This window comes from Sulfurovum sp. UBA12169 (genome assembly GCA_002742845.1).
In the GTDB taxonomy this organism is placed as follows: Bacteria; Campylobacterota; Campylobacteria; order Campylobacterales; family Sulfurovaceae; genus Sulfurovum.
Genome location: DLUH01000001.1, coordinates 1 through 57,288, shown reverse-complemented (window position 1 = coordinate 57,288; position 57,288 = coordinate 1). Strand labels below are relative to the sequence as shown.

Genomic DNA, 57,288 nt, shown 5'->3' with positions numbered 1-57,288 from the left:
ATTCTAAATATTTCTATAATCGATCTCCTACCTGTAACGCATAAAGAAAAAAAAAGGCTTGTAAAAAAAGAGCTTGAAGAAAACCTGTATGAGTATGAAGACTATCTCAGCGGCGCATTGCCATCTTCTCTGATATCCGTACCGCTCATAGACGGGTATGTAGGCGCAGGGTCGGCTGGGCTTGTCGGCACGGCCCATTTGGAACATATCTACGTCGACATCCACACCCTTGACACGCGCTACCCCGCGAAAGACATCAAAGCCATACAGGTAGTTGGCGACAGTATGAAACCCTATGTGGATGACTCCGATATTGTACTGTTCATACCGCTAAAAGACGGTGAGAGAGCCGCAGCAGACGGCAAGTACATCATAGCCACAGCAGTAGGCGAGCAGGTAAAAAATCTCAAATTCATGCTAAATGGCAACATCCGCATCATCTCAGAAAACCCAAGCTACCACGGTGCAAACGGATACGATGAAGAGCTTGACAAAGACAGCCAAGAGTACCTGCATATCGTAGGCAGGGTTGTAGGCAGGATACTAAAAGGTTAATTACATCAAAACAAAGGGGATAGTGCTAAATGAGGACTATAGATATCTCATCAAGTAAAGACTTAAGTGATTTATTTGATGCTATAATAAGCGGTGAAAAAGTGCAGGTAGGTGATGTTAAACCGATACCTTTTGTACTTCATTTCAAGGGCGAAAAGTTTAAAGTAAAAGATGGTTATATATCGGCTGAATTTGCAGATTTTTTGTCTACATTCAGAAAAGACTATAAGTTATTTCTTGAAAATACATTCGGCAAATCAAAAGTAGAAGATGTAGAAGTACTTTTCAAAGTAGAAGACGGCAGTATAGAACTTGATATGTTAAATGACTTGCCGGCAGAAGTATGGGGAGTTATAGGAAAGATGGACGGATTACAGGTAACGACACTTGGTATTATAGCGCTTCTTGGTTTTTTTGGTACAAAAGCATGGAAAGATTATCTTGATACACAGAAACACAAGATAGAGACCACAGAAGCCAACGAAACAAACAAAAAAGCACTTGAAGTTGCCACAAAAGCCATAGAAGAGCTTGGAAGAAAGCCTGTTCTAGAAAAAGCGAAAAACAGAGCAATGAAAGAGGCTATAGGACTTCTTGGTGTAGGTGATACACTGGAACTATCAGACGGTACACTGTCAACATACGACATGAACGATGTAGAAACATTTAACTATGTAGAAGTATATGAGCCAAAAGAAACCATCATAGAAGATACCTACACCATAAAAGGTTTTGACAAGATAAATGACGGCTGGAGAGTGAAGCTCAGAAGCCAACTTCTAAATACTTTCGTGGCGGTATCCTTGCTAGATCAAAGAGATAATGCAAAGCTGTACCAGGCAGCAGATGACGGCGAAGATATAGCGTTGAAAGTAAGGGTAGTTAGAGAGGGTAAGACTATAAAAGAGGCTTACATACTGCCAAATTAACAATAAAAAGGTTTAATGATGACAGATAAAAAAATGACAGTAAAAGATATAATAACAGGCATACTTGTTTGGTGTGTAATAGGTTTTTTTGCTTATGGATATTTTTCAGACGATACGGATAATACAAAAAATAAACCTGTAGACACGTCCATATTTAAAAACTTTGATGAATATATCGTTAACGTAAATTATTCTTTAAAAACTCTTGATAAAGATATGAAATTTAAAACTATATCGTTTGATCCTCCCAACATCACATCCTCTGCAAACGACAAAATAGGCTTGGTAATGAAAATTGATAACAATACACAAAGCCTTATAAGCGCAACACTTATAGCACATACTGATACAAAAAAAGCAATCAATGATTCTGTATATGCCGCGACTGCATTCGTCATGGCTTTTTTTGATTCAAACATGGGGTTGAAACAAAGAGGCGATATTACACACTATTTAGGTCTTGATGATGGTAGTGTATTGAAAGAAGATAAAAGATTTCAGTTAAACGATATAGAGTTTTCATCTATATACTCAGATCATACAGGATTAATGATAACAGCAGACAAAGCGGAAACAAATAGCTCTATTTAGTACCGTTCATATCCTCCAGTATGCTCTGCTCTGCTTGCTGGAGTGCCTTAGCCTCCATTTCTTCATCACTCACGCCAAACCATAAGCCAAAGATCACAAACACCAGCACCAAAGCCCCTGCCAAAATCTCTATCATGTCTCTCCCTTTGTTTCTATTCGATCTATCCACGCTGTAGCCTTTTATTTTTATAGCTGTTAGTATACCAGACTTCTAAACTGCATAACTTTTTTATAAAAAATACATTTCGTATTATTTTTAATTTTTATTTAAGAGTACAAAATGTATTATTTGATTGTAACTACTTCTATATCGCTCTACATAAGAGCATCCGGAAGCAAAAAAGGAGCTAAAATGAAAAATACTACACTAATCTACAGGGCTATGGCGAACGGATGCAAGACAGCCGGAGATCTTGCAAGATACTTGAAAGGGGGGGAAAGATGAAAAAGTTTTTCCGAGCTATGGAGTGGGAAAAAAGATGCGGGGGCATAGACTGGCCTGAAGTGGCAGCAGATACAGCAGTTATAGGATGTGTTGCTGCATTGATATATGCAATATGTTTGGCGGTAGCGTTATGATCGCGGTCATAGGCAGCGGCAAGATCGTCATCACCGTGCCGGTGCTTGGAGTGGATTTTAACAAAAAAAGCGGCCATGTATGCTTGCTGCATACAGACAGCAGCAAAACATACATCGACACTAACAAAGACAAAGTGATTATCAAAAAAGATAAAAAAATCATTGAAGTGTTTCAAGGAAGAAGAAGTGAAAACTAAGAAAAAACACATACTAATGGGCGAGTATCTAGATACAGTGGGGCTGGAGATAGAGTTCGGTATGGCAAAAAGCACACAGGCAAAATACAGAAAACAGCTGGATATGCCATATAAAAAAATAGGCGGTGCGATTTATTATAAGATCTCAGAGATCAAAGCATGGATCGATAAACATTCATGCGGGATGGCGGTATGATATGGTCCATGCTGACATCAACGACGTTCCGAAACGGACAAAAGATGCTCGTTTTGCAGAGACAAGAAAAAAGGCAAAAAAACACAGATAGACCAAAAATGGTTAGTGAGAGGCAATATCTCGACTGGAAAAATCGGCTGCGCTATGTCGATGGAAGGATAGTATGTTTATTTTTTTTGATGCAATATTATGGTTACTGAACTATAAATTTTTAGATATTTTTTGGCTTACTGGGTGGATGTTTCTACTAGGAGATGGTTTAATATACGGAATAGAAGAACTTGTCGGGCTTAAGCACATAGTGATGTGGTACGACTTGCTGTGGCTTTCAATTGTTTACATGTTTTCATTTCTGTGTCCTTGGGTATTTATTATTTTACCCGATTGACACAGAATTTTGAACAGTCCCCTAATCTGCCTTTTTCTTCTTGGTCACCTCACCTATAACATTGCTTGCCAGCTGGCTACCTCTTAGGTAGTTAAGTGTTAGGTATCTGTCTATAGTGGTCGCGCTTTTGTGCCCCAGTGCACCGCTCATGTGTGTCGCTGCTACACCATGGTCTGCCATAGCGCTTACGATCACGTTACGCAGGTAGTGCAGCGTGAAGTTACGACCAAGCCTCTTTGATATCCGAGACGTTGTTTTTCGTATGTCGATAAGTCTCGTACCTGTAGCGCGTGAGGTGTAGACGTATTCGGTATCCATCTTGAACTGTAGCAGCAGCTCTTTTATGTCGCATGGCAAATACAGTTTTTGGGTCTCACTGTTCTTGGTATCTTCTATGATATAGTAGCTGTGTTCAAAGTCTATATTTTTCCATTTAAGTTTCAGTATCTCTCCCTTACGCCTACCATGCACGGCAAAAAGATATAGCGATCTATAAAAAGGCTCATCCTCAAACTCTTTACTTATCGCCTCATATATCTCTACCAGCTCTTCAGTAGCGTTTGTGACTATCTTTTTTGTCTTTGGCAGCTTTACTTTAACTCCGTCCATAGGGCTGGTTAGTATCATCCTGTTTGCTATGGCTTCTGCAAACACTGGCCTAAGCACCTCTATGGTCTGCTTGATCGTCCGTGGAGATATGCCAGCATCCCTTTGGTTTTTGATCGTTTCTTTGATATCGTTTTGCAGCAGCTCTTGTACGGTCTTTTTACCTATATCCTGACTTACATACCTCTTGTAGTGGCTTTTGAGTGTTTTGGCCCACTTTGTATCTTCCATGCGGTCATAGACCTTTTCTACCCAGTCATCTAATCGTATATCTTGCAGCACTCCGGCTTTTCTGTCTATCTTTATCTTGCTGAGTTCCGCTTCTGCATACGCCACCCGGTCACGCTTACCCCACGCTGATCTGTCAGATAGGTCTATAAGCCCACGGTAACGCTTTGAGTCTTGCATAAAGTTGTAAAAAAATGTAGTATATGTTTTATTCGCCCACAGGTTAGCCTTAACCTTATTTGGGTATTCACTTGTATCAATGGCCATTAGAGTTTTTCCAGTTCTGCTTAATGGGTGTTCACTTGGGTGTTCACTTATGAGATAAAAGTATAGTTAAATGTATATTTATATGAGTTTAGAAGTGCGTAAAATAGTGCGTTCTAGCGTTATGTATCGCTATGTAAAACTAATGTCGTTTGGCTCATAACCGAGTGGTCCAGGGTTCAAGTCCCTGAGGACCCACCACTTATCAAACATTGACTACATCGCAAATAAACAATCAAAAGCTAAAAAACAAACACTACATTTCTACTTTTATCCGAATATCGGCATTTTCCGCTTAATTTTCTACAGCTCTTGTTGCAGCCTTAGCGTATCTTGCCCGCTATTTTATCTCCAACTTTTAATGAAGAAAAATTTATCAATCTTATTGCCCTGCAAGCTTCCCTATTTTATAGACAGCCTCCAGGTTCACTTTTTCTTTTTTTTACTTAATCATGGCAATATCAATAGGAACACAGTTAGCCGGTTATTCTGCCTAAATGGACAATGACTAAAATCGCTTACTTCCAAAAAGCAAGAGTATACCGCCTAATGCTATCGCCCCCACACCAGCCCAAACCGGAACATTAAAGGTCTGCTTCTCTTTTACTGACATCTCGATTGGTCCCAACTTGACTTGCTCTGTATTCTTAGTGTAGCTGAAACCGCCATACGTTAAACCCAATACGCCGCCTACGATCAATACAACAGCTACAATTTTAATTGCGTTCATTTTATTTCCTTTTTATTTGAATACCCTCAAGCTGAAATCTGTCAGAAGAGGGAAAGTAACTGGCCAAAAAACACAAACTGTACTTTATATGGAACCGCTTTTGACTCTTTATAAGATACGCCGACGTTGAATGACACGAATTAAAATCACCACGATTGCGATGATTAGAAGAACATGAATGAAACCGCCCATAGTATATGAACTGACGAGCCCTAGAAGCCAGAGGACAATTAAGATAATTGCAATAGTTTCAAGCATTTTATTTTCCTTTTTTGCTATTTGACGAATCGTAAATCCGAAGATTAACTTTCGCCCAATGTAAAGCACACCGTTGTCACTTTATAAACAACAAATGTAGCACCTAATTGTGATTATTCTTAAATCAGTTCCTTTTTAAAAGTAAACTGAATATTTTATTATAACACAAATAAAGATTTTAAAACCTAAGTATTATTATAAGCTTTTCCGAAACCGACATACTCCAAAAGGTGACTTTTCCTGCAGAATAACTACAGGATATAAACTCCTCCAATTTCCAGACTTTTCTATGCTGACTTTTTCTGTTCTTTATTGTAGCGCTCCAGCTATGCCCTCAAGGATCTGTATATTTTAACGGGTTTGTTTCCTTACGTAGGAGTAGCGGCTGCAGCTTTGGGTATTGTAAGGATCTTGGATCACGGGGTCTGCGCTGACGAACCGTCCGATAGTCGGGCCATAAAGTCTTGTGTTCATGTTATTATTTTATTTTCACGCATATGCATCCCGCAGGCTGGAGCTTGGGGGCGAGGAAAAAACAATTAATCCACAAAGATATTGAAAATCAAAATATCTTCCTGAATGAGTAGTTTATTGTCCTATTATGATTATCACTAATATATTTTGCGCAATATACTTTATCTTGATTAATATATTTTCCTTCAAATGGTCTTCACTCAATCTTAGATAAAACCAATGCACATTCAAACATTCATCCCCAAAAGAGCGATTGAAAGATTTTATTATAGCATTATGCGTTGGTTTTCCAGGCCTTGAAAAATCAAGCTCGACACCATTTTCATATGCCCACCTGTCAAGATCCGCGAAAAAACCCAGGATCATTACCCTGGGACACATTTTCTTCTTCTTTAAAAAGTGAAGTATATATTATTTTCCTATTGCATATTCTAAATTTTTCATGATCTTTATTTTAATAAATGCAATTTTAAGCAATAAATAATATATAGTGCGAAAATCGAGAAACACAACCCAAAAAATGCCTATTTTATCTATTTAAATCCAAAAAATAGTGCTATACTAAAAAATAGTATCGGAGAAGGAACAGCAATGAAACGTATCATCAATATCTACACCGAGAACAAAAACAGTGTACAGTTTTATCTGCGTAGCACCATGGCAGCTTTTCGTCCCTCACACACTGATCAAAAAAGTTTGGTTCAGTTTTTAGAGGTCGACAAGGCAGCGGAAATTATTTATGCGGTAAGCGAGGATTTTAAACAGATCACACCAAACTACGGCCGCAAAGAACAAGATCCCTCAAGGGTCGGCTATGATAAATCTTTTTATTTTAAGGGGATACAGTTTGCCGCCGATGACATCTACATAACCAACCCTTACCTGCATCACATTACCGGTTCTCCGACGGTAACGGTTGTCAAAAAGCAGATCAATGCTTTTGTCGTTGTCGATTTTGATCTCCTGAGGCTTCTTGAGCAACTTAAATTGATTGAGCATAACTCATTGTTTCATAAGATCAACAAGCTCGTTATCGGCACAGGCGCTGTTTTGCTTGGTGCGGTTTCACTTTTTTTGATTCTCTACGGAGGATTTGTTTTTATGAATCTTTTTGTTGGTTCGCTTGCTCATGATTTTCTGCATAACGTTTTTCAATCTATTATCTCCATAACGATAGGTCTTGCCATCTACGATCTGGCAAAACATATTATTGAACACGAGATACTTTTTAAGGGAAGTATGCATGAGGAAGCTTCAGGAAGCACGCTTTTGGCAAAATTTCTCAACTCCATCATCATTGCGGCTTCCATAGAATCCCTCATGGTTATTTTTAAAATCGTTCTGGATGATTACAGTAAAATGATCAATGCGCTTTATTTGATTATCGGTGTTACACTTCTCATACTTGGAAGAGTTGCGCTGGTAAAATATGAAAAATGTGAGCGATAGAAATTAAATTTCTTACGATAAACAAACATATGCTATAATACCGCTATTATTTAAACAAAAGGATACCTTGGAATGAATCCAACCGATCTGGGCGACAGGTGTTTCGCCTTTAAAACCTACTGTGGAAGTGCCATATGACGCTTTTACTTACCTATCTTTTTTTTGCTCTTGCAATCTCTTTTGTCTGTTCAGTTCTTGAGGCTGTTTTACTATCAAGCACCAATTCTTATATAGAAACGCTTCCGAGAACGAATGAAAAGGCAATTACTAAACTCAAAAGTTTAAAATCAAATATTGATAGACCGATTGCATCTATTTTAATCCTAAACACATTTGCCCACACGATGGGTGCTGCCGGGGTTGGCGCACAGGCACAGGTGCTTTTTGGTGCAGAATGGCAAGCGGCGATAGCCTTTATTCTGACATTGCTGATTTTGTATGCTTCTGAGATTATCCCCAAAACTATCGGGGCAATCTACTGGAAATCATTGCTTATCCCTTCAGCGTATGTCATCTCATTCTTGATCAAACTGACCTATCCATTGGTGTGGTTCTCTTCGATTATTACCACCTTTATCTCAAGAGGCAAAAACAAAAATACCAATTTTTCACGCGATGAGATTATGGCGGTTGTAGCTATGGGAGAAAGAGAAGGCTCACTTATGAGTAAGGAGAGCTACCTGATTGAAAACCTTTTAAAACTAAAACATGTCAAAGCCAAAGACATCATGACCCCCAGAAGCGTTGTTTTTGCACTTCCTTCTACCATGTCAGTGGGTGAAGCGCTCAATGAGGATCGACTGTATATCCACTCTCGTATTCCTATTTTCGATGAGTCTATCGATCATGTGATCGGAGTGGTATTTAACCAAACCATTCTAGAAGAGAGTATTGAAGATCATGATGATAAATTGCTTGATTCTATTGCATTCCCTGTTCATAAAGTCTCTGAAAATGTTCCTGTATTCGCACTGATTGATGTGTTTATTAAGAAGAAGACCCACCTGTTTGTCGTGCATGACAACTATGGACAAACTTCCGGTGTGGTTACGCTGGAAGATGCGATCGAGGCACTTTTGGGAGTTGAAATTGTTGACGAAATGGACGAAGTGGAAGATATGCAAGCTTTCGCCAAGGACAAAAACAAACTTTTTCAAGACCGTATGCTGCTGCAAAAGAAGAGACTTCAAACTATCAAATCCGCCTAATGCTTTTTCTTGGGCGGATTTTAAAAAGCCGCCTTAACACTTACGCTTTGCAACTTCTGTCTTTTTTTCATAACAAAAATTAATGGGTTGGCATAGTGCCAAACTGTTTCATCATCTCTTGCATCTGTTCCAGCTCTTTTTGCGTAGGCATATGATCAGATACCATTTCTTTAAAATCCTTGCCATATATTTCTTCAAAAGTTTTGACCGGTAAATCGGGTATATCAAATTCATTTTGATCGATTGCAACATCAAATTTAACATCTACGGCCTCTTCGATATGCTTGATACCCATCATTTCCGCTTCTACTTTAAGCGCAACTCCTTTATGAATCCATATTTTTGTTCCCATCAGCTCCCAGATTTCACACGCGTACCCAAGCATACTGCCTGTACCTGTTTGCTTTCCCCCCAGCTTCTTAAACATTTCTTTGCCCATTTTAAGCATATCCTGATTGTCTGATTGTCCAAACATTTCAAAGGGCTGCTTGATGATCACTTTCTTGTCGACATCAACCGCATACACAATGCCGTTGTCAATTTTGGTGATAGAATCCGTTTTTGTTGTTTGCCCCATTACAGTAGAGGTTCTTTGTTCTTTTTGAATCTGAAGCAAACCCCATTGGTCAAAAACAAGTCTTCGTTTTCCGCGTGTGTCACTCTGCACACCCATGATATTTCCGCCTCCGCTTATGGCATACTCGATAATGCCGGACTTCAAATCATAGAGTTTGGTTTCTGCATACATTTGAGTAATAAAGATGCCCAACAACAAAAATAACGCCGCTATTTTTTTGCAACCCATAAGATTCTCCCTTGTATGGCTGAATGTTTTATTTGCCATAATATTATTGTATCTTTTTTTCCCATTTTTGATAAGGATTGCCGATAAGATTCGCATTATAGTACCTTGTGTCGTCCGTTACTTCTTGACCTATCCACGGCGGTAAATCAATCATTTGATCTTCGCTTTCCAGCTCCACTTCAGCCACAATCAATCCTTCATTTTCCCCCAAAAACTGATCTATTTCCCACACTGTATTTTCATATAAAACCTTATAGCGGTATTTGCAAATGATTGGCTTTTCACATAATTGCTCCAGCATCTCCTTCGCCTCTTCTGCAGGGATGGCATATTCGTATTCGGGCCTGGATGCTTTTTGATTCTTTCCTTTGATCGTCAGATATCCCTTATCGCCCACCACTCTTACTCTTACCGTTCGCTCTTTTTGACGGCTCAAATACCCTTGTATATATAAAGTACCATTCTCTCTTGGCCATGTATTTTTCACTAAAAACTTACGTTCTATTTCTACACCCATCTTTTCTCCAGGCAATCTGTGCACTTATCGCTATAGGTTTATACTATCTTTTTTACTCTTTAAGTTTCTTTTTTCTGCAATAGGCAAAAACATAATCAATAAAGTGTTTATAAAGATAAGCTGAAGCATATTTATCGGCACACAAAAATTAAAATACAAGAGCAATGGGCCATTTTCATGCATCATTCATACAAATAGATTATAATATAATAAATAATTTTTCAAAGGAGTCAAAATGAAAAAGATACCGGTACAGTGGAACCTTCAAGCATTCCTGAAGCTAGGTGTTTTGATCGGAATAATGGCCATGATGCAAGGGTGTGCTACGCATGAAAATTTTGTTAAAAAACATGACCGCTGGGTAGGTCAAAATATTTCGCACTTCATAGAGAAAGCAGGCTATCCTGACCATACGTTTATATTGCCTAACAAAAATAAAGTTTATGTCTACGAGCATTCCAGAATTCGCAGTGTACCATCAATGCCTGTTATGGGATATGGGTACTATGGATATCGTTACTATGGGATGTTTGGATACAATCAAGATATTGTAACAGATAGCTGTAAGCTCTTTTTAGAGACTGATGCAAAAGGCACCATTGTAAAATGGGGTTCACGCGGCAACCGCTGTGTTTCAGAATAATCCAATTTGCCCGAGCCGGGCAAATTGGATTTAAAAAAGAATATTTTTAGTCTTCAAAGATAATAATATCATAACTGCTTTTAGTCACCAAAGCTTTGCTTGAGTGAACCGAACCATTACGGTTGATACGGTTAAGTTCCTTGCGGAGCTGATCTATCTCTTTTTGCATCTGATCGATCTGTTCTTTTAGCTGCAACACAATATCCACTCCCGCCAAGTTTACACCCATTTGACGTGTCAATCGTAAAATAAGTTTCATGCGATCGATATCTCTTTGGGAGTATAAACGCATCCGTCCTCCTGTACGCGAAGGTTCTACAAGCCCCTCTCTCTCATACTGCCTAAGCGTTTGAGGGTGAATTTCCAGCATATTGGCAACCACTGAGATAAGATAAACAGGTTCATCGTAACTGTGCATCCGCTCCTCCTTTATAGTTTGGATTCTAGCATTGTTTTTAGTTCTTTATCAAGCGTATCAACATCAGGCAAAACAACATGGGCTACCAGATACAAATCGCCCACCATCGCTGTTTTTCTATCAGGCACACCTTGACCTTTAAGTCTAAATTTTTGGCCGTTTTTAGTATTTTGGGGAACTTTTAGCGAAACTTCTTTTTGAGGTGTTTCAATTTGTATTTTTCCTCCAAAAAGCGCTTCTTTGAGCGGCACATCAAATGTTTTATAAAGATCATTCTCTTTTCTTTCATATTCTTTGGATGGAGCTACCTCAACACTCAATAAAAGATCTCCGGCCTGGCCTTGGTACTGTTTTCCTTTGCCGCGCACACGCATGGTTTCACCGCTTTTGATACCTGCAGGAATCTTGATATCAAAACTTTGACCGCCCACTGAAACACTATGTTTGCCGCCCGTAATGGACACCATGAATGGCACAGTAATACGCGCTTGCACGTCCAGATCCGGCATTCCGCCAAATCCTCCAAAACCGCCAAATCCTCCCTGTGCGCCTCCAAAACCGCTTCTTGCACCGCCAAACATACTTCTTAATATTTCATCTAAATCTATATCTGCACTCTGTCCGCGTGCAAAATCATGAAAATTTTGCCCGCCAAACATTTGATCGCCATATTGATCATACTGCTGTTTCTTTTGGGGATCGCTAAGTACTTCATAGGCTGCATTAATTTCTTTAAACTTCTCTTGAGCACTCTCTTCTTTGTTGATATCAGGATGATACTTTCTTGCTAATTTTCTATATGCTTTTTTAATTTCATCAGCATTCGCATCTTCGCTTACACCAAGCGTTTCATATAAACTTTTTGCCATCTTTTTTCCTGCAGCATTCCAGCTTCATTTTTATATAATTATATCAAATTAGTTTAGTCAATGTCAATCAAGTTCATAAAAAAATTATTGTGTATAGGGTACAAATTTGTACCCCTCATATCTCAATTTCATTACACCCCCCCTCAGGTTAATCACGTTGTAGCCCATTTCGTTGGCTAGAAATTTTGAAACCTCGGCAGTACGGCTTCCTGTTCGACATATGAGTGCAAACTGCTCATCTTTCTTGACAATTTTATTCAATTGATTTAAAAAACCCTGAATATCAAATCGTCCCTGCTCATCAAAAAACATAAGAGTATATGCACCCTTGACTATGCCTGTCTCTCTCCATTCTGAAGGTGTTCTTATATCAATAATCTTGATATCTTTTTCTATAAAATCCGGAGTAACCCAAACTTCCTGCAAATCTGCCAATAAGGCAGTCCATATCATCAATATCCCAAAAAGTATTTTTCGCATGTGTTCACCTCTATTTTATTGGCATTGTAGCACAAGAAGATAAATCAAATAAACAGTATCAATTGAGTAAAAACAAATGGGATATGAGTCAGAAATTAAAAGAAAATCGGAAGACAGCAAAGGTAAAGCCGTGAAGGTTCTACCTTATTGATTTTTAATGCAAAAAGTGTCTTACGCCCGTAAAATAAAGTGCGATACCGTGCTCGTTTGCTGCCTGGATCACTTCATCATCACGAATGCTTCCCCCCGGCTCAATGATCGCTTTCACGCCTGCGGCAGCGGCGGCGTCTATGCTGTCGCGGAACGGAAAGAAAGCCTCCGAGGCCATCGCTGCCCCGCTGACGTCAAGATTCATCTCTTTGGCTTTTTTGAGTGCACATTGTGCTGCATCCACACGGCTAGTCATACCCATACCCACTGCAACCATCGCCGAGTTTTTAACATAAACTACGCAGTTTGACTTCGTTAGTCCTGCAACTTTCCATGCTATCTCTAAATCTTTCATCTCTTGCATACTTGCTGTAAGCTCACTTTTTTGTTCTGCCTTGTGTACTTCATTGTTACAGATGCAATCACTGTTTTGAAAAACAAAACCGCCGTCAATATGTTTAAAATCTGCAGGATCATTGGCAAGCACGAGCTTTTTGCCCCCTTGTGCAAAAAGCTTAATACGTTTCTTGTTTTCAAAAACCGCTATAGCTTCTTGATCAAAATCTGCTGCGATAATCACTTCAAGAAAAATTTCATTCATTTTTTCCGCCAAAGCCTTTGTTACAACCCCATTCACTGCAACCACACCGCCAAATGCAGAAACAGGATCACATTTAAGCGCCTCAGCGTAAGCATCTACTAAATTTTCTTTTATGGCAAATCCGCAAGGATTTCCATGCTTGACAATGCAAACGGCGTTTTCGTCTCCAAAGCTGGCGGCTATTTTAAGGGCACCGTTCACATCGGTAAGGTTGTTAAAACTCGCCTCTCCTTTAAGCTGTTTGAAATGATTACTGAAAAATCCTCCAAATTCATACAGTGCACCTTTTTGATGAGGATTTTCGCCATAACGCGTATCAAATACTTTTTTGCCCGCAATGAACTGATAGTCTCCAAAACCTTCATTGAAACGGCCATTCATATAATTGGCAATCATCGCATCATACGCAGCAGTATGCTCAAAAGCTTTTATCATCAGATTTCTTCTGAATTCCAATGTGTCTTCTTTTTTTTCTATAGCTTCAAGCACCAAATTGTAGTCATTTGCGTCCGTTACGATAAGTACGTCATTAAAATTTTTTGCCGCAGAACGCACCATGGTGGGACCGCCGATATCAATATTTTCAATAATCTCTTCAAATTCGTCCGTTCTGGCGATGGTTGCGGCAAACGGATAAAGATTGACACAGACAAGGTCTATCCCTTCTACGCCGAGCTCTTTGGCCTGTGCGGCATGCGCCTGATCTTCTCTTTTATATAGGATACCGCCATGCACATAAGGGTTAAGTGTTTTTACGCGCCCCTCAAAACATTCAGGAAATTTAGTTACTTCGTCTATCTCTGTAACTTTGATGCCTTCATTGCTTAATGTTTTGTAGGTTCCTCCGGTTGAAATAATTTCCCACCCCAATCGTTCCAATTCTTTTGCAAAAGCAACAATACCGTTTTTATCGCTTACGCTTAACAATGCTCTCATAAAGTTCTTTCCTTCCTTCTTTTGTTTATCGTGTGTTTTAGATTAGTGAAATACTCAAACTACAAATCTTGCTCGATCGTCTTAGCAAATGTCGTAAAATATACCTCTTTGACTTTTTCCAAAGGAAGCTCAACATCATTGACCCTGACCGTGCTGCCGCCGATTGTTCCGATGACTTCAAATTTGATTCCCAGGCCTGCTGCCATTGTTGTGAATGCCTCAATATGCTTATTTTCAACCTCCACAAGTGCCCTGCTTTGCGTTTCGTCAAAAATATCTCTGCTTTGCAAAACATCAACATTTGCTACAATGCCCCTATCTGAGACCGCTGCCATTTTAGAAAGTGCGATGGCAATACCGCCAAGATTGACATCTTTTGCAGCTTTGAGCAAACCTTTTTTATTGGCTTCGATCACAAGATCCCAAAGCTTAAGTTCGGCGCTATAATCAAATGCCGGCAAAGATCCTACCGTTTCGCCAAAAAGTTCTTTAATATAAAGCGAGCCTCCAAACTCTCCTCTGCTGTCTCCCAAAAGTATCACACTATTGCCTTCTTCCTGAAAAACACTTGGAAGCACTTTGTTCTGATTGTCATTCAGGCCCACCATAGCAATTGCAGGGGTAGGAAATACGCTTACCCCGTTAGTTTCGTTATAAAGAGACACATTGCCGCTTACTACAGGGGTATTGAGTTCAAGACAAGCCTCTTTTATTCCTTCGCACGCTTGGGCAAACTGCCACATCACTTCAGGATTTTCCGGATTTCCAAAATTCAAACAATCCGTAATAGACAAAGGTCTAGCGCCGCTCATTGCAACATTGCGTCCGCTTTCCGCCACTGCCAGCGCGGCACCTTTTTTTGGATCTATATAACAGTAGCGAGGATTACAATCAGAACTCATCGCCAATGCTTTGCCGTTTTCTTTAATGCGGATGCAGCTTGCATCAAGACTTCCAGGTCCTTTTGCAGTATTGGTTTGCACCATTGAGTCATACTGTTGATACACCCATGATTTGTCAACCACTTCCAGGGATGCCAATAGTTTTTCAAACGCCTCCTGATCTGTTACCGCAGCATAGTCATTCACCGTTTTCGCATTCACCCCATCAAGGTATTTTGGTCTTGATGTCGGTCTGTCAAGCATAGGCGCTTCTTCACTTACCGGGGCAATAGGCATATCTGCACATTTTTCGCCATGCCAGTAAAGCTCCATACGTCCCGTATCTGTTACTTCACCGATTATTGCTGCATCGAGTCCCCATTTTTCAAAGATATCAATGATAGCCTGTTCACTCCCTTGTTTGGCGCAGATTAGCATACGCTCTTGGGATTCTGAAAGCATAAAGTCATAGGGTGTCATTCCCTCTTCTCTTGCCGGCACCTTATCTAGATGCATAATAAGCCCGGCACCTGTTTTGCCTGCCATTTCAAAAGAAGAAGAGGTGAGCCCTGCGGCCCCCATATCTTGAATACCCACAACATGATCGGTTTTAAAGAGCTCCAAGCAGGCCTCCAACAAAAGCTTCTCAGTAAAAGGATCGCCCACTTGCACGGTAGGACGAAGCGATTTTGACTCCTCCGTAAAACTGTCCGAACTCATCACGGCACCTCCAAGCCCGTCCCGTCCCGTTTTAGAACCTACATAAATCACAGGATTGCCAACACCCGAAGCCACACCAAGAAAAATCTCATCCGCTTTTACAAGCCCCAAAGAAAAAGCATTAACAAGAATATTTCCATTGTAACTCTCATCAAAACTTACTTCTCCGCCGATAGTGGGTACGCCCATACAGTTTCCATAGCTTCCAATGCCTTCCACTACACCGCGCACGAGATGTCTTTGATATTTGCTTATTTCGCTATTTCCGTTGACTTGCCCAAAACGAAGCGCATTGAGATTGGCAACAGGTCTTGCTCCCATCGTAAAAATATCCCTGAGGATACCTCCCACTCCTGTCGCAGCGCCCTGAAAAGGTTCAATGAACGAAGGATGGTTATGGCTTTCCATTTTAAATACAGCCGCCATTCCTTCGCCGATGTCAATAACTCCTGCATTTTCACCGGGCCCTTGAATAACCCATGGCGCTTTTGTGGGAAAACCATTGAGGTATTTTTTGCTTGATTTGTAAGAACAATGCTCTGACCACATGGCTGAGAAAATACCTATCTCTACAACATTGGGATGACGGCCGTCAAGGATACGAACAATCTCTTGATACTCTTCTTTGCTTAATTTGTGATTTTTTAAAACTTCATCTAGATTTTCAATCTGTGACATAATATGGTGTCCTTTGAGGAGGTAAATAAGGTTATTATTATAATTAAAAAGTGCTAAATAAGTGATAAATAGGTAAAATTATTCATCAAACATAAAGGGCAAGAATGAATAAAATACTGCAAATGCTCCAACTTCAACAACAGCTAAATGACGCCACAAACGGAGAAGGCTGGGAGAAGGGTATCACCAAAAACGGTAAACTTATCGATTGGAAACGCTGCGCCTATCTTGAATGTGCCGAACTCATAGAGAGTTATCCCTGGAAACACTGGAAAAATATTGATGCAAAACCAGACTATGAAAATATCAAGATCGAAACGGTGGATATCTGGCATTTCATTATGTCTGAGGCCCTTCAAGACTACAAGATTAAAAACAGGGGGACTATTGATGCTTTGGCCCGGTCGATCCACGCTCTACCCAATTATAGTATCTTCGCAGAACCTCTTGAAACTACAGAGAAAAATTACTACGAACAAATAGAAACAGTCGAAAAACTGATAAAGTCACTCTTTTGCGAGACATCAACCGAAAAACCGATCGAAGCATTTATTGATATAGCGATACAGTCAGGACTTAACCTTGATGCTTTATATAAACTTTATATCGGAAAAAATGTTCTAAATCAATTTAGACAGGATCGCGGATACAAAGAAGGAACTTATCATAAGCTATGGAATGGAATTGAAGACAATATTATTATGCAGCAGTGCCTGGATGCACAAGAGGGGATGACAGCAGATGAGCTTTATAATGCGCTTGATGCTGCCTATCCGAAAAAGTAACATCCTCTTTTTTACTACTTTTCAAGGGGTTTACGGAATAATTCTGCCATTGCAGTCTTATTCCGCGACTCTAGTCAGATCCTTTTGTATCATTTGATTGCCAATTACACTGACTTCTGTTGCAATACGAATATTTTTAGGTATATCATATCCACATTCTTGACCGCACTGCACTGTTCCTACAAGATAATACCGTCCGCTCGGAACACCATAAAAAGCAAAATTACCCTGTGCATCTGAAGCCGTAAATCTTAAATAATTAAAAAGTCTGGAATCTGATTCATCCATGCTATAACCGCCAAGATAGCTCTCTTTGTACCACTGTCTTGAATAACTTGTCAACGGATTGAGATACAGTCTTGTTGATGCGCCAAAGATTTTTCTGTTATAGCTATCTGCTAAATAAATAGCGCCTTTTATTGTCCCTTTGCCTGTTTTTGGGAGGCGAGCATATTCGGCAACCGGAAAAGAAATGCGTTTAACTTTTTGCTGGCCCGCCTCATCGGTGATTATCATTTCGTCTTCTGCGATTGTTTCGGTTTCATCTTCAAGATCTGAGATATCGACATTTTCCTCTTCCGGACTGCCTTGGCTTCCCCACTTTGAATACCCTGAAGAACGTGAACCGTTTTCTGAAAGAGTAAGTTCTCTTTCTACACATCCGCTAAAAAAAAATACTATTATTAATAATGTAAAAAATAAGGATATTTTTTTTGTCATTTTTTGCTTCCTTTTTTATATAATCTGAATTATACTGTATTAACTTTAGGAGTATCCACAAGTATCAACAATAAAACCGATCATTTTTTTTATGATTTTTCAAAAACATTTCCAAATAGCCTTTGGCCTGCTCATCTCCGGTAAATGCTGCTTTTTGATACCAAAAGGCTGCTTTTTGGCAATTTTTTTTCACCATTTTTCCGTGATGATAACGCTTGGCAAGTTCGTGCTGTGCTTGCGGCTCGCCATTGCCGGCAAAACGATGCAAGTTTCTCATTTTTCTCTTTTCTTGCTTATAGTATCTTAGCGTATTTACAAAAAACCAACACACGAAAAGAAACAAAAATATTATACTATATATCTCAAAGTCACTTGAAACAAAAAATCGGGTCAAGTCTTCCATTTCATTTTCCCAAACAGAATTCGCCGAACATCTTATCGAGTATCTCTTCACTTTCATAAGGTTTGGAGATAGAAGAGATCATTTTAACGGCTTCTTGCAAATGATAGGAGAAAAACTCCAACTCCCCATTTAGCAATGGCACTTTTGCCTCTTGAATTGATATTTTTGTTTTTGTCACTGCGTCTATTTGGCGCGCTGACACTAGCATTAACTCATCACCTTGACCGATACTGTCAAAAAGATTTTCCAATTTTTGAGTGAGATGCGCAAATCCTTTTTTTGCACTCACTTCTATAGGGGAATATTTGTCAACTCTTGATCTGTCAAAACGGTGCTCCAGATCTGTTTTGTTGATAGCAACAATGCATTCTTTTTCCTTAAGACCATCAACGAGAGAAATTATCTTTTCATCCTCTTCATCAAATATCCTGCTTCCGTCAAACAATGCAATAATGACGTCTGCCTCCTCTATCGAACTTAGTGAACGCTCTATCCCTATCTTTTCTATGCCGTCTTGAGCATCACGGATGCCTGCAGTATCGACCAGCCTGATAATATGAGAACCGATCCTTACCTGCTCTTCTATAGTATCTCTTGTGGTGCCGGCGATATCGCTGACAATCGCCCTCTCATAACTAAGCAATGCATTCAACAAAGAACTTTTACCCACATTGGGCTTGCCGATAATGGCTACCCTAAAGCCATCTATCAGCCCTCTGCGTCTATGGCTGGCATCGACAATTCGTTCTATTTGAAAGGTAAGCCCATCAAGTTGATCAAGAATACTTTGCATAATATCATCAGGGATATCTTCTTCAGCATAATCTATCATCACTTCAGAATAGGCCAGCGACCTAAGCAAGGCCTCCCTGGTTTCCTCTACAAATATTTTAAGTTCGCCTTTGAGTTGTTTGGCTAAAATTTTAGCGGCATCCACACTCTTGGCCTCAATCAACTTTGAGATGGCTTCCGCTTCGGTCAGATCAATCTTTCCGTTTAAAAAAGCCCGCTTGGAAAATTCTCCCGGCTCAGCAAGACGCACGCCATGGGTCATTGCCGTATCGAGAATCTCTTGTGCCACCACTATGCCGCCATGGCATTGAAATTCAACAATATCCTCTCCGGTAAAACTATTAGGTGCTGCAAAATAAATCATAATTGCACGGTCAATAAGTATATTTTCCGGGGTATAAAGAGAGGTTAGATGCGCATATCTTGGAACAATCTCTTGCTTATGTGAAATTTTGTGAGCAATCTGCAATGCTTCTTCCCCGCTTATTCTGACAATAGAGATCGAGGAAACGCCATGTGCGGTGGCAATGGCAGCGATTGTTTTATGCATGAATTTTATTATTAAAATCGTTGATCACAACAAATTTGCTGCCGTTTTTGCCTGTTTTTACAGCCACATATTTATCGGGAAAGGTTTTGCGGAGCTGTTCTAAAGCAATCTGAACCAAAATTCCATCCAAAGGACGTGTTTTTCCTTTTCCAAATTTTTCTACATTTTCAATAACCGGCTTAATATAATTGCGGATCATCTCTTCTTGTGAAGTTAAAAATTCTGCTATTTCAAGCTTAACAAAAAGTTCATACTTTGCATGCAGCCAGTTAAACAACATATAAGAAAGTGCGTTATAGCGATAGCCCTCTTTGCCTATAAGCAACGCGGCATCTTCTCCGTCAATAAAGATAAGAGCAGTATTATCTCTTACGTCCACTTCAACGACATCAATATCGAAACACGAATACGATAAAAGTTCTTTCAGCTGATTTTCTATAAGAAGCGCCAATTCATCATAGATAATGCCTTCTTCTTCATACACCTCTTGCTTCTGATGCATATCTGTATCAAAAAAACTATCTAAAACTGCATTTTTTTCAGCCAAAATAATCTTGTCGTCAAGAATCATCTGCCCGGATGCAGTCAAACTGCTTTCTCCGGCAGCACTCTGTGTATGCTTTGCTGCCGTTTTTGTTTTGGAGACCTCTTTTGGTTTATCGTAAACAGCAATAATAATTGCTTCTTTTTTAAAAAAACCAAATAGCCCTTTAAAGGGATGCTGCACCACTTCATATTTAAGTTCAGTAACAGAACACTCTAATTCCTTGGCAGCCTTTTGATAGGCTTCTTCAAGAGTAGGTGCATGAACTTTTTTCATTTGCTATCCTTTCCCTTGTGGTGCAATGCGATGGCTGCCTCTTTATGTTTGCTATACATATGATTGATATAGTACTGCTGCGCGATAGTAAAGAGGTTATTGACCAGCCAATACAGCACAAGGCCTGATGGAAAATAGACAAAAAATACCGTCATAATGACCGGAAACCACTTAAAAATCTTCTCTTGAAGTGGATCAGTGAAATTTGACGGTGTAATTTTTTGTTGAAAATACATTGATGCGCCCATCAAAATCGGCAGGATAAAGTAAGGATCCATTCTGGAAAGATCGTTTATCCATAACATCCAGTTGGCGCCTTGAAGCTCATCGGCATTCAAAAGTACGCGATACAATGCAAAGAAAACAGGAATTTGAAGCAGCATGGGCAGACATCCCCCCATAGGATTGGCTCCATGTTTTTTATATAATTCCATCATCTGCATATTCATCTTTGCAGGATCACCTTTATATTTCTCTTTAAGTTCCTTCATTTTGGGCGCTAAATCTTTGAGCTTTTGCATTGACATCATGCCTTTATATGAAAGAGGGAAAAGTATCAGTTTTACCAAAACAGTAAAAAGAATAATTGCCCATCCCCAGTTCCCTATATATCCGTGTATCCACAAAAGAACCTTAAAGAAAGGGATTGCCAAAAAAGAGAACCAGCCAAACTCAATTGCATCGGTAAGTTCCGCATGTATGGATTTAAGAATTTCATGGTCTTTTGGGCCTATATAGCCATGCAGATTAAACTCGCTGCTTCCTTGAATAAAAATAAGGGGATTGTCCTCTTTCTCTTTTAAAATAGAAACATTTATTCCTTTGTCGAAATCAAACAATAGTGAAGCATAATATCGATCAAATGCAGAAGCGATTTTGGCATTATTAAAACTTTCATTGCCTTTTGCATCCCCGTCTTCTATGGTTTTAATGGTATTTTCATTTGTCTTAATCAATGCCCCACGCACCAGCATATATATAGACTGATCGGCTACGGGTCTATAGCCGGGAGTAATGAAATATGATGCATCTTTGGATGTTGTCACTGCAACATCGTAAGCTCCGTTTGCTTTAAATGTAATCTTTTTTGTCACAGTAAGCTCTGAGAGCTTCTGCTCCAGTATTACAGTTTGGTCCTCGTTGGATACATCAATACTGTTTGCGCCCACAACGCTATAAGGCGTTTTAAACGCTTCACTATTTATAGTCGCATCAGAAAATCGTATCTCAAGGGGCTTGGCTTTTTGCGGATCAAGGATCTTTAAGGTATTGCCTTCATCATCCCTATACTTATCCTCCAAAAGCTCTACTTGTGCAATACGGCCATATACATCTATCGTCATTATAAAATTGGTAGATTTGACTGTCGCCAAGACAGAGGTTTCCGGTTTTGCAGGAGCATCAACGGCAGCATCAGATGTATTTTGTGCTAAAGAGGTGCTGTTTTCGGGGGCAGGATATGCTTGGGTTTGCGTTACATTTTTTTCACTCTTATGTTCTGTAGTTTGTGCCGGAAAAAAATAACTAAATGCAATAAATACAAAAAAAGAGAGGGCAAGTGCCAAAAGAAGTCGTTTTTGAAGATCTTGTTGTTCCAAAGTGATACCTTTATTAAAAATACTGATTGAGACAATAGTATAGTATGATATATGTTAAGTTTCTTTGATGCAGGTCAAATTCGAATAAGCTATTTTTCAGCCAAGCATCTCTTGAGCGCGAGCAGATACGATTTGCGCGTCTCTTGATAAGTTTCTTTGATAAGTGCAGGCTTTGCAACTAGCACATAACTACCCGCAGACAGAAGATCAATATTTTCTATGAAATGTGCCCTTAGTAAACGTTTAGCTCTGTTTCGATGAACTGCATTTCCTATTTTTTTACTGGCAACAAACCCCACTTTGAACTCTTTCTCTTTTTTATAAAAAAGAACAAAATAAGGAGTGTGCCATATTTTGGTGGCATGTTTGTACACGCCATCAAACTCTTTACCAGTTTTTATTCTAGTAAAATGTTTTATGCAGCTAATTTTTTTCTGCCTTTAGCTCTTCTTGCAGAAATCACTTTTCTGCCGTTTTTTGTTTTCATTCTTGTTCTAAACCCGTGTGTTCTTTTTCTTGGTGTAGTGTGTGGCTGGTATGTTCTTTTCATTTCGTATGATCCTTCATAAAATTTTGCCTAAACGCAGTGTAAGACAATAGTGGACGCGATTTTACCTTAACCTGCCTTAAATCATACTAATATAAACTTCGAAAAACAATTTCACCCTCTTTGTTTTCCGACTTCGCTTGAAAATAAGTATCTATAAGCCTCAAAACAGCTTCTTTGATCGAATATTTTGTTGTTCTTATCTCCAATGCAACACTATAAACACTATGACCATTGCTTAACAGTATCTTTCGAAGCAATCTCTCTGCAAACCGATATCCGCCTTCTACTTTTGTCTTTTGACAGATAACTGCATAAAGATCGTCCTCTTTATTGATCTTAAAAAGCATGTCTGTATCACGCTTTTCTTTTTTTAGTAAATCACACAAGTCAATATCTTTTGCCGAAATCAATACGATAACAAATGTCTGATCTTTTTTGTGCTCCAGAAAGTAATATAAAATATCTAACGTTGTCTCGAGCTTATCTATCATTTTAGATGCTATTTTTATCTGCTTTTCATTAAAATGCAAACCTTCCCTCGCCATCTCTCTCCCCCTTTTCATAACCTGCATAAGTGTTTGTTGATTATATCAAAATTAATTTTAGCATACTATTGCTATACTTGCATTTATGAAAAAAGAACCTACCTACAACCTACCTTCTCCCGTTTGGCTGCTTGAAGAAAAGCGCTTGATTTCAAACTTGGAAACAATAACCTATATTAAAAAAGAAAGCGGCGCAAAAGTGTTGCTTGCGCTCAAAGGCTATGCGCTTTGGAAAAGCTTTGACACTATCAAACCTTATTTGGAAGGATGCTGCGCCAGCGGACTGCACGAAGCAAAACTTGCCTATGACACCTTTGGCAAGGAAGTGCACACCTATTCGCCTGCATTCAAAGAAGAAGAGATCGATGAGATAGCAAAAATCTCTCATCATCTGGTTTTCAACTCTCCTGCACAATTCAAACGATTTGCTGCACAAGCCAAAAAAATCAATCCTGTGCTCTCGCTGGGATTGCGTATCAATCCTGAATACTCAGAATCTCCCAAGGAAATCTATAATCCTTGCGGACTCTACTCAAGACTGGGTACCACCATCGCAAACTTTGACGAGAGCATCCTGGCACAATGCGAGGGACTGCATGTTCATGCACTTTGTGAGCAGGGAAGCGAAGCGTTAGAAAAAGTACTCGAGCATTTTGAGGAGAAATTCGGAGCCTATATACCTAAAATGAAGTGGATCAATTTTGGCGGCGGACATCACATTACACGCAAAGGGTATGATATTGAGAAGCTTATCGATCTTATCAAGGCTTTCAAATTCAAATATAACGTAGAGGTGTATCTTGAACCGGGTGAAGCTATAGGATGGGAGACAGGATCGTTGATAGCGTCCGTATTGGATATCGTGCACAACGGAATAGATATCGCCATACTTGATACTTCTGCTGAAGCCCATATGCCCGATACCATCATCATGCCTTATCGCGCCGAAGTACGCAATGCAGGCGAAGCCGGCGAGAAAACCCACACATACCGTCTTGCAGGCAACACCTGTTTGGCGGGAGACATCATGGGGGATTATAGTTTTGATGCGCCGCTTAAAATCGGCGATAAAATTGTCTTTGAAGATCAGATGCACTATACGATGGTCAAGGCAACAACATTTAACGGGATTAAACTTCCAAGCATTGCCATTCAAAGAGCCGACGGCACCTTAGAAGTCGTACGAGAATTTGGCTATGAAGATTTCAAAAACAGACTTTCTTAAAAATCTGTTTTATAGATAATATCATAGGATTGCGAAATTTCACTTGCCTCCAAGACGCTTTGAATGTGAGGAGTGTGTCTATACTGAAGCTTGACACTGGCAATCTCATCATTGACATAAATAATCGTGATTTTATCGGTAAGTCTTTTTCCCACTTCAACACTGTTTCCTTCCCCGAAAACAAGATGGTCTATCTTTACTCCGGCATTTACCAATGCCGATTTTGCCATAGCACCTCCCATCATTTTCATCATGTCGTCTCCGTCATGAGTCCCTGCCCCAGCCTCTGAATCAAACAGAATAACCGAAAGTATCTCTTCTTTTGTAAGGCTGGGAGAAGAAGAAAAATTAACGACAGGCGCATCAGGCGATCCCGAAGCGACAATCGTGATAAGATGGTGAAGGGCTCTGTTTTCTATTTTAGCCTCAAGCATCGGCTTTTTAGGGTTACCGGTAAAATACAGATAGCTTTTATCAAAAACAAACTTTTTCTTTTCAAACCTATAGGTTCCTCCTTTTGGGATCTCAACAGTACCTATCAAATTTAACGGTGAATGCTCAGCTTTATAAACCAATAAATTTGCATCGATGGCAATATCGATATCGCCTTGCTTGTAGATAAGGGGTTTTTGCGTTTTTATCTGTACCGCTGCACTCAAATTATCCATAAAAGAACTTTGCTTTTTCTTTTTGATGTCCTGAACCATGATGATATCCTCATCCGAGGCAAAGCTTTTTCGGCTCATATCATAATATACATTGCCGCCCAAAAGCGTAATATCGCCGGCGACAGATGTTTTATTTCCGTCCAGGGAGGTTTTAAGATTGATTTTGCTGTCAAACTCTACAGCCTCATGGGAGATATGAAGCGAATCTGCCGTGGTTGCAAATTCGCCTTTTAGGGTTTTAGTGTTATAAGATCCTTTCGTTTTTACCTCATCGTTAACCCATAATTCTACCACTTGCAGCGTATCATTCTCCATTTGGATTGTTGATGGTTTGGTAGCAAAAAACTTTTGCTTGTCATAAGTAACCCGATAGTTTTCCAAAGTTATTTTAGATGCTTCCAGACGGCTTTTAAACGCAATATCGGTGAGATGGTATATTGTTTTGGAATCGGCTTTATAGCTTATTTTAGGGGAAGAAAGCAGCAAATCGACATGCTTAAGCTCTGTAATTTCTGCGTGAAGATTTGCGCTTCCTTCAACTTGAGGTATCTCCTTAAGAGTATAAATAGATTGCAAATCTTTCATCAGTATCTGTAGGGATTGCGCTTTAATATCTACCGTGAATGCTTTATCCAAAATTCCGCCTATATCGGCTTGCATCCCGCCCAAATTGAATTTTCCATTGATTTTTGAATCTTCCAATGCATAAACGGCGCTTGCTTTAAATACCTCAGTATCCACTTTTGTGTCTACGGTTTTTTTATCCCAAACCAATTCTGCTTTCAGTGGGCTGAGATTCTCCCATTTGATTGCTTTGTTGTATGATTTTAAAAGAGAATTTTGCGGTATTATGCTTGTCATGCTGATCTGAAGCGTTTTTTTATACAAAATATCCGCATCAATAGTGACAAGATCGGAATCTATTTTTGTTTTACCTTCCCATGTCGCATTTGCATCAAAATCCAAAGGCATATCTACTGTCACATTGCCTTTTGCTTTTTGCAGCCCTACCGGAAGCTCAAATATTTCGCTCAGCATGATAGCTTCTTTTGTCTCAAGATGCAGCCGCCCTTTTTTGAATTCAGACAAATTGAAATCTCCTTTGATATGGCCAGATTCCAATTGGGCCTGCAAGCTGCTGATGTTTCCTTCATAAGCTAGTACCGGAGACTCCAATAGTTTTGCTAATTTGGGATCGATGCCCGTCAATGTTTTTGCTTGAATCTTTCCGTTGTAGCGGATCATTTTGCCTATTTCCAAGGTATTGGTCAATAAAACTCCTTTTGCATAAGGGGTAGTAACCAAAAGATGCGAATCTATCTGCAGGGTTTTGCTGGCGATTTTGTAAACCGCATGCGAATGAAGATCATCGACATCTATATTCAGTTGGCCTTCTTCTTGATCCAAAATTCGCATGGCTTTGGTGTTTAAATCTGCAACCGCTTCTTCTTTGGATATATTAAGATCCATAGCGATATTTGTGATAGCTTCTTTGCGAACCGGGAGTTTATAGAGATCAAAAAGTGCTGGACTCGGTATAATATTCAATCTTCCCATCAGTATATTTTGGCGAATGTTTCCTTGGTAAAGCGCGTTACCGACATTAGAAGTCATATTCAAATCTAATAAGCCCTGCTCTGCTGATAATTTTTCCGTATTCAATACCACATTTTCGCCCTTCAGCACAAAACGGTCTATCTTAAGCGATTCAAAGCTTCTGGGAAGCAAAGAGATATCTGCCTGATGCAATTTGACATATTTGGGAATAAACGGTGACGGCTCAACGCTCTCAAGATCGTTTTTGTTCTCGGCGGCAGCATTTTTTACAGCAGCGCTCTGTATTGATGCGGCTATTTTTTCCAATGCCTCCGTGTCAACATTTTCAAGCGATAAAGACTCTATTTGCAATATCTGATTTAAAAAATTTGCCTCAAGACTTAACTTGGTAATATTGGTATCGGCAGACAGTATCGCATTTTCTACTTCAAGCGCATCTTGGCGATAGACCACTTTTTGTGCACCGACAAAAAAATCTCTCACTGTAATTGCATTGCGTACAAACGCATCAAGACTTACAGAAAGATTTTCGATTGCTACCGTAAAATCGAACGGTTTCGAATCTTTTTTAGGCTCATCGCTTTCAAATGAAGAAACAAATTTTTCGATCGTATCAACATTCGCTTTTTCTATCTGCAATTTTGTAACAGCAATGTGTTTATGCAAAAGTGCATTGGGATTCCATTTTAATGTAATCTTTTCAGCCAAAGGCTCGCCTTTGTAGCTCGGTGTTTCTATCTCTATCCCCGTAAAAACATTTCCTCTCAGCCCTTCATAAGAGATACCGTATTGGGGAGCAAACTTCTCTGCTGCCTTTTGAATTACCCACGGCGAATTGGCTGCAAAATAGATCATGCCTCCCAATGCAAACACTGCAAAAAAGATAAAAAAGATAATACCGTTTCGCCCAAAATCTGAGTTGCTTGAGGATACTGTTTTCAAAATGATTGTCCTATTTGAAATGAAATACCGTACTGAGACGGATCATGAACGTTAACTCCTATATCCATCTTGATAGGCCCGATAGGCGTCATATAGCGCACACCCGCCCCTGCGGAAGTGATGAAATCTCCCGAAAAATCATAACTCTCTTTTGTCAGCATCGTATTGTCCGTAAAAACTGCTCCATAGAAATCACCCCATATGGGATAATCTGCTTCAAAAGAGAAATTGAGCATACTCGAAGCGCCCTCGATACTCTCCTCTGTCGGAGAGAGTATTACGCCGATTTCTCTAAAACCATAGGCCCTGTTACTAAAAGATCCTCCGCCAAAAAAGAGTTTTGACTCAGGAATTTCGTTGGACGTCTGGTCTATCACTCCTGCTTTAGCCACCCCTGCAAGCGTCAAATTTCCGAAACTATAAATATATCTTCCCTCAATAAGCAATTTTTCATACACGCTTGCTTCATCACTGTAAGGAACACCGTATTCAAAATATCCCGATAGATAATAGCCGTATTTGGGATTGAGTTTTGAATCCCTTGCATCATATATCCCTTCAAAATAGGGATAAAAAAGCAAAAATGTACCGTCATTAATCGCTTGCTGAAGCACTTGATTGTCTGCGAGATTGTCTATCAGGGCGATGTCAATATTTTCAAGCGCGACTCCGGCCCTGAGTTTTAATTTTTCATGTTCATGCTCAAAGTATGCCCTTGTATACTCTTTTTTTTCCATAAATCCGTCATATTCAAGATTGGAATATCCTGCAACTGCACCAAAATCCAGATAGTACCCAAACAGATCAAACCAGGCCGGTTTAAAAAAATCCAACTGAAGAAGCTCTTCTTTTTGTGACCATGATATCTGCAGTTTTATTTTTTGCGCATCGCCCATAAAATTTTTCTTAGTCACTTCGCTATGCACACGCGCTCCCACATACGTATCATAACCCGCACCCGTCTCCAGATGATAGGGCTTTCTTACCTCACTCAAGACGATATCTATAGGAACTTTATTGTAAAACTTACGATTCGAATTTACGATCACACTGTCAAAGGCATCAAGCATGTATAGGTTTGCATAGGTCTGCTCAATGCGTCTTGTATCAAATCGTTCCCCCTCTTTTGCCGCTATGCGCGAAAGCACTATCTTCTCATCTATTGTCTTTAAGCCCTTGATATTGGTTTGATCAAATACACAAATATCACCTTTTTTCAACGCATATCTCAGATCAACCCGGTGGGACTCTAAATCCACATACGCCTTGGTATCAAGATCATAGCTGCAATACCCGTCTTTAAGCAAAGCACTGATAATTTCATTTTTAATACGAACAAACTCTTTGGCCCTGAATCTTTCACCTTTTTTAAAGGTAACATATTCGGCGATGCTGTAGTCGCTGCTTATGGCGATATCGTTAACAAGAACAGGTGAGTTTTCATTGATTTTTATAGTAACTGAGGTATTGGTCTCTTTGATCGTAAAATTTGCATCATAAAACCCCTCAGAATCATAAAAACTTTTTAATGTCGGGTCGAGTGTCGGGATCAGTTTGTCTTTAATGCGAGGAGTATCTTCTTTCCAAAACTGGAAAAAACTTTTAGTATCTGCGCTTAACGCATCATAAAGTTTTGCCTCCTCAAATGCCTTTTGTCCTGAGATATGAATGGTGTGCGTAGGCAATGGGGTCTCCTTGGCACTGCACAACCCGCTTAAAAACAAAGCAAAAAAAAGTATTTGTTTATAATTCATTCTTCGATCTCCATTTTTTACATTTTATCAAAAAGAAATTAACATAAAGCCTTTGTGTCTTTGTCCAAAAACGTGCAGTTAAAACTTCTGATTCGCGCATAAATTCGATTCACGATCAAATCCTCAATGGCGAAAATTCCGTCATCTTAATCTAGAATCGAATTTGGGGAGATAGGGCAAAATCCAAATTTCTTAACGCAGCAGATCCCTTACGCTCTGCATAGGGTCTTTGTTCTCTTCTATCATCGCATAAACTTCAGCAGCGATAGGTAAATAAATCTGCTTTTCTTGGGCTATCTTATGAAGCGCTCTGGCTGTTGGTACACCCTCTGCAACCTCTCCCAACTCCCGGAGTATCACATCCATGCTTTTTTTGGCAGCAAGCCCCAGTCCTACCCTATAATTACGTGAGAGTGTGGAACTGGCGGTCAAAAAAAGATCTCCCGCACCCCCCAAAGAAAGAAAAGTTTCGCTTTTCGCACCAAAAAATAGACCAAATCTCGTCATCTCCACGAGCCCTCTTGAGATAAGTGCGGCTCTGGCATTATTTCCAAGCCCCAACCCGTCACAAACACCTCCTGCAATGGCAATTACATTCTTGTAGGCTCCTGCAACTTCTGCACCTACCACATCATCACTAACATAACCCTTGATAAAATCCGGCAATGCGTCTGCATAGATTTTTGCAAGTTCCAAATTGGTTGAGCTGATGATCAGTGCTGTGGGCAAAGATTCTTTCACTTCGCTTGCAAAAGAGGGCCCGGAGATAAAAGCCAATCTGTCAGGAGAAACAAACTCCGAATAAATCTCATTCAAAAAAGCTCCCGTGGCTGTCTCTATTCCTTTGGCTGCAACCAAAATCTTCTGCCCTTTGTCTTTGAAATGTTCCTGCATCCAGCTGCGCACATTTTGTGCAGGTATGGCCATAACAAGATACTCTCTGCCCAAAGCTTCATCTACTGAAACGAAATGCTCTATCTCTCTGGGTGTACGAGAAGAGATGACCACATCATTATTTTGGCTGTAGGCATGATAAAGAGCCTGTCCCCATTTGCCCGCACCGATAATGGCAATCTTCATAGCTTATCCTCTCTCTTTTGTTTGGGTGATAAAATTTTCAAATGCATTCAGATTTTCTTCGCTTCCCAGGCAAACGATCATGTCGCCGGTATCCAACTTGTGATTCACGCCTGCAGTTGCAAAGATAAAATTGTTTCCAAGTTCCTGATCGATCATTCCCACCAAAAGCACCCCATGCTGTTCAAAGCTATATTCATCAGACATCACACCTCTTAGAAAAGAATCCTCCGAGATCACAAACTCTTTAAAACTAATTTCGCGACGGTCACCCACAAATCCTTCAAGAAGTTTTATTGTAACCGGCCTTTTGAGGATACTGTGGATGCGGTTGGCGCTCACTTCGTAAAGATCAATTACTTTATCGGCACCTGCCATTTTGAGTTTTTGCGTTGTATGGATCGAATCGGAGATGGACAAAATGGTGCATGTCTCAAACAGGGAACGAAGCGACAGCGTCAAAAAGACATTGAGATGCTCATCATCCATTACACAGACAAGCTGATCTTTTGGCGTAATATTTAATTTTATCAAATGCTCATCATTGGTTACATCAACCAAATACGTCTCCTCAAAACCGTCTTCTTTGGCTTGTTGAGAATTTTTTTCATCGGATTCGACAATCACCACATAAAAACCGTCTTCACTTAACCCCCTGGCAATAGGTTTTCCGTGATTACTGTAACCAAACAAAAAAACTCTTGAGTCTATCATGATCGTCCGCCTCTTTTGTAGAGATCTTTAAAATATTCGATACTTGCTTCTTGCCCCATCACCAACAGCACATCTTCTTGTTGAAATATCTCATCTTTGGAGGGAATAAACATAAAAGGATGATCTTTGCCTCTGTAGATACCGATAAAAAGAAGTCTGAAAGATTTAAAATCAATCTGATCAACACGTTTTTGACAAATCATGTCCTGCTCCAGCACACGTATCTCATCAACACGTGCAGTGCCTTTTCCGGCCAAAATGGCATGTACCGCCTTATACATCCTAGGATGGGAAATGGCGGTACGTATCATCGTATCGGCTACTTCGGTGGGCAGTAAGATGTGGTCTGCTCCGGCACGCTCAAATTTTTTCACCATCTCGCGGCTGCTTGCCCTGGCTATAACATCTATTTTAGGAGAGACGCTTTTGGCATTGAGGGTGATATAGATGTTTTCAATGTCGTTTTTGGTAAGGCAAAGCAGTGTAATCTTCGAGTGCATCACGTTAAATTTGCTAAGCGTCTTATAGCGGCTGGCATCCTCTTGTATCACATCAAAACCGTCTTTTTGGGCTTCGTGGACTTTAAGCGGGTCTTTTTCGAGAATAATATAATTTTGCAGACGGTCATCATTTTGGGCAAAAAACATTTTAGTCATTTGGCCATATCCGCAAATGATAACAAATTGTTTATTTTTGTTAATCTTTTCGACAATTCGATCCTCTTTTAGCTCAACCAATTTTTCTGAAAAAGCCGAAACGATCACAGAGGTTGCAAAAGAAATCATCGCAATACCGCTGATAATAATCACCATCGAGATGCTTCTTCCTGCATCCGTTACGGGGGAAATGTCCCCATACCCAACGGTTGAAATCGTCACCAAAGCCCAATAGATTGCATCAAAAAGCGATTCGATGTCGGGATTGACCTGCTCTTCGATAACGTAAAGGGCCACCCCCGCAGTCATAACAACAAAAATCAAAAGAAACAAAAGAGTCAGCAGCTCAAAACGTTTGCTTGAAAGCACATGGGTAAATTGACTGATATTTTTGGCGTAGCGAAGCAGTTTAAATACGCGAAAAAGAACAAAAATACGCAAAATCCTTAACGGCCTGTATGCAGGAAATATCGCTAAAAGATCGATAATGGCCGAAGGGGTGAGCATATACTCCATCTTTTCCTTGCCTGCAAGCTTCAGGGGTTTGACAGCATGAAACGTTTTTCCTAAAAATTGGGATTGCCGATACTCTTCGATCACCAAGGGCGTGATATCGCTGTGAACCCATACGCGGAAAAGGTACTCAACCAAAAAAATGGCCGAAACGACATAGATATCATAGTAATCTGCCCATACAGGCACAGGATGCTTAACCTGATAGACAAGAATTGTTATAGAGGTCATTATCAAAAAGATAATGCTCAAATCGACATATTTTTTATAAGGATTCGAGGAATCGTTCAGTATGCCTCGGACAAAAGATTTGACCGTTTTGTAGCGGTTGGAGCGGGAAAGAATCAGTGCGATCTTCAATACCCATTGATTCATTTTTCCGTTCCTTTTTTAGCTTAATCTAATTTTTGCTTTAGCAGTTCATTGACCTTTCCCGGATTGGCAGATCCTTTACTGGCTTTCATCGTTTGTCCGACAAAAAATCCAAACAGTTTGTCTTTTCCTGATCTGTACTCGGCTACCTTGTCCTGATTGTTCGCAAGTATTTCATCAATGATGGCCAAAATTGCACCGTCATCACTCACCTGCATAAGTCCTAACTGTTCAATAATAGCATCGATATCTTTGCTTTCATTTTCCATCATATAGTCAAGTACCTCTTTGGCACCTTTGCCGGAAATCGTATCGTCTTCGATTTTAGAGACTAGGCAACCGAGTGTTTTTGCATCCACGGGGGAATTTTCGATCGAAATGCCTGCTTTATTGAGCCGCCCCAGCAGTTCTGAAGTAAGCCATGTCACCGCTGATTTTGCAACAGCGCCGTGTGCAAGCATCTCCTCAAAATAATATGCCATCTCTTTGGCCGCTGTGATTACAAGCGCATCCTCTTTTTTTATGCCAAGTTCTTCAATATAGCGTTTTACTTTCGCATCAGGAAGCTCGGGAATAATTTTTGCTTCTTCCATCATCGCTTCAGTCACGATGACAGGACGAAGATCGGGATCCGGAAAATAACGGTAGTCTGCGCTCTCTTCTTTTCCTCTCATAGATTTCGTAACCCCCTCAGCCACATTCCACAACCTTGTTTCCTGACAAATTTCGCGCTCATATACTCCGTCTTCATATGCTTCTGTCTGTCTTTGCACTTCATACGCGATCGCAGCGGCTACAAATCTAAAAGAGTTGATATTTTTTATCTCCACTCTTGTGCCAAACGTCTTTTGCCCTTTAGGGCGGATAGAGACGTTTACATCGCATCTAAACGATCCCTCCTGCATGTTGGCATCACTGATATCGAGATAACGCACAATAGAGTGCAGTTTTTTCAGATAACGCACCGCCTCATCCGCTGATCTCATATCAGGTTCAGAAACAATCTCAAGCAAAGGAGTTCCTGCACGGTTCAGATCAACCTTGGAGATGTTTCCTTCGTGCATATTTTTTCCCGCATCTGCTTCAAGGTGGGCGCGGGTAATGCCTATAACTTTGGTTGTTCCGTCATCAAAATCGATACTCAATGATCCTTCTCCGACGATAGGAATGTCAAATTGACTGATTTGGTAGGCCATAGGGCTATCCGGATAAAAATAACTTTTGCGGTTGAAAATCGATTTTTGATTAACCTTGGCATCGATCGCGTATCCAAAATTCATTGCTTTTTTGACCGCTTCAAGGTTGAGTACAGGCAAGGCGCCCGGCAAGGCCAGACAGGTGGGGCAGGTGTTTTCGTTTTGATGCGCTGCAAACGAAGTAGGACAAGAGCAAAAGATCTTTGTTTTTGTGTTAAGCTGGACATGGACTTCAAGACCGATGACGGTTTCAAACATAAGTATTTTCCTTTTAAAAAATGACAAAATAATAATAATTTTATTATACCCTTTTGCTTATTTAGGGTAGATGAAACTTTTTTTGATACGATTTTATCAAAAAAAGGAGTTGGATTGTTTTTTTCAAAACCTACACTCACCAATATTTCTGCACTCTTGTGTATCGGGCTTTCTTATTTGGTATCTCCTGCATACCAATCTGCATTGCTTTATGCAGGACTGTTCGCACTTTCAGGATCACTCACCAATCAAATTGCTATTCATATGCTATTTGAAAAAATCCCCGGACTCTATGGCTCGGGAGTCATTGAAAAAAACTTTGAAATGTTTAAAAAAGCGATTCATTCTATGATCATGACTCAATTTTTCACCAAAGAAAAAATAGAGGCGTTTTTCCAGCAGGAAGACCAAAAAATAGATCTTGCGCCTCTTATTGGTTCCACAGATTTTACTCCCGCTTTTGATGCACTTTCTTTAACGGTAATGGAATCAAAATTTGGAGGAATGGTTTCTATGTTTGGCGGACAAAATGCCCTGGATTCTCTACGGGAACCTTTTGCAGACAAACTTAAAAATGCCGTTACAGCCATCGTGGGTTCAAAAATGTTCAAAGCACAACTAGAGCATCATCTTGCACACTCTTCCTTAAGCAGCGACTTTATGCTTTCTATAGAACAGATTGTTGCACAAAGACTTGATGAGCTTACACCCAAAATGATCAAAGAGTTAGTACAGCAGCTCATCGGTGAGCATTTGGGTTGGCTCGTGATCTGGGGCGGAGTTTTTGGAGGCTTGATAGGAGTGGTTTCTTCGCTGGTTCTTTAGCTTTTATGCTATGCAAAATAACGAATAGCGCCAACCCCTTCTGCGCCGGCCTTTTTACAGGCCTCTGCACGCTCTTGCGTCGTGATACCTCCCAAGGCTATCACCGGTATCGACAGGATTGAGGAAATCTTCTGAAGGCCGACCAGGCCGACCGGCTCTCCTTTGTTGGGCGTCTCAAACACAGGACTAAAAGTCACCATATCTGCACCGAGCGCTTCAGCCTGTTTTGCCTCTTTGAGCAGATGGGTGCTTACAATGACAAAAAGATTGGCTGCTTTGGCTTTTTTGATCTGATCAAACTGATCGCTTCTCAAATGCACACCGTCCGCACCGCAGGATTTTGCCAAATCCGCATCACCGTGCAGCAACACTTTATCAAATCCAAACCGCTTTGCGGTTTCCACAAACTTTTTGGCATAAACAGCATACGTTTTACAGTTTTTATCTCTATAAACGATCATAGAGGCTTTTTGGGAAAAACGTCTCAAATCCCTCTCTAAAGATTCAAAATCCAAGGTAGAGGGATCAGTGATTGCGTAAAAAAGCATCTTAACGGTCTTGTTCTTTTAAAACAAGTAATTTTTCAAGAAGGTCTGTCTGTTTTTTTAATTCTGCATACTGCTCTTGAACGGTGATAAAGTGCTCTAAAATTAAAACAGCCAGCAAGCCCGGCAAAACTGCTACAACGGCACTCATGACAGCAAGCAATAAATTGATTTGATAAAAAGATAAAAAAGAAGTGACGGCGCCGATGAGCACAAAAGCCCATGCGACCCCAAGAAAAAAATTGACTACAAAATTTAACTTAGACGATGGCAGTCTCATAGGGTATATACCAAAGAAAAACTACACTGCGCCTATCGTATCTACAACAGGATTGGGTGCTTTTTCATGCTCTGCGTCTATCGCAACAGCACCGGCAAGATACACGTAGATAAGTATCATAAATACAAACGTTTGCAACAATGCAGAAAACGTAAGCAACAGATAGGCCGGAAGCGGAGCAATAAAAGGCACCAGCATCAAAAGTACCCATAAGAAAAGATCATCTCCTTTGATGTTACCAAAAAGCCTGAATGAAAGCGAGATGATTCTAGAAAGGTGTGAAACGATTTCAATAGGGAACATTAAAGGCGCAAGCATCTTTACCGGTCCTGCAAAGTGTGCAAAATAGTGAACTACGCCATTTTTTCTAATACCTTCGTAGTTATAATACACAAACACCATAAGCGCCAACGGCAATGTTACGTTAATATTGGAAGTTGGAGCTTCAAAGCCGGGAACGATACCGATGACATTTGAAATAAAAATAAAAAGTCCAACTGCTGCCACAAGAGGAAAATATTTTCTGGCCAGCTCTTCACCAATCACATCTTTCCCCATTGCAATCACACCGCCAAGATAGGCTTCCATCACGTTTTGCGTACCTGAAGGTACCGCTCTAAAACTTTTTGTTGCCATTTTTGCGATAAATAGTACAATTATTGCGACCAAAATCAAATGCGCAACCATCATCGCATCGCCATGACCAAAAATAGCACCTAAATAGGTAAATACACCTTCCATAAAACATCCTCTTTTGTGTAATATTTTGGGGATTATACACTTTTTATGCTTAGAATTACACTCTTTTTTCCTGCCCCAGACGATAAAGTGCAAAATCATATTTGACAGGATCTTTGCTGTCAAACTTTTTTAATGTGCCGGTCAACTCTAAAACCGCTTTCATGTCATAACTTTTGCGCTTAAGAAGACCCAGTTTTCTTGACACATGAAACGTATGTGTATCCAACGGAATCAGTAAATCTTTTTTATCTATTTTTTTCCACAATCCCATATCGAGTGCATCTTTTCGCACCATCCAGCGCAAATACATCAAATAGCGCTTGTAGGTCCCCGCCTGACTCAACGTTTTGGGCAGATTGCCCGAGAGAAAGCCGTATCCGTAGCTTTTATGCGGATAAATCGCTTTCAGCGCGGTGATAAAATGCCATAATCCCTCCAGTATATTTTCCTCTTTTTTGTACCCCTCATAAAAAAAATTCTCTATTGTATCCACCTCTTTTAGGCGCTTTAAAGCTATAAACAACGCTGTGACATCTTCATTTTTTTGAAAACGATAATAGTGTTTTGTCAGCATTGTTTTTATCTTTTCTTCCTCTTTTTGAAGCAAAGAAAAATTCAAACTGTCTAAAAATGCAACAATGCTGTGAGCATTTCCGTAAGCAAACAAGGCACAAACAAGAGCAATAGATTCATCCTTATAACGTGAAGCAATCAAAAGAGGATCCGGTCTGGCATAGGAGAGTTCGGCGTTATGATTGCGATTTTCAACTTCGCGGTCCAAAAGCTGCTTAAGCTCTTTTGCATTGACCTTGCCGAAACTCTGCTGCATCAAAATGTAAAATGCTCCCCAAGATAGTATCTGCGCACATTTTTATCGTGGGCTATCTCTTCGCTGGTGCCTGATGCGAGCATCTCTCCGCTTCGCATCACGTAAGCCCTGTCGCAAATCCCCAATGTTTCACGCACATTATGATCGGTAATCAAAATTCCCATATCCAGCTCAACAAGCTGCCTGATAATATTTTGTATGTCCAAAACAGCGATGGGGTCCACTCCCGCAAAAGGCTCATCGAGCAATAAAAATTTCGGCTCGCCAACCAATGCTCTTGCTATCTCAACCCTTCTTCGCTCTCCGCCGCTTAGACGTATTCCTTCTCGGTTGCGAATAGGTTCTATGTTAAAAATTTCGAGCAATTTTTCTATTCGGGGCCCGATAGTCTCCTTGGACAGGTTTAGCGCCTCAGCTGCAATAAGAAGATTTTCTTCGACCGTCAGGTCTTTAAAGATGCTTGATTCTTGAGGAAGATAGCCTATGCCCAGTTTGGCTCTGCTGCTAAGAGGGAGCTTTGTGATATCATGGCCATCTAAAAAAACTTCTCCTCCGGTTGTGCCCGTCAAGCCGCATACCATATAAAATGAGGTGGTTTTACCCGCGCCGTTAGGCCCCAGAAGTCCTACGATCTCTTTGCTTTTTACCACCAAAGAAATATCATGAACAATTTTGGTTTTCTTGATCGTCTTTGAGAGATGTTTGGCTTCAAGTTTATGCATTATGTTTCTATCCTGTATCTTCTATTGTGATCATCGGGTTCAATGCTGATCAATACCAAATGATATCCGACATTTTTTAAAAAATTCCAAAGCGCATCACTGCCCCACTCTATCATGTGCCACCCCTCTTTTTCAAACTCCTCAAAAAGTCCCATTTGCATAAACGTTTCATGGTCCAGCCGATAAAGATCATAATGGTAAAGATTATTTCCGTAACAGTGCTGCAAAGAAAAAGTAGGGGAAGTTACCTCCCCCTCTACCCCTCTTGATTTCGCAATTGCCTGTGTAAGCGTGGTTTTACCTGCAGCCAAGTCTCCGCGTAAAAAAACAATACAGTTTTGAGGCAAACGCTTCTCAAGATAGGCAACTACCTTATCCAATTGACCAAGCGATGCTCTGATTTCTTTCATAAATAAGGATCGCTATTGCTTGATTTCATCTGATAATTGTCGGCTCATTTTGACAATCCTGTCCAGATGCGCCAGTGCTTTTTTGCTGTCAATCGCCTCTTTTGCCATCACTATTGCTTCTTGTATATCTCGCACATTTCCTTCCACAAAAAGAGCAAAAGCCGCATTAAGCACCACAATGTCTCTTTTGGCCCCTTGCTCTTTTCCTGAAAAAATATCTCTGGTAATTTGTGCATTTACATGCGCATTCCCGCCCAGTATCGCTTCTTTGGGTGCGTAGTTGAATCCAAGGGCTTCAGGATTGATCTCACCTTCCAAAATGCGGTTGTCTTCCAAATAGGCAAACGAAGTTCTGCAGGCAAGAGAGATCTCATCCATGCCGTCATGGCTGCTTACCACAAGAGCTCTTATCGTATCGAGCTCCAAAAGCGCATCGGCAATACGTTTGACATGACTGGGATCAAACACACCCAGCAGATATTTTCTTGCCCCTGCCGGGCTGCTTAATGGCCCTAAAATATTGAAAATAGTATGGTAGTCTATAGATTTTCGTATAGGCATAATATGTTTCATCGCAGGATGGTGATTCATCGCAAAAATAAAACAAAACCCTGTCTCTTCAAGCATTTTCATCTGATTTTCAACCGAAAGATCAAGGTTGATCCCGAGTGCCTCAAGCACATCAGCGGCACCTGAAACGCTTGTGACGTTTCTGCTCCCATGCTTGGCAACCATGCATCCCAGCGAAGCGAGCAAAAGTGACACGGTAGATGAGATATTGAAACTTCCTATCTTGTCTCCCCCCGTTCCTACTACATCAATTGCTTTTTGTCTTAAAGCATTTGAAAGCGGAAGCTTGATGGAGTGTTCGCGCATCACGGCAGCCCCGGCCGCGATATCCTCAAAAGTTTCTCCCTTTTGTCTGAGATCTACAAGAAACCGGCGCCCCTCCTCTTGGCTCATTTCGTTATTGAATAATCTTTCAAATTGTGCTCTGACATTCATCTTCTTCTCCTTTTTGCATTGCATTGTCTATCTCTTCTACATATTCGTCTTTTTGACTTTTAGGGATCGTTTTGGTCGCAGGAATTTTAAGCACCCGATAGGATTTGGCACCCTTGAGATACTCTATCGTTACCACATCGCCCATTACAATATTTTTGGATGCTTTGGCCTGCATGCCATTAACATACACCACACCGCTTTTAAGCATATCCGTAGCTACCGTACGTCGTTTGACCACATTGACTGCACTTAACCATTTATCTACACGCATGTTATTGTTTAAACTCCAATTCTGCAGCTTTTGCCGCAGTAATACCTTTTAATGTCAGCTGACCATCCAGGAGATACATCTGAGCTTTAAGTTCTTTAAAAACCTGTTTTGCTTCTTTGAGAGTGTACATGCCCGTATCAACAAGCATCAGCATCACATCATTAAGCGTCTCGTCAGGCTTTTTTTTCAAAATGCCCAGCAGCGTCACTTTTTTGAGAAGTTCCTCTTCGTTCACCCATTGCCCTTTATCTTAATGCAAATCCGCATTAAGTTTCACTTCTCTCGTGCTTCTTCTGGCGACAATCTCACCTGTTAAAGAGTCGTGTCTAAAATGAATGCCGTTAAGCCCCTGAAGCTCTTTTCCTTTAAAGGTGGTTTTTGTCTCAAGGCCGGCTGAAGGATTGGCTGCTTTTATCTTTTCGAGCTCCGCGGATGCAATTTTGATCTTTGTTCCTGCTAAGATGGTGATACCCGCATCCACGATGCAGCCGTCTCCAAGCGGAATCCCTGTCACCGAATTGGCTCCAAGCAAAGTATTTTCGCCGATACTGATAGGATTGCCGTCAGTTCCTGAAAGCACACCGAGGATACTGGCACCCCCCCCTACGTCCGAACCGGATCCTACGACTGCCGAGGAAGAGATGCGCCCTTCTACCATTACAGGCCCCAATGTACCCGCATTAAAATTGATATAGGACGCTCCGGGCATTACCGTCGTGCCTGCTGCAAGCTGTGCACCCATTCTTACCTTGGAAGCTTCCAGGATACGCGTATTCTCGGCGGGGATGACATGCTGCAAATACCTTGGAAATTTATCCACGGCATCTACAACAGGGAATATGCCGCTTAATTTCATCTCTATTTCGCGATCTCTTAAATACTCAAGTTCGTATGGCGTATTGCCCACCCATGCCACATTGCTTAAAATACCAAAAGCTCCATTGAGATTGATACTTCTAAGCTTTGCCTTGCCCAAGGAAAGCGCATAAAGTTTCAAGTAGACTGCTTCAACACTTGCAGGATTGGTATCTTCAAACAAAAAAACGATCCTGAAATTTTTGCCTATATCCTCCATGGCAGACAACGCTTTGATCACTTGCACATTTTTGTGAGCGTCGCCTGCCGCCTCATCCAAATAAGGAGCAAATGCGGCCATGGCATTGGCTACAAAACTGTCATTGATCGTTGCAACAAATTCAGACCCTGAAAAATCCACTTCGCATTTTGCTTCTTGAAGTGCCTTGATACATACAGCTGCAGAACCAAAATTCTCTTTCCAGTTGATCATTCCAAAATTGGCCTGAAGGATTTTCTCGGCATTTTTTTGCCCCCTGTCGACTCTGGCGATACCAAATGCGATAGGCTCTTTATATCCCTCCTGTGACGTCACTTGCGCCACTAACTTTTTGAATTCATCTGTTGATGCGACTGTCTGCATGGTCATATCCTCTCTTTTTGTCAATATTGTTTGGGGTAATTATACTTTTTTAGTTTGAAATTTTATACACATCGGCCATCACCTCAAACCAATCACGCTTGAAATGCTGCTCAATATAAGCCTCCCGGTGAGGAATACTGCATCCTGTGCAGTCTTGGTGTATCGCGTCCTTAGATACAAACAGACCGCCTTCTGCTGAATCTATGGCACAATAGCTATAAACTGTCTTGCCTTCTTTTTTGCAAAATCCGTTATCGTCAAAACGAAAGTTCGGGCAGGCGCACAGATAACAGTTAAGCGGCTCCAAATCATGGCATTTTTTATTTTTTTGATATAGCGGACAAAACCCGGGCTCCTTTTGCACCATATTTTCAAACCTGAAATAAGCGATCACTTCATCATCGCTCAAATGTTGCAACCTCTCCATTACGGCCTTGTGTTTTTTACCATGCGATTCAAACCATTCCCTGTAAGTCACAACACTCCTTTGGCATCTCTCAATAAGAACAATTATAACGAACTTTGTGTACAATCCGCTCCATGAAACATCTTCGAGGCTACACCAGACGGTACTTTTCATTAGCGATCATTGCGATGTACTCTACGCTGCATAAGCTGTGTACTCTTGACAGCAATCATCAGTACCATCAAATTGCCTATGAGAACCAAGAGTATAAAACTTCTCCTCCTAAAAATTCCTTGTCTTTTTTTAATTTTTTTACAGCATAAACGGCATTTTTTACAATAGTCCTATGAAAAACTGTTGATAAAAATGTTTAATCATTCATACCTCAATACATAAGGAAAACCATGAATCGCAATACAATTAAACTATCCCTCATACCTGCGCTTCTGCTTGCAGCCAATCTTCTTGCAGACGAAACACTCGAACCCATCACCATCGTATCATCAAACAAAACCGAACAATCCATTGAGAACACGACATCCAACATTGAAGTGATTACCGCCGAAGAGATAAAAGAGAAAGGCTATCAAAGCGTTGCCGAGGCGATCGAACATATCGCAGGCATTTCCGTAGTACATTCGGGAGGATTAGGACAGCAGACCTCAATTTTTACCAGAGGAATGAACAGCGGGCAGACTCTGGTACTTTTAGACGGTATGCGCCTAAACGACCCAAGCACTATTGAAGGAAGCGCTTTTTTAGAAAACCTCACTACGGCAAATATTCAACAGATTGAGATAGTTAAAGGCGGACAAAGCAGCATCTGGGGATCCAATGCCAGCGCAGGCGTCATCAATATCATTACCAAAACACCCAAAGATGGCGTTCACGGTTCTTTGGCTGCGACCTACGGCTCATATGCGACCAGGGGCGTTGATGCAGATATCGGCTATAAAGACGAGAAACTGACAGCACACCTTCTGGCTTCCGTACTTGAAACCGACGGATTTTCAGCTGTCGCTCCGAGGGATGCCGAGGATGACGGATATAAAAACAAAAATACCAACCTCAAACTGGGATATAGATTCGATCCAAACAACACATTGATGCTTGACTGCAATCGCATCAAAACCAATGCCGAATATGACGGTTACAATGATTACTTCCTTTTAGATCCAAATGATGACTATAGCCATGCCGATTCAGACCAGAAAAATCTAGCGGCTGATTACCGTTTTAAAAAGGAACACTATCGTCTCGACTTACACGCAAGCACAGGAGATTACAAACGTGATGCATATGACAGTGCGATTGGAAATTATCGGGCAAAAATAAAAGAATACAGTTTGCTCAATACCTTTGAATATGGTGCAAACAAAACAATTTTAGGTCTAGAATATAAAGATATCGATGGTACATATACCTATAATTCTGACAGTAAATTCGGTTCTTATCTTGATAAAGGCATTTTCTTATCCAATACCTATCTTATCAATCAAACAACACTGATCGAAACCAATCTCAGATATGATGATTATGATACATTTAAAAATAAAGCTACCTATAAAATAGGTATCAAACATGACCATCCCTCCATGCCCGGTTTCGTGACAGGCGCCAACTACTATACTGCCTATGATGCCCCAAGTTCCTACCAAATGGCCACATCCTTGCCCGACACACTTCTAAAACCAAGCTATACCAAAGGGTATGAGATCTATGCACGCTACAAAGAGTGGCTGAATATAACTTATTTTGATCATAAGGCGGAAGATAGTTTTGATTATAGTTTTGATCCGGATACCTATCAATCAATTTGCTACAATGTAGAAGGAGCCTCTAAATTTAAAGGGCTGGAAATCAGTTCAACCTATAGATTGCCGGATATCGGAGCAGTATTCTCTGCCAACTATACCCATCTCTTTACATTTGAAAAATATGACGGCAGTGAATTTTTCAGACGTCCCAAAGATACACTCAATGCTTCTGTAGACTATTATGCGGATTCTAAAATGCATTACGGCATCGAAGCCCAATATATCGGCAACAGAAAAGATATGAATTTCAATACTTGGCCGGCTTCGGAAGTATCAACAGGAAACTATACCTTATGGCATCTTCATTTCAGCACGCCTATTACGAAAGATACCGATCTTTCCATCCATGCCAAAAATATCTTTGATAAAGACTACCGGTCTGTTTATGATTATACTGCTGAAGGCAGAGCAGCTTATGGTACAATATCCTACCGTTTTTAGCAGGGTGCTTCCCCTGCTTCACAAAAGAGAGAAGGCATTGTTTTAATGTATACGTTGATCCCTTTTTGGTTCCTGCCCTACAAGTTTTTCAACTCGCTTTTTTTGGGATTGAGCGTAGGAACTATTTTTATCCTCTATGCCCCCCTGGAACCTTCCATTTATTCTTTGGGGGGTGTTGTGCTTGCCATAGGTATGCTGGTGGTGGCAAGACTTTACCATATGATCTTGACTGCAAAATGGTTTTTTAGGATTTCTCTTTTTGTGGAAGGGATTTTGCTTTTGGCCATATGCTATTTTCTCTTCAAGCCCTATACATACCAAACCGCACTGGTCATCTATGCGGGCTATCAAGTTACTTTTGTCTTTGGAAGTTATCTGGTAAGAGTTGAGACGCTTTTGCTGGGAAAAGACACGCTTTTATCTCAGGTGGATACACTCAAACAACTAGGCTATCTTTTGGGTATGGGACTATCTTACCTTTTCTATAAGATGCTTGCGTATTGGGGCATCAGCGATCCCAAAGAAGAGGTTTATTTTTTACACTTCTTGCTTGTTGCTGTAGAGGTTTTTGTCATTTTTTTGATAGTTAAAAGTTTTAAACGCGTCATATAATGTGATCCAAACAGAACAAGCAGTCATCATATTTATTGGCAAATAACCACTATTTGGTGTATAATTAAAGATGAAGATTAAATCATAAACGCTTGATCTTGATTCAAGCATTTATGATAATTGCAGCGACTCTATGGCTTCATTGCCCAGAGGGTTTATCAACAATAAAAAGGAGAATAAAATTGAGAGAAATAGGATTGGTTGCTTTACTGCTTGGCTTTTGTTTTGGCAACAACTCAGGAGAGATAAAAAAAACATACAGTGCACAAGATTATCAAACAAAGATAGAGCTTCTTCAAAAAGCGTGCGATAACGGAGAAGCGCAAGGATGTTCCGATCTTGGGATTATGTATCGGCTTGGCAAGGGAGTAGAACAAGACAATTCAAAAGCAGCCCAACTCTTTAAAAAAGCATCTAGCAGCGGGGATGCCACAGCATACTCTAATCTTGGCATTATGTATGACTTTGGCAAAGGGGTCAAGCAGGATAGTTTCAAAGCAGCAAAATTTTACCAAAAAGCATGCGATGGCGGAAACCCTGCAGGATGTTCCAACCTTGGGATCATGTACGAAGACGGCAAAGGGGTCAAGCAAAGCAAACAACAGGCTTTAGAGTATTACGGCAAAGCCTGCGAGATGGAGAGTGAGCAATATTGCAAAGATTATGCCCGCTTAAAAAAAGAGTCTATAGAAAAAATTCTGTCTAGAGCCTAGATAAATAGTTTGATGCGCAGCAACAAGCGAAGTATAATGATTTTTCATTGGGTATATGCAAAGCCGAACTTTCCGGGCAGGCAAAAAGATAGCGGTCATGCATCGTCTTGATGCATACACTATCTTTTGCACCCGCGTCCGGCGATATCTTCCAAACTTGACTCTCTAAACATTTTTTGCAGCAAAAATTTTGGCTCCATCCATTGATCATGGAGAGCACATTTGCACAAACCGTTACAAAATCCTATACCCAGTATGCATTGTTCATCCTTTATGGATTCATGAAATGCATCCAAAATATCGCCCACCATGATCTCCGAAGCTTTCTTTTTCAGTTTATATCCGCCCTCTTTTCCTCTGATAGATTCTACCAGGCCCACCTTTACAAGCGACGTCATGATCTTGGCAAGAAACTTATAGGGTATAAGTAATGTTTCGGCTAATTCGGCGGCATTGAGAGAATGGGGGTCTTTTTGGCCTGCCATATAAACTAAAATTCTTATAGCATATTGTGATGTAGCACTCAATTGCATTCAAATCCTTTAGGTTTATGTTTTATACACTAAGTGTATTATCGTATATTATAGTATTGTAGTGCAAATTTATTCAATTACTACTTAAAGGTGGTATTTATCAAAATTTGTTGATTTTTTATATACTACTTAAAGGTAGAATTAAAATATCTTCGCTATTATTCGAATTACTACTTCAAGGTAGAATATAAAAAAGGATTGCCTATGACTGAACGTATCACGAAAAGTATGGCAAAAAATATCTATTACGGCGGCGGCACTTTCGCCCTGTTGATATTTCTTGCCCTTACTCTTGACACTGTAAAGCAAATACCGCATCGATCAAATGAGGTCAATATGACAGCATCTGTCGTAGCGGGTAAAAAACTTTGGGAGGACAACAACTGTGTTGGGTGTCATACGATTGTCGGGGAGGGGGCGTATTATGCACCTGAACTTATGAACGTGTTTCAAAGAAGAGGAGCATCTGACGAGGGTGCATTTAAATCATATATGCAAGGCTGGATGGCTGCTCAGCCGCTCGATACGCCAAACAGAAGAAAGATGCCGCAATTTAATTTGACCAAGGAAGAGGTTGACAACCTGTCTGATTTCTTGATTTGGACATCAAAAGTAAATGCCAATGACTGGCCACCTACAATTGAAGGATAGGAGACGATATGAAATATAGTTCACAAATGGTAGCAAAGCCTTATTTTATTTTTGCATTGATTCTTTTGGCCGGAGAAATATTGTTTGGCTTGCTTATGGCTATTCAGTATTTGTACGGCGACTTTTTGTTCCCGCTGATCCCGTTTAACGTTTTGAGAATGGTACATACCAATTTGCTTATCGTACTGCTTCTGTTTGGCTTTATGGGCGCAACCTATTATCTGATCCCTGAAGAAACGGAAACGGAACTTTGGAGCCCAAAATTGGCGATTATTACGTTTTGGGTATTTGCAGCAGCCGGTGTTGCGACAATCTTTGGGTATCTGTTTGTACCGTATGCCCAGCTTACGGAACTGACCTTTAACAACCTTTTGCCGACAATGGGTCGAGAGTTTTTAGAGCAGCCTTTGCCGACTAAGCTTGGGATTGTATTGGTAGTTGTATCGTACATACTTAATGTCATTATGACCGTAATCAAGGGAAGAAAAACCGTTATCACGACTGTCTTGATCACAGGCCTGGTAGGGCTTGCGGTATTTTTTCTGTTTGCTTTTTATGTACCTCATAATCTTATTATGGATAAATTTTTCTGGTGGTTTACGGTGCACCTATGGGTAGAAGCTACATGGGAACTTATCCTTGGCGCCATCTTGGCTTTCGTGCTTATCAAAGTAACAGGGGTTGACAGAGAACATATCGATAAATGGCTCTATTTGATCATTGCGATGACAATGCTTTCAGGAATCCTGGGAACCGGACACCACTTTTTCTATATGGGTGCGCCTGAATACTGGCTATGGATCGGATCTATCGCATCTGCCGTTGAGCCTTTGCCGTTTTTCCTGATGATCTTGTTTGCCTATACGATGACAAGAGAGAGAAAGATCCAACACGGCAACAAAATTGCGCTTACTTGGGCAAAAGGAACGGCGGTTATGGCATTTTTAGGTGCCGGAGTGTGGGGATTCATCCATACGCTTGCGCCGGTTAACATGTTTACGCACGGTACACAGCTTACCGCAGCACACGGCCACCTCTCTTTTTACGGGGCTTATGTGATGATCATATTTACGATGGTTTCTTATGCGATGCCTATCTTGAGAGGACGCCCGCAAGGCAACTCTCAAAAAGCACAGAACTTGGAATTGGCATCTTTTTGGATGATGAATGTCGGCATGATGGGTCTTACGCTGGCGCTTTCTGCTGCGGGTATCGTTCAGATCTTGGATCAAAGAGTCGGAACTGAACTGATAGGCTTTATGGAATCTCAAGAGTCCATCGCGGGCATTTATATGGTTCGTGCAGGGTTTGGCCTATTGGTTTTTGCCGGGCTTTTCACTTATTTTGCCAGCTTCTTTGTCAAAGAAGAAGCCGGCCAAGCAGTAGGATACAACGCATAATGCTGCATTATTATCTTGAGTTTGAAGAGAGTATCGGCAAAGTTTGGGATAGCTATCTCAACAAAAAAGTAAACAAATTTCACGAAGAAGAAAGGGTTTACTTTGCCGATCTTAGCAAATCATTGAATCTTTTTTACCGCCTTTTGGGCGGTGATAAAGGCAAAAATCTGCAAATCACAGACAAAAGATATGTCAGTACCTCAAGAACGCTCCTGCAAAAGATTTCATTTTCAGGAAAAGAGTTTTTTTTAGCGTGGCAAGACGACAAAGCAGTCTATCTGCCCCCTTCGTTTGCCTATTTTGATACAAAAGAGCAAAATGAAATGCTCTACTATTGGCTCGTAGCCCTGGCCGCAAAAGTCCCGGCAGACATCACCGCCGAAACACTTGCCTCTCAAAACAATGCTGCAGCAGCAAGCCTGATCGATACCTATGCGGGATTTAGAAGATTTTACGACAAAGCAACCGATTATCTTAGCAGCCGCTTTGAACAATTATCGTTTACCAATACTTTAGACAACTATAAAGCATTTGCAAGCGATTATCCCAATCCTGTCTGGATCTATCCCTCTGCATTATCCAAAAATAAAACAGACCGCTCAAACGAAGAGGAAGAAGAGCTTCAAAGGGATCAAAACAAAAACAAAACCGATACCCTCAAGATGAAAAAACAGACCAACCAGCTTGACGACAAACATGAAACCGACGGGTTTTTAGCCTTTTTGCCCGAATCCCTGATGAGCATTTTCGAACAGGTCAATGTAGACAGATGCGAAGATGACAGCTTTGATGAAAACGCGCTTTACCACGCCGAGGATCTGGATGAGATCACGCTGGGGAAAAAACAGGCAAATCTCTCTGCGCGTATCAAAATGGATTTGGATTTGCAACCCAATATCACGGAAATCTACCCTCTTGGAAAAGGACATTTGATCGACGAGTGGGATTACAGAAAAAAAGCGTATCTCAAAAACTATGTACGCATCAAACCGCAAATCGTCATCAATGTCACCCCCATAGAGCTGCCAAAAAGATTGAACAAAACGGTAAAAAAAATCCAAAGCGAACTGGACCTGCTTGAGATAGACAAAGTAAAAAACACCCGTCTTCCCTACGGGGATGATATCAATCTTGACGCATGGATCGAGTACAAAGGCCATCAAAACAAGTCTTTGCACCATCAAAAGTTTTTTACCGCATATGAGAAAAAGACCCGTGATATGGCTACGCTGATTTTGGCCGATATTTCGCTCTCAACCGAAGCAGGCATCACCCAAGAAGTGCGCATCATCGACGTGATCAAAGACGCCCTCATGGTTTTTTCGGAAGCATTGGAAAAACTTCAGGACAAATTTGCCATCTACTCTTTTTCATCACGCCAAAACAAAAGGGTTTATTTTCATATCATTAAAAATTTTAAAGAGAAATATTCTGATCTCACTCGCGGCCGGATAGACAGCATTCGCCCCCAGTACTATACCAGGCTGGGTGCAGCCATACGCGAATCAACCAAAATTTTAGACAGCCAAAAAAGCCTTAACAAGCTGCTGCTCATCATCAGCGACGGCAAACCCAACGACGAAGACAGGTATGATGGCCGCTACGGCATCGAAGATACCAAAAAAGCGATCGAAGAGGCCAGACAAAAAGGCATTACCCCTTTTTGCATCACGGTCGACCTGGACGCAAAAGAGTATCTGGGCTATCTTTTTGGAAAAAACGGCTATGCGGTGGTAAGAGACGGGCAGAAACTGCCCAAAATACTGACCGAAGTTTATATCAATCTAACAAAATAAAAAAGGAATACGATGTCAAAAACCTACTATTTGCCGCAATCAAACGAAGTGGAACTTTTTAAAGCCGCAGCGCAATTGAATCTTCCCGTTTTGATCAAAGGCCCCACAGGCTGCGGAAAAACACGATTTATCGAAGCGATGGGCGAAGAACTGGGGCGGGAGGTTTATACGGTGGTATGCCATGACGATCTGAGTGCAGCCGATTTGGTAGGACGCCACCTCATAGACGAGAACGGTACCTATTGGCAAGACGGGCCGCTTACCAAAGCAGTTAGAAACGGCGGCATTTGCTATCTTGATGAGATTATCGAAGCCAGAAAAGATACCACCGTTGTTTTGCATTCTCTGGCAGACTACCGCAGGGTTTTGCCGATCGACAGGACGGGCGAACTGATAGAAGCGCATCCGGATTTTATGCTGGCGATCTCTTACAACCCGGGGTATCAAAATGTGCTTAAAGGGATGAAACCCAGTACCAAACAAAGATTTATCTCGCTTACTTTCCACTATCCTAAACCCGATATCGAAAAAGAGATTATCATCCAAGAAAGCGGCGCAGATCAAGATACGGCGCAAAAACTGGTCAACATCGCCAATGAAATCCGCAAGCTAAGCGACAGCGATATTCAAGAGGTCGTATCGACACGGCTGCTGATCTATGCGGCAAAATTGATCACAAAAGGATTTGATCCCTACCAGGCCTGCATGCATTCCGTCGTCGAGTCGCTCAGCGATGAAGATGATGTTTTGGAAGTACTCGAGAAGCTGATTGCTTTGCATTTTCAAAAGGATGCCCATGACTAAAATGCTCACCGCCAAAGCACCCTATCCGCCCGGGGATTTTGCGATTTGGATCATTATCTATGTTGAGCTGTTGACGTTTGCACTGCTCTTTTTGGGTTTTGCCTTCTCAAGGAGATCCAACATCGAGATGTTCAACGCCTCCCAGCTGCAGCTCGATCAAATATCGGGTTTTATTAATACCCTGATCTTGATCACCAGCAGCTATTTTGTTGCCAAAGCTGTGCAAAGCATCAAGCACATGACCGATGAAAGCATCAAGGAAACAAGCCGTGCCGCAGCACGATGGCTTTTGTTCGCCATCATCTCTGCAGGCGGATTTTTAGCGGTCAAGCTGCTTGATTTTATCCATGTGTTCGGACAGGGCATCACGCTGAGCACCAATAAATTTTTTATGTTTTATATCATGCTGACAGTATTTCATTTCATGCATGTGCTTTTAGGCTCGTTTATCCTGTGTGTCATTTACCAAAAGACCAAAACGCAGGGCTACACCCAGAACGATCATAAAGGCATGGAGACAGGCGCATCATACTGGCACATGGTGGATCTGCTGTGGATCGTACTTTTTCCGCTTATTTACATCATACGATAAGGGCTGTACCATGAAAAAAACCCTAGAATTTGTCTGGATTGTCTTGGCTGTACTTACTGTCTTCGCTTTTTTGCTGGGCTATTTAAAGCACATCAATGTATTTCTTGTCGGTATTTTACTTATAAGCACGTTCATAAAAGCACTATTGGTGATCGATCATTTTATGGGACTAAAAGAAGTCCGGCTTAAGTACAGAATTATTCCTATCCTTTGGCTAAGCATCACGATACTCTTGATTGGCGCAGCATACTATTTGCCCGCTTGAAGCTTTCCGGTGATCCCTGTCCTGCCGTCAGCTAAGCCTCAGGTAAGCACAGAGATTGTGTTTGCTATCCATCACTGCACTTTTAGCAGTTGCACTGTTGTTTTTTGACCATCCTGCCCAACAAGAAATAAACAACTATCACATTGAGCACAAAAAGTATCAGCAAAAACCCTTCGTCGGCTCCCTTGTCTATCTGTAAACCCAAAAATGAATAGAGCAACTGAAGCGCTCCCAAACAAAGTACCGTCTTTCGGATATTTTTTTCAAAAAATCGTTTCAATATATGATGAATGTGACACTTATCGGCAGAAAAAATTGAGCGACCGTTGAGTTTGCGCCGCATCATTACCACCAGCGTGTCCAAGATCGGCAAAGCCGCAACAAAAAGAACGCTCACCACGGGAATATAAGCCAAAGACTTGATCGCCAGCACCGAAATAACAAATCCCAATGTAAGAGACCCGCTGTCTCCCATAAAGATCGACGCAGGATGCCAGTTAAACACCAAAAAAGCCGCCAGTGCAGCGATAAACGAACCGGCGATCACCGTCATAAACATATCCTCATTGAGATACCCTACTGCCATAAAACTGCCCAGTATTACGATACTGATCGTCGCAGCAAGCCCGTCCAATCCGTCGATAAGATTGAGCGCGTTGGTAAATCCTGTGACCGCAAAGAGAGTAAACGGCAGCGCGAACCACCCCAAACTAACCGGTATGCCAAAAACCGTACCCAATTTATCAATGATAATATGGTCAAATGAAAGCAAAAATGCACCGATAATGATCACAATAAATTTCGTTTTAGGCGAAGTGTCATGATGATCATCCAGTACGCCTACGACAAAGACAAGAAACACTGCCAAAAACGTCCATTTGTACGCAAGTATCAGATCAAAATGAAACAAAGGAATGATCAATGCGCTGCTAAGGTAAAATCCTACTCCCGCACCTCTTGGCGTATGCCGTGTGTGCGCGCTTCTGTCGTTTGGGATATCAATCAGGCCGATTTTTGGAGCATAGCTGCGCACCAGACCTATCATCACCAACGCCCCAATAAAAATGAGCAAAAATTCTAAAATCATATTATCCTCTTTAATCGGTCAGATATTTAATGGTCACAAACGGTGAGGCGATTCTGCTTACCGTTTCAAAGATTGATGTCGTATCGGTTGCAACTACTTTAAACTGCTTCCAGTTGTTTGGCTGGACATAGATGATATCGTTGGGCTTCACTATCAAGTTGGCAGCATGCAATGTATCAAAATTCGTAAGGTCCACTTGTCTCATAACCATTTGATTTTGATCGGTATGGCTGATCACGACGACATTGCTTCGCATCGCAGAATCTGTCATATCTTCAGCAAATGCGATCGCTTCAAGAAGCGTCATCTTCTCCTTGTCCACAGCCACAGCGCCCGGTTTTTTCACTTCGCCCAACACATACACGCGCTTATTGATCACCTCGAGATAAACCGAAGGATTTTTCAAATACTTTTTGTAGTGCTGCGTGATACGGTCTGCTGCCTGGGTCTGAGTCAAACCTGAAACCTTGATCTTGTTTACCAGCGGCAGAGTGATATATCCTTGCGCATTGACAAGGATTCCTTCGTTGTTCATGTGTTGGCCCAGCTCATTGAAAGTTCCGACCGAGGCTTGTTCGGGATTTTTATACAACGATACTTTCAGCCGGTCCTGGGGAAGGATGCGATACTCAAAGATCGGATCCAAAAGGAGCTCTTCTGCGGCAATATCATTCTTGGTTTGAAGCAGCCGATACTCAGATTTTACCGTGCATCCTGCTATCAACAGCATGAGAAGTACCCCTGCGCCTACATGTTTTATGATCATTCTTCTCTCCTTTGCTGTGATACTATGGTGCGCTTATCTAAGACTTTCATTGAGGATGGTATTGTTTTTCCACAGCTGCGCATACGCTTGCGTCGCAAATACCTTCTCCAAAAAATCTGTGTGTTTTTGATGATGCGCATCACTCCCCAAAAAATCCACCATGCCCTCTTTGCATAAAAATTCTGCTGCCTTCTTGGCGCCTTTGCCATAGTAGCCGCCCAGCGAATTGATATTGAGCTGAAAAAAAACACCCAATGCCTTAAGCCTGCTATACTCTTCATGCGGCTCTTGGATATAGCGATAGCGCTCAGGGTGTGCAAGCAAAGGCTTGTATCCTGCGGCAAGGATTTCAAAGATCACGCGCTCCAGCCCGTTGGGGCGGTGGGTATAGGAAGTTTCAAAAAGCAGATACTCTCCCCCCACCAAAAGCAGCTCATCTTTTTCTATCAGCGAAAGCAGCCCCTCATCCAGATAATACTCCGCTGCAGCCTCAATCTGGATCGTCAAACCGCTTTTTTGCGCCTCTTTTTGGAGCAAACCGAGCCCTTTTTGAATGGACTCCTTGGTGTTGCCGTATGCATCTGCCATCACATGGGGTGTGGTGATCACCTTTTCGTATCCCAAAGATTGCATCGCCCCAAGCAGCGCAAGACTCTCCTGCATATTTTGAGCTCCGTCATCGATCCCGGGGATCAGATGAGAATGCACATCCACCCTCACTGCAGTCACAGGCTTGCCTGCTTTTCTCTTTTTAAAAAAAGAGGGGATCATTTTTTGTCTTCTTCATAATATCCATAACCGTATCCATAACCATATCCATAACCGGAGCGGCCGGCTTTGAGATCATTGAGCACCAGGCCCAAACTTTTGATCTCATGCTCTTGTGCCATACGATTCATATCCTGCAAAAATGCTTTTTTGGAGTATCCGGCGCGCAAAACATACAAAGAAATATCAGAGATCTTCATCAGCGCCATCGCATCAGTCACCAAACCCACAGGAGGGGTATCAAGGATGATCACATCATAGACCGCCTTAAGTTTCTCGATCACTTCAGCCATCTTCTTGCTCCCGATCAGCTCACTCGGATTGGGAGGGACGGGACCCGAAGAGATGATATCAAGATTTTCACTGGCCGTGGGCAAAATCACACTCTCCAAGTCCGCCTTGCCTGCGAGCACCGAGCTGATCCCCTGATTGTTTGGCAGATCAAACCTTGTGTGCAAAACGGGTTTTCGCATATCCAGATTGAGGATGATCGTACGCTTGCCTGTGAGGCTGATGATCGCACCCAGGTTGCTGCCTATGGTCGTTTTACCCTCTCCGCCGACGGTGGAGGTGATCGTTATCAGCACAGGACCCTCCTGCAAAGCCATAAACTGCAGATTGGTTCTTAGTGACCTAAAGGCTTCGCTTATGATGGATTTGGGAGACTCCAGCACCTTGACCTTGCCGCCGCCTTCTTTGATGGACGGTATCATCCCTACCAGCGGAAGAGGCGATCCTTTCCTGACATCCTCTTCTTCTTTAATGCGGTCATCCAAAAACTCGCTCACAAAAGCCACAACTATTCCAAAGACCAATCCCAGGATCAACCCGACCAAAACAATCAATTTTCGTTTGGGTTTGATCGGCTCTTTTTCATCAGGCACAAGCGCCGTATCGAGGATCCTGTTTTTGCTGACCGTTGACGCTTTGGCGATTGCAGTGGCTGCACGCTTTTCAAGCAGATAGGAGTAGATCTTCTCATTGACCAAAAATTTTCTTTGAAGCTCCCCTAGAACCCGCTCCTCTTCAGGAAGCGTTTGCAAAAGTGCTTCATACTCCCCGATCGTCTTGACAAGAAGCTGTTTGCGCGATGCCACCCGTTCTTTGAGCGTTCTGATCGTGCTGGAGATGACATTTTTGAGCTGCGCGATGCTGCGGGTCAGCTTAAGCACTTCAGGATGCTGCGGCGTATAGTCCTCAAGCAGAAGCTTTTGTTTGAGCAGCGCATCTTGAAGCTCTTTGATCAGTTCAGGCACTCCGGTGTTTTCCAGATTGAGCCCTGCACCTGAGAGCATTTCAAGGTTTCTGCCTTTTTGCACCTGCGCATAGAGCGAAGCAAGCATCTTCTCTTCCATCGCCACTTCGGCGAGCCTGCTCTCATACTCGCTCATCTTTTCCGCTACGCCCTCTGCTTTTGTGCCAAGATCAACCATATTGATCTCTTTTTTGAAATTTTCCAAATTGACAGCAGAAGCCTGAAGGTTGTCATTGATCCGTTCAAGCTGTTCATCGATGAACTCCAGCGTCATCGTCGCTTCAAGTGTCTTGCGCTGAACGCTTTGGTCGATATACGCCTCAGCCAAGGCATTGACAAACTCTTTGGCACGCAACGGAACATTGTCTTCAGCGCTGATTTGCAAAATGGCACTGTTCTTGCCTTTTTGGCTCACAGTGACTTTTTCCTGCGCTTTCTCCATCGCCTCTCTTGGATCAAGTACCTCAAATCGGTACGAACCCTCTTCAAGCCCCTCTATCCCCTCTTTAAGCGAAAGCGTAAACGCAAAATGCGCCTCCTCTGCCTTCTGTGCAAAATCATAAACCTTGTCGATCTCCCACTCTTCACGGGTTTGGTCATCGACCCCTTTTGCCTGGAGACGATAGCGTGTCTTGCCTGCAGGAGAAAATACAAAAGAGACGCCAAATCCCCTCTCAAGCTCGACCTCAAAAGGCGCATCTTTGTACAGTTCGGCCTCTTTCATTTTCACAGTTTGGTAGTACCGGTGTGCAAAATCAACCTTCTCAAGCGCATCAGCAACGACGAAACGTGATTTGATGATCTCTATTTCCGTATCCGGAGTGAGAGCTCCCGGTGCCATCGCCATCGCAAGGATATCCTGCTGCGAAGCAATGCCTCTGTCATCTGCGCCGATTTCTACCGTCGAAGAGGCAGAGTAGACATTGGGCATAAAGTAGGCCGCTGCGGCCGAGACGATACTAAACAGCAGCGTAAAAAAAATGATCTTTTTTTTGTGGCGGACCAGTGTCCTAAAAAGTTCTTTGAGATCTATCTCGTCTTCGTTGATCTGTACCGGGTGCGTGTTCATTTATCTCCTTCGCCATATCCCCCCAAACAGGCATACGGCGTATCCAAAAAGTTATGCAAAAAAAGTTAAAACTGATAAGTTACGCCTGCAGTAATGGCATCGCTGCTGAGTTCGCTGTAGGTGGCCGCATCATACCCATAAAGGGTAGAGCTGATATCGGCATCTTTTGCCAAAGAGGTATAGTCAGCAAAAAGTGAAATGTTTTCCGTGAAGGCATAGCTTCCGCCGATCCCCCACTGAAAACCGGTTTCATCAAGGATCTCTTTGCCTATTTTGTCGGCATGGGCGGGAGTATCTCCGTTTTCACCCTCTACCTGCACGCCTCCTATACCCAAAAGCGCATAGACCCTGATCGATTCGGTGATGGGGTATTGGGGTTTCAAAAAGAGACTGTAGCTCAGCACATCCGCATAGTCTTCATACGCAATACTCTTGCCAATCCTGCCTTCTGCTGCCAGATAGTCGTTAAACTGATATCCCAGCAGGCCTATTACGCCCACGGTTTCATCTTGTGTTTTTGCGTCGTCAAAAAAAGCCGAATCAACCGAATAGGTTCTTTGAGACCCTACTCCAAGCCCTGCGTAAAAACCGCTTTTGCCTGCAGGTTCCGCCGTCACAGGCACCGCAATCTGCGGCTCTATCTCCGTGCCGATATCTCCTCCGGCCATGGCCTGGCTCACGCATCCCAACATTACCATCCATGCTGCTGCTTTTTTCATTCTCTTCCCTTCCTCCTCGTTTCTCTTTAAAATCGGCGCTCATTATACCTGTTTCTCACTTAGCAAGCTGTGACACAGATCAAGAAATTTGACCTATCCTTGTTTTTTTGATCAGTTTATCTGTGCAAGACCAATCCGCTGGCTGCCAGCCGCGCACTCCTGCTTACTTTCTTCTATGGCGAGTACTCGATGACACCAATTGCTCTCACTATTTAATACAAAAACCCAAAAAGCCATAGGGGTATCTATATATAAGTCAATATCCCCGCCCTTTTGAGCATCATCAACCCTGCTGCCAAAAAGATAAACACTGCCCGTCCGCCATAAGTCCTGAGGTTCCTGAAGAGTCAAAGAGTTAAGAGTCGTTCATGGCTCGACCGCTTCGTCATCCTCGACTTCGATCGGGGATCTATGGCATCAGGGGAACTCGTGGATTCCCGCCTTCGCGGGAATGACAGTGTTTTTCGTCATCCTCGGGCTTGA

Annotated in this window: 62 protein-coding genes and 1 pseudogene (1 of these 63 only partly in view); 21 read left to right on the top strand and 42 right to left on the bottom strand. The window is 41.4% G+C overall.

The features are described 5' to 3' along the window. The 6 genes from CFH81_00315 to CFH81_00290 all read left to right on the top strand — a co-directional run. A protein-coding gene (locus CFH81_00315) for a hypothetical protein (protein ID DAB40785.1) crosses the window boundary here: on the top strand, positions 1 to 555 show its 3' portion. It extends 234 nt beyond the left edge of the window; 555 of the gene's 789 nt are visible here — the last part of the coding sequence; its start codon lies off the left edge, out of view; its stop codon occupies positions 553 to 555. A 29-nt stretch (positions 556 to 584) separates the two neighbouring features. After that, positions 585 to 1,484: a hypothetical protein gene (locus CFH81_00310; protein ID DAB40784.1), complete on the top strand. Its 900-nt coding sequence runs from the start codon at positions 585 to 587 to the stop codon at positions 1,482 to 1,484. Between the two features lie 18 nt (positions 1,485 to 1,502). Then, positions 1,503 to 2,075: a hypothetical protein gene (locus CFH81_00305; GenBank protein DAB40783.1), complete on the top strand. Its 573-nt coding sequence runs from the start codon at positions 1,503 to 1,505 to the stop codon at positions 2,073 to 2,075. A gap of 575 nt (positions 2,076 to 2,650) precedes the next feature. Continuing rightward, positions 2,651 to 2,851 (top strand): hypothetical protein, encoded by a 201-nt coding sequence (locus CFH81_00300; protein DAB40782.1) that lies wholly within the window; start codon positions 2,651 to 2,653, stop codon positions 2,849 to 2,851. After that, positions 2,841 to 3,047: a hypothetical protein gene (locus tag CFH81_00295; protein DAB40781.1), complete on the top strand. Its 207-nt coding sequence runs from the start codon at positions 2,841 to 2,843 to the stop codon at positions 3,045 to 3,047. The genes CFH81_00300 and CFH81_00295 overlap by 11 nt, the downstream gene beginning before the upstream one ends. Positions 3,048 to 3,210: 163 nt before the next feature. Then, positions 3,211 to 3,435, top strand: coding sequence for a hypothetical protein (locus CFH81_00290; protein DAB40780.1), 225 nt, complete (start codon positions 3,211 to 3,213; stop codon positions 3,433 to 3,435). 21 nt (positions 3,436 to 3,456) lie between these two features. Here the strand turns inward: CFH81_00290 and CFH81_00285 are convergent, their stop codons facing one another. The 3 genes and pseudogenes from CFH81_00285 to CFH81_00275 all read right to left on the bottom strand — a co-directional run bounded on the left by CFH81_00285 (position 3,457) and on the right by CFH81_00275 (position 6,337). Next, positions 3,457 to 4,536 carry a hypothetical protein gene (locus CFH81_00285; protein ID DAB40779.1) on the bottom strand — a complete coding sequence of 360 codons (1,080 nt, stop codon included), beginning with the start codon at positions 4,534 to 4,536 and terminating at the stop codon, positions 3,457 to 3,459. Positions 4,537 to 5,041: 505 nt separating this feature from the next. Next, complete coding sequence (locus CFH81_00280; protein DAB40778.1) at positions 5,042 to 5,263, bottom strand: hypothetical protein; 222 nt, start codon at positions 5,261 to 5,263, stop codon at positions 5,042 to 5,044. A gap of 945 nt (positions 5,264 to 6,208) precedes the next feature. After that, positions 6,209 to 6,337, bottom strand: a pseudogene (locus CFH81_00275) (IS3 family transposase). A gap of 249 nt (positions 6,338 to 6,586) precedes the next feature. Here CFH81_00275 and CFH81_00270 point away from each other — a divergent pair. Continuing rightward, positions 6,587 to 7,444: a hypothetical protein gene (locus CFH81_00270; protein DAB40777.1), complete on the top strand. Its 858-nt coding sequence runs from the start codon at positions 6,587 to 6,589 to the stop codon at positions 7,442 to 7,444. A 134-nt stretch (positions 7,445 to 7,578) separates the two neighbouring features. After that, positions 7,579 to 8,652, top strand: coding sequence for a transporter (locus tag CFH81_00265; protein DAB40776.1), 1,074 nt, complete (start codon positions 7,579 to 7,581; stop codon positions 8,650 to 8,652). Between the two features lie 79 nt (positions 8,653 to 8,731). On the opposite strand, the gene CFH81_00260 is transcribed toward CFH81_00265, so the two are convergent. Together CFH81_00260 and CFH81_00255 are read right to left on the bottom strand one after the other, a co-directional pair. Next, entirely contained in the window at positions 8,732 to 9,553 is an 822-nt protein-coding gene (locus tag CFH81_00260; GenBank protein DAB40775.1) for a hypothetical protein, read from the bottom strand. Beyond that, positions 9,501 to 9,974, bottom strand: a complete 474-nt coding sequence (locus CFH81_00255) for an adenylate cyclase (protein ID DAB41395.1) — start codon at positions 9,972 to 9,974, stop codon at positions 9,501 to 9,503. Before CFH81_00255 ends, CFH81_00260 begins: the two co-directional genes overlap by 53 nt. Before the next feature lie 235 nt (positions 9,975 to 10,209). Between CFH81_00255 and CFH81_00250 the strand changes: the two genes are divergently transcribed. Further along, on the top strand, positions 10,210 to 10,617 hold the full coding sequence (locus tag CFH81_00250; GenBank protein ID DAB40774.1) for a hypothetical protein: 408 nt from the start codon (positions 10,210 to 10,212) through the stop codon (positions 10,615 to 10,617). Positions 10,618 to 10,663: 46 nt separating this feature from the next. Here the strand turns inward: CFH81_00250 and CFH81_00245 are convergent, their stop codons facing one another. The 5 genes from CFH81_00245 to CFH81_00225 form a co-directional block, all read right to left on the bottom strand. Beyond that, positions 10,664 to 11,035, bottom strand: a complete 372-nt coding sequence (locus CFH81_00245) for a MerR family transcriptional regulator (GenBank protein ID DAB40773.1) — start codon at positions 11,033 to 11,035, stop codon at positions 10,664 to 10,666. Positions 11,036 to 11,046: 11 nt separating this feature from the next. Continuing rightward, the gene (locus CFH81_00240; protein ID DAB40772.1) at positions 11,047 to 11,904 is read right to left on the bottom strand and encodes a DnaJ family protein; all 858 of its coding nucleotides are present in this window, start codon (positions 11,902 to 11,904) and stop codon (positions 11,047 to 11,049) included. Between the two features lie 84 nt (positions 11,905 to 11,988). Beyond that, complete coding sequence (locus CFH81_00235; protein ID DAB40771.1) at positions 11,989 to 12,384, bottom strand: sulfurtransferase; 396 nt, start codon at positions 12,382 to 12,384, stop codon at positions 11,989 to 11,991. Positions 12,385 to 12,538: 154 nt separating this feature from the next. Continuing rightward, positions 12,539 to 14,071, bottom strand: a complete 1,533-nt coding sequence (locus CFH81_00230; GenBank protein ID DAB40770.1) for a bifunctional phosphoribosylaminoimidazolecarboxamide formyltransferase/inosine monophosphate cyclohydrolase — start codon at positions 14,069 to 14,071, stop codon at positions 12,539 to 12,541. Between the two features lie 59 nt (positions 14,072 to 14,130). After that, complete coding sequence (locus tag CFH81_00225) at positions 14,131 to 16,350, bottom strand: phosphoribosylformylglycinamidine synthase II (protein DAB40769.1); 2,220 nt, start codon at positions 16,348 to 16,350, stop codon at positions 14,131 to 14,133. Between the two features lie 104 nt (positions 16,351 to 16,454). On the opposite strand from CFH81_00225, the gene CFH81_00220 reads away from it, so the two are divergent. Then, positions 16,455 to 17,135, top strand: coding sequence for a dUTPase (locus tag CFH81_00220; protein DAB40768.1), 681 nt, complete (start codon positions 16,455 to 16,457; stop codon positions 17,133 to 17,135). A gap of 57 nt (positions 17,136 to 17,192) precedes the next feature. Here the strand turns inward: CFH81_00220 and CFH81_00215 are convergent, their stop codons facing one another. From CFH81_00215 to CFH81_00180, 8 genes are all read right to left on the bottom strand, one after another. Then, a complete protein-coding gene (locus tag CFH81_00215; protein ID DAB40767.1) occupies positions 17,193 to 17,855 on the bottom strand; it encodes a hypothetical protein in 663 nt (220 codons plus the stop codon). A 64-nt stretch (positions 17,856 to 17,919) separates the two neighbouring features. Continuing rightward, positions 17,920 to 18,258 (bottom strand): hypothetical protein, encoded by a 339-nt coding sequence (locus tag CFH81_00210; GenBank protein DAB40766.1) that lies wholly within the window; start codon positions 18,256 to 18,258, stop codon positions 17,920 to 17,922. Position 18,259: 1 nt separating this feature from the next. After that, positions 18,260 to 19,600, bottom strand: coding sequence for a tRNA uridine-5-carboxymethylaminomethyl(34) synthesis GTPase MnmE (locus CFH81_00205; protein ID DAB40765.1), 1,341 nt, complete (start codon positions 19,598 to 19,600; stop codon positions 18,260 to 18,262). Then, positions 19,593 to 20,420 carry a hypothetical protein gene (locus tag CFH81_00200; GenBank protein DAB40764.1) on the bottom strand — a complete coding sequence of 276 codons (828 nt, stop codon included), beginning with the start codon at positions 20,418 to 20,420 and terminating at the stop codon, positions 19,593 to 19,595. The genes CFH81_00205 and CFH81_00200 overlap by 8 nt, the downstream gene beginning before the upstream one ends. Next, a complete protein-coding gene (locus CFH81_00195; GenBank protein ID DAB40763.1) occupies positions 20,417 to 22,018 on the bottom strand; it encodes a membrane protein insertase YidC in 1,602 nt (533 codons plus the stop codon). Before CFH81_00195 ends, CFH81_00200 begins: the two co-directional genes overlap by 4 nt. Before the next feature lie 89 nt (positions 22,019 to 22,107). Next, a complete protein-coding gene (gene rnpA / locus CFH81_00190) occupies positions 22,108 to 22,419 on the bottom strand; it encodes a ribonuclease P protein component (protein ID DAB40762.1) in 312 nt (103 codons plus the stop codon). Between the two features lie 14 nt (positions 22,420 to 22,433). Further along, positions 22,434 to 22,568, bottom strand: coding sequence for a 50S ribosomal protein L34 (rpmH, locus tag CFH81_00185; protein DAB40761.1), 135 nt, complete (start codon positions 22,566 to 22,568; stop codon positions 22,434 to 22,436). Positions 22,569 to 22,654: 86 nt separating this feature from the next. Next, positions 22,655 to 23,113, bottom strand: coding sequence for a hypothetical protein (locus CFH81_00180; GenBank protein DAB40760.1), 459 nt, complete (start codon positions 23,111 to 23,113; stop codon positions 22,655 to 22,657). 85 nt (positions 23,114 to 23,198) lie between these two features. Here CFH81_00180 and nspC point away from each other — a divergent pair, with 85 nt between their 5' ends. After that, positions 23,199 to 24,338 (top strand): carboxynorspermidine decarboxylase, encoded by a 1,140-nt coding sequence (gene nspC, locus CFH81_00175; GenBank protein ID DAB40759.1) that lies wholly within the window; start codon positions 23,199 to 23,201, stop codon positions 24,336 to 24,338. On the opposite strand, the gene CFH81_00170 is transcribed toward nspC, so the two are convergent. The 6 genes from CFH81_00170 to CFH81_00145 all read right to left on the bottom strand — a co-directional run bounded on the left by CFH81_00170 (position 24,335) and on the right by CFH81_00145 (position 34,045). Next, complete coding sequence (locus CFH81_00170) at positions 24,335 to 27,505, bottom strand: hypothetical protein (GenBank protein DAB40758.1); 3,171 nt, start codon at positions 27,503 to 27,505, stop codon at positions 24,335 to 24,337. The genes nspC and CFH81_00170 overlap by 4 nt on opposite strands. Continuing rightward, complete coding sequence (locus tag CFH81_00165) at positions 27,502 to 29,259, bottom strand: outer membrane protein assembly factor (protein DAB40757.1); 1,758 nt, start codon at positions 29,257 to 29,259, stop codon at positions 27,502 to 27,504. The genes CFH81_00170 and CFH81_00165 overlap by 4 nt, the downstream gene beginning before the upstream one ends. Positions 29,260 to 29,451: 192 nt before the next feature. Next, positions 29,452 to 30,339: an NAD(P)H-dependent glycerol-3-phosphate dehydrogenase gene (locus CFH81_00160; GenBank protein ID DAB40756.1), complete on the bottom strand. Its 888-nt coding sequence runs from the start codon at positions 30,337 to 30,339 to the stop codon at positions 29,452 to 29,454. Positions 30,340 to 30,342: 3 nt separating this feature from the next. Next, positions 30,343 to 31,050 (bottom strand): potassium channel protein, encoded by a 708-nt coding sequence (locus tag CFH81_00155; GenBank protein DAB40755.1) that lies wholly within the window; start codon positions 31,048 to 31,050, stop codon positions 30,343 to 30,345. Further along, a complete protein-coding gene (locus CFH81_00150; protein ID DAB40754.1) occupies positions 31,047 to 32,594 on the bottom strand; it encodes a potassium channel protein in 1,548 nt (515 codons plus the stop codon). The genes CFH81_00155 and CFH81_00150 overlap by 4 nt, the downstream gene beginning before the upstream one ends. Positions 32,595 to 32,614: 20 nt before the next feature. Continuing rightward, the gene (locus CFH81_00145; protein ID DAB40753.1) at positions 32,615 to 34,045 is read right to left on the bottom strand and encodes an Asp-tRNA(Asn)/Glu-tRNA(Gln) amidotransferase GatCAB subunit B; all 1,431 of its coding nucleotides are present in this window, start codon (positions 34,043 to 34,045) and stop codon (positions 32,615 to 32,617) included. Between the two features lie 114 nt (positions 34,046 to 34,159). Here CFH81_00145 and CFH81_00140 point away from each other — a divergent pair, with 114 nt between their 5' ends. Further along, complete coding sequence (locus CFH81_00140; protein DAB40752.1) at positions 34,160 to 34,870, top strand: DUF445 domain-containing protein; 711 nt, start codon at positions 34,160 to 34,162, stop codon at positions 34,868 to 34,870. Between the two features lie 8 nt (positions 34,871 to 34,878). Here the strand turns inward: CFH81_00140 and CFH81_00135 are convergent, their stop codons facing one another. Genes CFH81_00135 through CFH81_00085 form a run of 11 tightly spaced genes read right to left on the bottom strand, consistent with a single transcriptional unit; the run spans position 34,879 to position 41,589 of the window. Then, positions 34,879 to 35,418, bottom strand: a complete 540-nt coding sequence (locus tag CFH81_00135; GenBank protein DAB40751.1) for a thiamine phosphate synthase — start codon at positions 35,416 to 35,418, stop codon at positions 34,879 to 34,881. A 1-nt stretch (position 35,419) separates the two neighbouring features. Further along, positions 35,420 to 35,695 (bottom strand): hypothetical protein, encoded by a 276-nt coding sequence (locus CFH81_00130; protein ID DAB40750.1) that lies wholly within the window; start codon positions 35,693 to 35,695, stop codon positions 35,420 to 35,422. A 21-nt stretch (positions 35,696 to 35,716) separates the two neighbouring features. Then, entirely contained in the window at positions 35,717 to 36,436 is a 720-nt protein-coding gene (locus CFH81_00125; protein DAB40749.1) for a F0F1 ATP synthase subunit A, read from the bottom strand. Positions 36,437 to 36,491: 55 nt separating this feature from the next. Then, entirely contained in the window at positions 36,492 to 37,265 is a 774-nt protein-coding gene (locus CFH81_00120; GenBank protein ID DAB40748.1) for a TIGR02757 family protein, read from the bottom strand. Further along, positions 37,265 to 37,987 carry an LPS export ABC transporter ATP-binding protein gene (gene lptB / locus CFH81_00115; GenBank protein DAB40747.1) on the bottom strand — a complete coding sequence of 241 codons (723 nt, stop codon included), beginning with the start codon at positions 37,985 to 37,987 and terminating at the stop codon, positions 37,265 to 37,267. Before lptB ends, CFH81_00120 begins: the two co-directional genes overlap by 1 nt. Beyond that, positions 37,987 to 38,397: a tRNA (adenosine(37)-N6)-threonylcarbamoyltransferase complex ATPase subunit type 1 TsaE gene (locus CFH81_00110; GenBank protein ID DAB40746.1), complete on the bottom strand. Its 411-nt coding sequence runs from the start codon at positions 38,395 to 38,397 to the stop codon at positions 37,987 to 37,989. The genes lptB and CFH81_00110 overlap by 1 nt, the downstream gene beginning before the upstream one ends. Positions 38,398 to 38,409: 12 nt before the next feature. Beyond that, the gene (gene trpD / locus CFH81_00105; protein DAB40745.1) at positions 38,410 to 39,402 is read right to left on the bottom strand and encodes an anthranilate phosphoribosyltransferase; all 993 of its coding nucleotides are present in this window, start codon (positions 39,400 to 39,402) and stop codon (positions 38,410 to 38,412) included. Continuing rightward, positions 39,380 to 39,673, bottom strand: coding sequence for a hypothetical protein (locus CFH81_00100; GenBank protein DAB40744.1), 294 nt, complete (start codon positions 39,671 to 39,673; stop codon positions 39,380 to 39,382). The genes trpD and CFH81_00100 overlap by 23 nt, the downstream gene beginning before the upstream one ends. Before the next feature lies 1 nt (position 39,674). Next, positions 39,675 to 39,908, bottom strand: coding sequence for a hypothetical protein (locus tag CFH81_00095; protein DAB40743.1), 234 nt, complete (start codon positions 39,906 to 39,908; stop codon positions 39,675 to 39,677). 15 nt (positions 39,909 to 39,923) lie between these two features. Continuing rightward, positions 39,924 to 41,111 carry a 2,3,4,5-tetrahydropyridine-2,6-carboxylate N-succinyltransferase gene (locus CFH81_00090; protein ID DAB41394.1) on the bottom strand — a complete coding sequence of 396 codons (1,188 nt, stop codon included), beginning with the start codon at positions 41,109 to 41,111 and terminating at the stop codon, positions 39,924 to 39,926. A 49-nt stretch (positions 41,112 to 41,160) separates the two neighbouring features. Further along, complete coding sequence (locus CFH81_00085) at positions 41,161 to 41,589, bottom strand: hypothetical protein (GenBank protein ID DAB40742.1); 429 nt, start codon at positions 41,587 to 41,589, stop codon at positions 41,161 to 41,163. Positions 41,590 to 41,921: 332 nt separating this feature from the next. Here CFH81_00085 and CFH81_00080 point away from each other — a divergent pair, with 332 nt between their 5' ends. The 3 genes from CFH81_00080 (at position 41,922) to CFH81_00070 (ending at position 45,100) form a co-directional block, all read left to right on the top strand. Beyond that, a complete protein-coding gene (locus CFH81_00080) occupies positions 41,922 to 43,775 on the top strand; it encodes a hypothetical protein (GenBank protein DAB40741.1) in 1,854 nt (617 codons plus the stop codon). A gap of 45 nt (positions 43,776 to 43,820) precedes the next feature. Then, positions 43,821 to 44,387, top strand: coding sequence for a hypothetical protein (locus CFH81_00075; protein DAB40740.1), 567 nt, complete (start codon positions 43,821 to 43,823; stop codon positions 44,385 to 44,387). Positions 44,388 to 44,479: 92 nt separating this feature from the next. Further along, positions 44,480 to 45,100: a hypothetical protein gene (locus CFH81_00070; GenBank protein DAB40739.1), complete on the top strand. Its 621-nt coding sequence runs from the start codon at positions 44,480 to 44,482 to the stop codon at positions 45,098 to 45,100. A 119-nt stretch (positions 45,101 to 45,219) separates the two neighbouring features. On the opposite strand, the gene CFH81_00065 is transcribed toward CFH81_00070, so the two are convergent. Beyond that, positions 45,220 to 45,633 carry a transcriptional regulator, BadM/Rrf2 family protein gene (locus CFH81_00065; GenBank protein ID DAB40738.1) on the bottom strand — a complete coding sequence of 138 codons (414 nt, stop codon included), beginning with the start codon at positions 45,631 to 45,633 and terminating at the stop codon, positions 45,220 to 45,222. 204 nt (positions 45,634 to 45,837) lie between these two features. Between CFH81_00065 and CFH81_00060 the strand changes: the two genes are divergently transcribed. From CFH81_00060 to CFH81_00035, 6 genes are read left to right on the top strand one after another with little or no spacing between them, the layout of a single operon-like run. Further along, positions 45,838 to 46,284: a cytochrome C gene (locus tag CFH81_00060; protein ID DAB40737.1), complete on the top strand. Its 447-nt coding sequence runs from the start codon at positions 45,838 to 45,840 to the stop codon at positions 46,282 to 46,284. A gap of 8 nt (positions 46,285 to 46,292) precedes the next feature. After that, a complete protein-coding gene (locus CFH81_00055; GenBank protein DAB40736.1) occupies positions 46,293 to 47,684 on the top strand; it encodes a nitric-oxide reductase large subunit in 1,392 nt (463 codons plus the stop codon). After that, positions 47,684 to 49,480 (top strand): VWA domain-containing protein, encoded by a 1,797-nt coding sequence (locus CFH81_00050; protein ID DAB40735.1) that lies wholly within the window; start codon positions 47,684 to 47,686, stop codon positions 49,478 to 49,480. The genes CFH81_00055 and CFH81_00050 overlap by 1 nt, the downstream gene beginning before the upstream one ends. Before the next feature lie 12 nt (positions 49,481 to 49,492). Then, on the top strand, positions 49,493 to 50,284 hold the full coding sequence (locus tag CFH81_00045) for an AAA family ATPase (GenBank protein DAB40734.1): 792 nt from the start codon (positions 49,493 to 49,495) through the stop codon (positions 50,282 to 50,284). Next, the gene (locus tag CFH81_00040; protein DAB40733.1) at positions 50,277 to 50,876 is read left to right on the top strand and encodes a cytochrome-c oxidase; all 600 of its coding nucleotides are present in this window, start codon (positions 50,277 to 50,279) and stop codon (positions 50,874 to 50,876) included. Before CFH81_00045 ends, CFH81_00040 begins: the two co-directional genes overlap by 8 nt. Positions 50,877 to 50,886: 10 nt before the next feature. Further along, on the top strand, positions 50,887 to 51,141 hold the full coding sequence (locus CFH81_00035) for a hypothetical protein (protein DAB40732.1): 255 nt from the start codon (positions 50,887 to 50,889) through the stop codon (positions 51,139 to 51,141). An 82-nt stretch (positions 51,142 to 51,223) separates the two neighbouring features. On the opposite strand, the gene CFH81_00030 is transcribed toward CFH81_00035, so the two are convergent. The 6 genes from CFH81_00030 to CFH81_00005 form a co-directional block, all read right to left on the bottom strand. Continuing rightward, positions 51,224 to 52,228 carry an undecaprenyl-phosphate alpha-N-acetylglucosaminyl 1-phosphate transferase gene (locus CFH81_00030; GenBank protein ID DAB40731.1) on the bottom strand — a complete coding sequence of 335 codons (1,005 nt, stop codon included), beginning with the start codon at positions 52,226 to 52,228 and terminating at the stop codon, positions 51,224 to 51,226. A 10-nt stretch (positions 52,229 to 52,238) separates the two neighbouring features. Further along, positions 52,239 to 52,994 (bottom strand): sugar transporter, encoded by a 756-nt coding sequence (locus tag CFH81_00025; protein ID DAB40730.1) that lies wholly within the window; start codon positions 52,992 to 52,994, stop codon positions 52,239 to 52,241. 33 nt (positions 52,995 to 53,027) lie between these two features. After that, on the bottom strand, positions 53,028 to 53,765 hold the full coding sequence (locus CFH81_00020) for a capsular biosynthesis protein (GenBank protein ID DAB40729.1): 738 nt from the start codon (positions 53,763 to 53,765) through the stop codon (positions 53,028 to 53,030). After that, complete coding sequence (locus CFH81_00015; protein ID DAB40728.1) at positions 53,762 to 56,086, bottom strand: capsular biosynthesis protein; 2,325 nt, start codon at positions 56,084 to 56,086, stop codon at positions 53,762 to 53,764. Before CFH81_00015 ends, CFH81_00020 begins: the two co-directional genes overlap by 4 nt. 65 nt (positions 56,087 to 56,151) lie before the next feature. Next, entirely contained in the window at positions 56,152 to 56,805 is a 654-nt protein-coding gene (locus tag CFH81_00010) for a hypothetical protein (GenBank protein ID DAB40727.1), read from the bottom strand. Between the two features lie 111 nt (positions 56,806 to 56,916). Further along, positions 56,917 to 57,156, bottom strand: coding sequence for a hypothetical protein (locus CFH81_00005; protein ID DAB40726.1), 240 nt, complete (start codon positions 57,154 to 57,156; stop codon positions 56,917 to 56,919). Between the last annotated feature and the right edge of the window lie 132 nt (positions 57,157 to 57,288).

What these genes read in the sequence shown, in the direction of transcription:
- CFH81_00310 (DAB40784.1), top strand. Translation starts at nt 585, where the DNA reads ATGAGGACTATAGATATCTCATCAAGTAAAGACTTAAGTGATTTATTT.
- CFH81_00305 (DAB40783.1), top strand. Translation starts at nt 1,503, where the DNA reads ATGACAGATAAAAAAATGACAGTAAAAGATATAATAACAGGCATACTT.
- CFH81_00300 (DAB40782.1), top strand. Translation starts at nt 2,651, where the DNA reads ATGATCGCGGTCATAGGCAGCGGCAAGATCGTCATCACCGTGCCGGTG.
- CFH81_00290 (DAB40780.1), top strand. Translation starts at nt 3,211, where the DNA reads ATGTTTATTTTTTTTGATGCAATATTATGGTTACTGAACTATAAATTT.
- CFH81_00285 (DAB40779.1), bottom strand. Translation starts at nt 4,536, where the DNA reads ATGGCCATTGATACAAGTGAATACCCAAATAAGGTTAAGGCTAACCTG.
- CFH81_00280 (DAB40778.1), bottom strand. Translation starts at nt 5,263, where the DNA reads ATGAACGCAATTAAAATTGTAGCTGTTGTATTGATCGTAGGCGGCGTA.
- CFH81_00270 (DAB40777.1), top strand. Translation starts at nt 6,587, where the DNA reads ATGAAACGTATCATCAATATCTACACCGAGAACAAAAACAGTGTACAG.
- CFH81_00265 (DAB40776.1), top strand. Translation starts at nt 7,579, where the DNA reads ATGACGCTTTTACTTACCTATCTTTTTTTTGCTCTTGCAATCTCTTTT.
- CFH81_00260 (DAB40775.1), bottom strand. Translation starts at nt 9,553, where the DNA reads ATGCGAATCTTATCGGCAATCCTTATCAAAAATGGGAAAAAAAGATAC.
- CFH81_00255 (DAB41395.1), bottom strand. Translation starts at nt 9,974, where the DNA reads ATGGGTGTAGAAATAGAACGTAAGTTTTTAGTGAAAAATACATGGCCA.
- CFH81_00250 (DAB40774.1), top strand. Translation starts at nt 10,210, where the DNA reads ATGAAAAAGATACCGGTACAGTGGAACCTTCAAGCATTCCTGAAGCTA.
- CFH81_00245 (DAB40773.1), bottom strand. Translation starts at nt 11,035, where the DNA reads ATGCACAGTTACGATGAACCTGTTTATCTTATCTCAGTGGTTGCCAAT.
- CFH81_00240 (DAB40772.1), bottom strand. Translation starts at nt 11,904, where the DNA reads ATGGCAAAAAGTTTATATGAAACGCTTGGTGTAAGCGAAGATGCGAAT.
- CFH81_00235 (DAB40771.1), bottom strand. Translation starts at nt 12,384, where the DNA reads ATGCGAAAAATACTTTTTGGGATATTGATGATATGGACTGCCTTATTG.
- CFH81_00230 (DAB40770.1), bottom strand. Translation starts at nt 14,071, where the DNA reads ATGAGAGCATTGTTAAGCGTAAGCGATAAAAACGGTATTGTTGCTTTT.
- CFH81_00225 (DAB40769.1), bottom strand. Translation starts at nt 16,350, where the DNA reads ATGTCACAGATTGAAAATCTAGATGAAGTTTTAAAAAATCACAAATTA.
- CFH81_00220 (DAB40768.1), top strand. Translation starts at nt 16,455, where the DNA reads ATGAATAAAATACTGCAAATGCTCCAACTTCAACAACAGCTAAATGAC.
- CFH81_00215 (DAB40767.1), bottom strand. Translation starts at nt 17,855, where the DNA reads ATGACAAAAAAAATATCCTTATTTTTTACATTATTAATAATAGTATTT.
- CFH81_00210 (DAB40766.1), bottom strand. Translation starts at nt 18,258, where the DNA reads ATGGAAGACTTGACCCGATTTTTTGTTTCAAGTGACTTTGAGATATAT.
- CFH81_00205 (DAB40765.1), bottom strand. Translation starts at nt 19,600, where the DNA reads ATGCATAAAACAATCGCTGCCATTGCCACCGCACATGGCGTTTCCTCG.
- CFH81_00200 (DAB40764.1), bottom strand. Translation starts at nt 20,420, where the DNA reads ATGAAAAAAGTTCATGCACCTACTCTTGAAGAAGCCTATCAAAAGGCT.
- rpmH (DAB40761.1), bottom strand. Translation starts at nt 22,568, where the DNA reads ATGAAAAGAACATACCAGCCACACACTACACCAAGAAAAAGAACACAC.
- CFH81_00180 (DAB40760.1), bottom strand. Translation starts at nt 23,113, where the DNA reads ATGGCGAGGGAAGGTTTGCATTTTAATGAAAAGCAGATAAAAATAGCA.
- nspC (DAB40759.1), top strand. Translation starts at nt 23,199, where the DNA reads ATGAAAAAAGAACCTACCTACAACCTACCTTCTCCCGTTTGGCTGCTT.
- CFH81_00165 (DAB40757.1), bottom strand. Translation starts at nt 29,259, where the DNA reads ATGAATTATAAACAAATACTTTTTTTTGCTTTGTTTTTAAGCGGGTTG.
- CFH81_00160 (DAB40756.1), bottom strand. Translation starts at nt 30,339, where the DNA reads ATGAAGATTGCCATTATCGGTGCGGGCAAATGGGGACAGGCTCTTTAT.
- CFH81_00155 (DAB40755.1), bottom strand. Translation starts at nt 31,050, where the DNA reads ATGATAGACTCAAGAGTTTTTTTGTTTGGTTACAGTAATCACGGAAAA.
- CFH81_00150 (DAB40754.1), bottom strand. Translation starts at nt 32,594, where the DNA reads ATGAATCAATGGGTATTGAAGATCGCACTGATTCTTTCCCGCTCCAAC.
- CFH81_00145 (DAB40753.1), bottom strand. Translation starts at nt 34,045, where the DNA reads ATGTTTGAAACCGTCATCGGTCTTGAAGTCCATGTCCAGCTTAACACA.
- CFH81_00135 (DAB40751.1), bottom strand. Translation starts at nt 35,418, where the DNA reads ATGCTTTTTTACGCAATCACTGATCCCTCTACCTTGGATTTTGAATCT.
- CFH81_00130 (DAB40750.1), bottom strand. Translation starts at nt 35,695, where the DNA reads ATGAGACTGCCATCGTCTAAGTTAAATTTTGTAGTCAATTTTTTTCTT.
- CFH81_00125 (DAB40749.1), bottom strand. Translation starts at nt 36,436, where the DNA reads ATGGAAGGTGTATTTACCTATTTAGGTGCTATTTTTGGTCATGGCGAT.
- CFH81_00120 (DAB40748.1), bottom strand. Translation starts at nt 37,265, where the DNA reads ATGCAGCAGAGTTTCGGCAAGGTCAATGCAAAAGAGCTTAAGCAGCTT.
- lptB (DAB40747.1), bottom strand. Translation starts at nt 37,987, where the DNA reads ATGCATAAACTTGAAGCCAAACATCTCTCAAAGACGATCAAGAAAACC.
- CFH81_00110 (DAB40746.1), bottom strand. Translation starts at nt 38,397, where the DNA reads ATGAAAGAAATCAGAGCATCGCTTGGTCAATTGGATAAGGTAGTTGCC.
- trpD (DAB40745.1), bottom strand. Translation starts at nt 39,402, where the DNA reads ATGAATGTCAGAGCACAATTTGAAAGATTATTCAATAACGAAATGAGC.
- CFH81_00100 (DAB40744.1), bottom strand. Translation starts at nt 39,673, where the DNA reads ATGCGTGTAGATAAATGGTTAAGTGCAGTCAATGTGGTCAAACGACGT.
- CFH81_00090 (DAB41394.1), bottom strand. Translation starts at nt 41,111, where the DNA reads ATGCAGACAGTCGCATCAACAGATGAATTCAAAAAGTTAGTGGCGCAA.
- CFH81_00080 (DAB40741.1), top strand. Translation starts at nt 41,922, where the DNA reads ATGAATCGCAATACAATTAAACTATCCCTCATACCTGCGCTTCTGCTT.
- CFH81_00075 (DAB40740.1), top strand. Translation starts at nt 43,821, where the DNA reads ATGTATACGTTGATCCCTTTTTGGTTCCTGCCCTACAAGTTTTTCAAC.
- CFH81_00065 (DAB40738.1), bottom strand. Translation starts at nt 45,633, where the DNA reads ATGCAATTGAGTGCTACATCACAATATGCTATAAGAATTTTAGTTTAT.
- CFH81_00060 (DAB40737.1), top strand. Translation starts at nt 45,838, where the DNA reads ATGACTGAACGTATCACGAAAAGTATGGCAAAAAATATCTATTACGGC.
- CFH81_00055 (DAB40736.1), top strand. Translation starts at nt 46,293, where the DNA reads ATGAAATATAGTTCACAAATGGTAGCAAAGCCTTATTTTATTTTTGCA.
- CFH81_00050 (DAB40735.1), top strand. Translation starts at nt 47,684, where the DNA reads ATGCTGCATTATTATCTTGAGTTTGAAGAGAGTATCGGCAAAGTTTGG.
- CFH81_00045 (DAB40734.1), top strand. Translation starts at nt 49,493, where the DNA reads ATGTCAAAAACCTACTATTTGCCGCAATCAAACGAAGTGGAACTTTTT.
- CFH81_00040 (DAB40733.1), top strand. Translation starts at nt 50,277, where the DNA reads ATGACTAAAATGCTCACCGCCAAAGCACCCTATCCGCCCGGGGATTTT.
- CFH81_00035 (DAB40732.1), top strand. Translation starts at nt 50,887, where the DNA reads ATGAAAAAAACCCTAGAATTTGTCTGGATTGTCTTGGCTGTACTTACT.
- CFH81_00030 (DAB40731.1), bottom strand. Translation starts at nt 52,228, where the DNA reads ATGATTTTAGAATTTTTGCTCATTTTTATTGGGGCGTTGGTGATGATA.
- CFH81_00025 (DAB40730.1), bottom strand. Translation starts at nt 52,994, where the DNA reads ATGATCATAAAACATGTAGGCGCAGGGGTACTTCTCATGCTGTTGATA.
- CFH81_00020 (DAB40729.1), bottom strand. Translation starts at nt 53,765, where the DNA reads ATGATCCCCTCTTTTTTTAAAAAGAGAAAAGCAGGCAAGCCTGTGACT.
- CFH81_00015 (DAB40728.1), bottom strand. Translation starts at nt 56,086, where the DNA reads ATGAACACGCACCCGGTACAGATCAACGAAGACGAGATAGATCTCAAA.
- CFH81_00010 (DAB40727.1), bottom strand. Translation starts at nt 56,805, where the DNA reads ATGAAAAAAGCAGCAGCATGGATGGTAATGTTGGGATGCGTGAGCCAG.